The sequence below is a fragment of the Delftia sp. CH05 genome (assembly GCF_009827015.1).
In the GTDB taxonomy this organism is placed as follows: domain Bacteria; phylum Pseudomonadota; class Gammaproteobacteria; order Burkholderiales; family Burkholderiaceae_C; genus Comamonas; species Comamonas tsuruhatensis.
Window position 1 is genome coordinate 53,349 of record NZ_WUMG01000010.1, and the last position, 57,671, is coordinate 111,019.

The window sequence follows — 57,671 nt, forward strand, 5'->3', positions numbered from 1 at the left end:
CTGGCGCTCCAGGCTGTGCGCGCGGGCGTGGGCCGAGCACCGTGGGCGCACGATCAGCCACTACCGCTGTGAAATCGAGCGTGATGATGGCAAGGCCGTTGCGAGCATCGCCAGCGCCGTGATGACGCTGCGTGGAGAGCATGCGCAAGGCCGTTGAAGCAGCCGCTGGACAAAACAGAAAGGCCGCGACAGGCGCGGCCTTTTGCAAGGAGCAGGCGGTTTACTTGGCGGCGGCGCGGGCGGCTTCTGCCTTGGCCTTGGCTTCATCGGCCTTGCGCTGCAGCTCGGCTGCCTCGGTTTCGGCGGCCTTGGCCTTGGCTTCGGCCTCCTTGGCGGCAGCGTCCTTTTCAGGGGTCATGGCGCCGGCCAGCGCATTGCCGGCCATGGAGCCGGCAACGGCGCCCACGGCGGCGGCGCCCAGCGTGCCCATCATGCCCGGGCCTGCAGCACCTGCAGTGGCAGGTGCCGCTGCCGGAGCGGCGGCTGCGGCGGGCGCGGCCGGCGTTGCTGGCGTGGCAGGAGCTGCCGGGCTGGCAGGCGTTGCCGCCTTGCTGGCGGTGGGCGCCGCAGGCGCTGCGGGCTGGGCAGGGGCCTTGCCGATCGACGCCGGGCGCACGGACTTGCCGCCGCTGCCCATGCGCTTGGCCTGGGCCAGCGTGGGCACGGTCAGCGATGCAATGGCCAGGGCGATCACGGAGGCAGTGGTGCGGAACGAAGTCTTCACGAAGGTTTTTCCAATCATGGTGGTCATGTGCACGGTCGGCGCAGGCGGGCCTGCGCCGGTCGGAGCGCCACAGGCCGCCCGTCTGCGGGCAGGCCTGCGGCCTTGGGTGTCACATGGGGATGGGGCAGGAGATTCCAAGCACCGGCATGCGGATACGCCGGTGTGCAGCCTGCTGTTGTAGGAGAGCCACCGGCGCTGAGGCGGTGGCCTATGGGGCTGCATCAAGCATTGTAGAAAAGACCGGGGCCTGCCGGAAAAGCAAGCCCACAAAACATTCTCAGCTATTGATTGCGGAGCAGTGCAGCGGCCTGCGCCAGCCCCCGCCGCCGGTTTTCAGCGCAGCAGTTCCAGCAGGCGGTCCAGGCCGCCTTCGGTGATGGAGACCTTGGCCTCGTTGCGCACGCGCGGCTTGGCGTGGTAGGCCACGGACAGGCCTGCGACCTGCATCATGGGAATGTCGTTGCTGCCGTCGCCCACGGCGATGCACTGGTCGGGGCGAATGCCCAGCAGCGAGGCGACTTCCAGCAGCGTGCGGCGCTTTTCGGCGCCGTCGCAGATGTCGCCCCAAGGCTGCTCGATCAGGCCGCCGGTCAGCGCGCCATCGCGCATCTCCAGCACGTTGGCACGCACGAAGTCGATGCCCAGCATGCCGCGCACGTGCTCGGCAAAGTAGGTGAAGCCGCCCGAGACCAGCAGCACCTTCAGGCCGGCAGCCTGCGCTGCGCGCACCAGGGTTTCGGCGCCCGGGGAGAGCTTCAGGCGCTCGGCCAGCACGCGGGCCATGTCGGCCTCGGTCACGCCGACGAGCTTGCCCACGCGCTGGCGCAGGCTGTCCTTGAAGTCGGTGATCTCGCCGCGCATGGTGGCTTCGGTGATGGCCGCGACCTCGGCCTTCTTGCCGGTGGCGTCGGCGATCTCGTCGATGCATTCGATGGTGATCAGCGTCGAGTCCATGTCGAACGCGATGAGCTTGTAGTCGGCCAGCTTCAGTGGCGGCTGGATGCCGCGGATCAGCAGTCCGGGCGCGAATTCGGTGACATCGGTCATGGGTGGGGCAGCAAAAAGGGACGGGCCGCCGGGCTGGCGGGTATCAGGCGCGAATCATATCCAGAGCCAGGGCCGCGCGGCGCAGTCACTGGCCTTGGCACTGCGGCGCGCCACGGCTTGTGCCTGGATGCGCCCTCAGGGCGCAGGCGGGCGGCGCAGGTAGATGGCATCCGACCAGGTGGCCAGCCATTGGGGGCGAAACACCACGAAGATGGCCGTCACCATGCCGGTGATCACGGCATCGCCCCAGGCCATGAGCCAGCGCGCAATGCGCGACAGGTCCTCGTTGACACCGGGAAGCGAGTGGCCTGCGGCCTGGGCCAGCAGGGCCGAGATGAAGACGCACAGCACCGTGCCCGCAAAGCCGCGCGCGAGAATGAAGACAAAGATCTGGTGTGGCAGCCAGCGCCGCAGCGCCGCACCCCAGAGCATGGCCAGCGTGGCGGGCACGATGCCCTGCCAGACCGAGATGCCCAGCGCATCTCCCCAGCCCAGGGCCGGCGACAGCAGGGCGGCCAGCCCGCCCACGATGAGCAGCAGCGGAACGGCCAGAGGCCAGCCCAGCATGAGCACCACCAGCGGCGCCGAGGACCACTGCAGTTGCAGCGGCATGCGGTGCAGCGTGGGCAGGGCCCAGATCCAGGGCAGCAGCACGAGTACGGCCAGCAGCGGCGTGACCAGGGGCGAGGCCATGCGGTCCAGCGGCCCGCCCGGACCCGGGCGGCCGGCCAGCATGCGCCAGGGGCGCAGCCACAGCGCGGCGGCCAGGGCCAGCAGGGCGATGCTCGCTTCGAGGAACATGGCTAGGACAACCCTTCTATGCGGGCTGGGCCGCCTTTGCCTCCACCAGCGGCTGGCCCAGGCTGCGCAGCACGTCGCGCACCATCTGGGCGCGGTCCTTGGGATTGTCCAGGGCGCGCTCTATGCGCAGCTTCTCGTTGCCGGCCAGCTTGATGTGCTTGTTCTTCTGGATGAGGTGGATGATGGCCATGGGGTCCACCGGCGGCTGGGGCTTGAAGGTGATGTTGATGACGCCGGGCGCCGCATCGACCTTGACCACGCCGTAGGGCTGGGACAGCACGCGCAGGCGGTGCACGTCGATCAGCGTCTGCGCCTGGGGCGGCAGCTTGCCGAAGCGGTCCACGATTTCTTCGAGCAGGGTGTCGATCTGGTCGCTGGTGCGGGCCGTGGCCAGTTTCTTGTAGAAGGACAGGCGCAGGTGCACATCTCCGCAGTAGTCGCCCGGCAGCAGGGCCGGCGCGTGCAGGTTGATGTCGGTGGAGGCCGACAGCGGGCTGAGCAGATCGGGCTCCTTGCCGGCCTTGAGGCTGCGCACGGCCTCGGACAGCATCTCGTTGTAGAGCTGGAAGCCCACCTCCATCATGTTGCCGCTCTGGTTCTCGCCCAGCACCTCGCCGGCGCCGCGGATCTCCAGGTCGTGCATGGCCAGGTAGAAGCCCGAGCCCAGTTCCTCCATCTGCTGGATGGCCTCCAGCCGCTGCTGGGCCTGCTTGGTCAGGCTGTCCAGGTCGGGCACCATCAGGTAGGCATAGGCTTGGTGGTGGCTGCGGCCCACGCGGCCGCGCAGCTGGTGCAGCTGGGCCAGGCCGAACTTGTCGGCGCGGCTGATGAGGATGGTGTTGGCGCTGGGCACGTCGATGCCCGTCTCGATGATGGTCGAGCACAGCAATATGTTGTAGCGCTGGGCCACGAAGTCGCGCATGACGCGCTCGAGCTCGCGCTCGGGCATCTGGCCGTGGGCCACGGCAATGCGTGCCTCGGGCAGGATTTCCTCGAGCTTTTGCTTGCGGTTCTCGATGGTCTCGACCTCGTTGTGCAGGAAGTAGCACTGGCCGCCGCGCTTGAGCTCGCGCAGCACGGCCTCGCGGATCACGCCCGTGCCCTCGTTGCGCACAAAGGTCTTGATGGCCAGGCGCCGCTGGGGCGCGGTGGCGATGACGGACAGGTCGCGCAGGCCTTCCAGCGCCATGCCCATGGTGCGCGGGATGGGCGTGGCCGTCAGCGTGAGCACGTCCACCTCGGCGCGCATGGCCTTCATGGCTTCCTTGTGGCGCACGCCGAAGCGGTGCTCCTCGTCGATGATCAGCAGGCCCAGGTTCTTGAACTGCGTGGACTCGGACAGCAGCTTGTGCGTGCCCACGACGATGTCCACCGAGCCGTCGGCAATGCCCTTGACGGCCGCCGTGATCTCCTTGCCCGAGCGAAAGCGCGAGACTTCGGCCACCTTGATCGGCCACTTGGAGAAGCGGTCCACCAGGGTCTGGTAATGCTGCTCGGCCAGCAGCGTGGTGGGCGCGAGGAAGGCCACCTGCTTGCCGCCCGTGATGGCCACGAAGGCCGCGCGCAGCGCCACCTCGGTCTTGCCGAAGCCCACGTCGCCGCAGACCAGGCGGTCCATGGGCTGGGGGCTGATCATGTCCTGGATCACGGCGTGGATGGCGGCGCGCTGGTCCGCCGTTTCCTCGAAGCCGAAGTCGTTGGCGAACTGCTCGTAGTCCTGGGGCGAGTAGCGGAAGGCATGGCCCTGGCGTGCGGCGCGGCGTGCGTAGATGTTCAGCAGCTCGGCCGCGGAGTCGCGCACCTGCTCGGCCGCCTTGCGCTTGGCCTTTTCCCACTGCGTGCCGCCAAGCTTGTGCAGCGGCGCGTCCTCGGGTGAGACGCCCGTGTAGCGGCTGATCAGCTGCAACTGGCTGACGGGCACGTAGAGCACGGCGTTGCCCGCGTACTCCAGGTGCAGGAATTCCTGCACGGCCGGCGTGCCGTCCGGGTTCTTCTGGCCCATGTCCATGTGGACCAGGCCCTGGTAGCGGCCGATGCCGTGGTCCGAGTGCACCACGGGGTCGCCCACCTTGAGTTCGGACAGGTCCTTGATCAGCGCCTCCACATCGCTGACCTGCTCCTGCCGGCGGCGCCTGCGGCCCGTGGGGCTGGTGGCGAACAGCTCCGTCTCGGTGACGAAGTCCAGGCCTTCCTCCACCCAGGCAAAGCCGTTCATCAGCCCGGCCGTGGCAATGCCCACCTTCTCGCCCGCATCGCCCTGGAACTCGGCCAGCGAGTCGAAGACCGGCGGGTTCACGCCCGAGGCGCGGAAGAAGTCCAGCAGGCTTTCTCGGCGGCCATCGGACTCGGCCAGCAGCAGGATGCGGTGGGCGCTGGCGGCAATGTGCCTTTGCAGCCGCGCCAGCGGGTCCTCGGCGCCACGCACCACGGACAGGTCCTCCAGCTTCTGGAAGATGGCGCTGTCGGCCACGTCCTCGGTGCCTGGGCGCAGCGCGAGCTGGGCGTGCTCCTTGGCGCGCGTGTAGAACTGGTCGGCGGACAGGAACAGCACCTCGGGCGGCAGGGCAGGGCGCTCGGGGTCGCCCTGCACCAGGCGGAAGCGCTCCTTGGTGTCCTGCCAAAAGCGCTGGAAGGCCGGCTCCAGGTCTCCATGCATCACCACGGTGGCATCGGCACCCAGGTAGTCGAACACGGTGGCCGTTTCGTCGAAGAACAGCGGCAGGTAGTACTCGATGCCGGCCGTGGCAATGCCCTGGCCCATGTCCTTGTAGATGCGGCTGCGCGTGGGATCGCCCTCCAGCAGCTCGCGCCAGCGCTGGCGGAACTTGGCGCGCGCGTCCTCGTCCATGGGGAACTCGCGGCCGGGCAGCAGGCGCACCTCGGGCACGGGGTAGAGGCTGCGCTGGGTGTCGGGGTCGAAGGTGCGGATGGAGTCGATCTCGTCGTCGAACAGGTCCACCCGGTAGGGCTGCAGCGAGCCCATGGGAAACAGGTCGATCAGGCCGCCCCGCACCGCGTACTCTCCATGGCTGACCACCTGGGAGACATGCTGGTAGCCGGCCAGCGTCAGCTGGGCCTTGAGTTTGGCCTCGTCCAGCTTCTGGCCGCTCTTGAACTCGAAGGTGTAGCCGGCCAGGAAGGAGGGCGGCGCCAGCCGGTACAGCGCGGTGGTGGCGGGCACCAGCACCACGTCGGCGCCATGCTCCTTGTCGCGCTGGTTGATGCGCCACAGCGTGGCCAGGCGCTCGCTGATCAGGTCCTGGTGGGGAGAGAAGCTGTCGTAGGGCAGGGTCTCCCAGTCGGGGAACAGCGCGCAGCGCAGGCCCGGGGCGAAGAAGGCCATCTCGTCGATCAGCCGCTGGGCATCCGAGGCATCGGCCGTGACGATGGCCGTCACCCTGCCTGCAGCCTTCTCGCGCTCGCCCAGGCGGGCCAGCAGCAGGGCGTCGGCGCTGCCCACGGGGCGGGGCAGGGTGAAGCGTTTTCCGGGAGTGAGCTTGGGCAGTTCCATGGTGCTTGGACGTGGGCGCCGCAGCGCCTGGGCGAAGTAACGACAAAACCCCTCGGCACGCGCAGAGGGGTATCGAACCATTTTAGCCAGCACGCATGGCGGCCATGCAGGCATGCCCGCATGTCCATGGTGGCGCATGGCCGTCACTACAATGCGCCACCATGACAGATCTGCTTGCGGCGGCTGCGCCCGCGTCCCTGGAGCCGGCCCGCCTGTGGGCCTTGATCCCCTGTGCGGGCACGGGCTCGCGCGCCATCGCACCCGATGCGCCTGCGCCTGAACTGCCCAAGCAATACCACCTGGTGGCCGGTGCGCCCATGGTGGCGCACACGCTGGCCGCCTTTGCGGGTGCAGCGCGCGTGCACCACACGCTGGTGGTGATCGCGCCTGGCGATGATTTCTGGCGCCAGGGCCTGCCGGGCCCCTCGCCCACGCGCTACTCCACGGCGGCATGCGGAGGCGCCACGCGGGCCGAATCCGTGACCAACGGCCTGAAGGAGCTGCTGGCGCGCGGTGCGGGCGCGCACGACTGGGTGCTGGTGCACGACGCCGCGCGCTGCCTGGTGACGCCCGCGCTCATCGATGTCCTGATCGACGCCTGCGAGCACGATGCCGTGGGCGGCCTGCTGGCGCACAAGCTGCCCGACACGCTCAAGACGGCCGTGGCCGGGCCCAGCGGGGTGCGCGTGGCGGGCACGGTGGACCGCAGCGACAAATGGCTGGCGCAGACGCCGCAGATGTTCCGCATCGCGCCGCTGCTCGATGCGCTGCAGCACGCCGGCTCGGCCGTGACCGACGAGGCCAGCGCCATGGAGGCCGTGGGCCAGCGCCCGCGCCTGGTGCCCGGCGGCGCGCAGAACTTCAAGGTCACCTATCCGGACGATTTCGCGCTGGCCGCCGCCGTGCTGTCGCAGCGCGAGCGCAGCACCACGCTGGAGCGATACCGGGGCCAGCGCGACCATCCGCAGGCGTCGGGCAATCCATTTTTCTGAACCTGGAATGTTTCACATGAATTTTCGTATTGGCGAGGGCTGGGACGTGCATGCCCTGGTGCCCGGGCGCAAGCTGATCCTGGGCGGCATCGAGGTGCCGCACGAACTGGGGCTGCTGGGCCATTCCGATGCCGACGTGCTGCTGCACGCCATCACTGACGCGCTGCTGGGCGGCGCGGCGCTGGGCGACATCGGCCGGCATTTCCCCGACACCGACCCCGAATTCCGTGGCGCCGATTCGCTGGTGCTGCTGGTGGAAGCGGCGCGCCGCGTGCGCGCCACGGGGCTGGAGATCGGCAACATCGACAGCACCATCATTGCCCAGGCCCCCAAGCTGGCGCCGCACATTCCTGCCATGCGCGAGCGCATCGCCACGGCGCTGGGGCTGGCGCTGGACCAGGTCAACGTCAAGGCCAAGACGGCCGAAAAGCTTGGCCCCGTGGGCCAGCAGCAGGCCATGGAGGCGCGCGCCGCCGCCTTGCTGTTCCGCGCCTGACCGGAGGTGGCCATCCCCATGGCAAAAGGCCCCGGCGATCGGTCAACGATCGCCGGGGCCTTTGTATCTGCCGAACGTATCTGACGAACGCGCGCTGCGGGCTCAGTCCTCGCCGTCCAGGGCGCCGTCCTGCGCACGCGGGGGCAGCTGGCGCTTGATCTGCGGGCGCTGCAGACGCTGCTCGGGCTCGGCACCCTTGGCCACGCCCGAGGCACGCTGCAACTGAACATGGGCAACCAGCCCGCCCGTGGAGGAGTTGGACAGCGCAAACACGCCGCCCATGCGCTGCACCGTCTTGTCCACGATGGACAGGCCCAGGCCCGCCCCCGCTGCGGCCGTGCGCGCGGAGTCGCCGCGGAAGAAGGGCTGTGTCAGGCTGGCGAGCTGCTCGGGCGGCACGCCACGGCCATGGTCGCGGATGCGGATCACCACCCAGCTTTCGCGTTCCGATGCCGTCACATCCACGTGGGTGGTTTCGGTCTCGGGCGTCTTGCCGTAGCGGCGTGCGTTCTCAAACAGGTTGGAGATCACGCGCGCCAGTTCCACCTCGTCGGCCAGCACATAGACGCCTTCGGGCACGGCCATGCTGATCTGCAGCTCGCGGTGGTCCTGCACCGCATAGACGCAGGAGGACACCACGGCATGCAGGTTCACCGGGTTGAGGGTGACATGGTCGGGGCGGGCGTAGTCCAGGAATTTGTCGATGGTGGCGTCGAGCTGCACGATGTCGGCCACCATGTGCTCGCGTGCCACGTCGTCCACCACGCTCATCTCGGTCTCCAGCCGCAGGCGCGCCAGCGGCGTGCGCAGGTCGTGGGAGATGCCGGCCAGCATCACCGCGCGGTCCTGCTCCAGCTGGGCCAGTTTCTGCGCCATGCGATTGAAGCCGATGTTGACCTCGCGGATCTCGCTGGTGACGGCTTCCTCGTCCAGCTGGCTGGCGTCGAAGTCGCCATCTCGCACGCGGTTGGCCGCATAGCTCAACTGCTTGAGTGGCCGGTTGATCAGGCGCGCGATGGCCGCCGCCCCCGCCAGGGACAGCAGGCCGGCCGTGATCAGCCAGATCAGCCAGGTGCGCCCGCTGGCCGGCGTGAAGCGCGAGCGGTCCATCAGCAGCCAGGTGCGGTCGCCATTGATGGTGAAGCCCACCCACAGCCCCGGTTCGCCATTGACGCTGCGCGCCACGATGGTGCCGTAGCCCAGGCGGCGCGTGAGCTCCTCGGTCAGGCGCTTGCCCAGCGTGCTCTGGTCCAGCAGCTCGAAGCTGTCGCCAGGCTCGCGCGGCAGAATGCGCACGCCTTCCTGGTCGGCCATGGTCTTGATCAGCGAGACGCGGTTGATGGCATCCGAATGCACCAGGGCCGCGCGGCTGAGGTTGACCAGCGAGGCGATCTGCTGGGCGGTGTGCAGCGTGCGCGGCTCGAATTCGAAGGCGCGCAGCGTCTGCAGCCACGCCAGGATGCTGCCCACCAGCAGCAGGGCCAGCAGGCAGAAGGTACGCCAAAAAAGGTTGAGTCCCAGCGGAGAGCGCGCAGTCATGCGCCGCTCGTAGTCGAGGGGCGCAGGGCTGGTGGCGTCGTGGGGCGGGACGGTGAAGGAACTCATGGAATGCGGTTCGTCATTCTAGGGGCCGGCTGCGAGATTACGCCTGTGCCGGCCAGCCTGCGTTACCGGTTGTCTCGGGCGACAGGGTGAGGTTTTGGCGCTGCGCATTGTCAACGGCACATAAAACGTTACGGCCCCAACCCAGGGACGCCGAGCAAGAGCCGCCTCGCGGCGAGGGCGTCGTCCCCCTCCCGCGGAGCGAGAGAGGGGGAAGGCGCGCAGCGCCTCAGGGGGTGATGCATTTCAGTTCGCGCCGTCCGGTACGAACACATAGCCGACGCCCCAGACCGTCTGGATGTAGCGCGGTGCGGCGGCATCTTCCTCGATCAGCTTGCGCAGGCGCGAGACCTGCACGTCCAGGCTTCGGTCGAAGGGCTCGAACTCGCGGCCGCGCGCCAGCAGGGCCAGCTTCTCGCGCGACAGCGGCTGGCGCGGGTGGCGCACCAGGGCCTTGAGCATGGCGAATTCGCCCGTGGTCAGCGGCAGTTCCTCGCCGTTCTTTTGCAGCACGCGCGTGCCCAGGTCGAAGGTGAAGGGGCCGAAGCTCACCACTTCATTGTCGCCGGAAGGCGCGCCCGGCGCTTCCTGCGGCGGGCGGCGGCGCAGCACGGCATGGATGCGGGCCAGCAGTTCGCGCGGGTTGAAGGGCTTGCCCAGGTAGTCGTCGGCGCCCACTTCCAGGCCCACGATGCGGTCCACATCCTCGCCCTTGGCGGTCAGCATGATGATGGGCGTGCGGTCGTTGGCCGAGCGCAGGCGGCGGCAGATGGACAGGCCATCTTCGCCGGGCATCATCAGGTCAAGCACGATCAGGTCCACCGTTTCGCGCAGCAGGATGCGGTTCAGCGCCTTGCCATCTTCGGCAATCATGATCTCGAAGCCTTCCTGCGTCAGGTAGCGGCGCAGCAGGTCGCGGATGCGCGCATCGTCATCCACCACCAGGATCTTGTCGGTGCGGTTGGTCGTAGTGGCCATGTTCATCCTCGGTCGGTCATTTGTAACAGCCGCCATTGTTACCAGCTTGCGCCGAAAAGTCTGGACAAACCCCCGAAATATTGCCGTGTGTTACAGATGTTGCGTTTAAATTTAGAACGGAAAATGTGTCTTTAGAATATTTAACTATGGGTTTTCCATGTTGATGCATTTATCGTTGCAATAATGTTGTTAATTGAGGAGCCGGCAGGCCTGCTTGGCTCCACACCTGTCACCATCTGGCGGCATGCCGTAGCGAAAGGGCGGCATGCAGTTGTATCCCTGAACTACCTTTCATTTCAAAGGGTGAACGCATGAGCAAGCTTTCCAAACAGCTGTCCCGCCCCTGGGTCAAGTCCGTGGTCGCGGCCACTGCACTGGCCTGTGCCAGCGGTGCCTGGGCGCAGAACGCCGGCACGGCGCCGGCACAGCCTGCCAACGTGGTGCAGTTGTCTGCAGAAGGCTCGGTGGACGTGGTGCAGGACCTGCTGACCGCCACCTTGTCGGCCACGCGCGAAGGGCGTGATGCCGCCACGGTCCAGTCCCAGCTGCAGAAGGTGGTCGAGGCCGCCATGGCCGTGACCAAGCGCAGCGCCCAGCCGGGCCAGATGGATGTGAGCACCGGCAGCTTCGGCATCTATCCGCGCTATGGCAAGGACAACAAGGTGGAAGGCTGGCAGGGCCGCGCCGAGATTCTTCTGCAGGGCCGCGACTTCGCGCGCATCACGCAGACGGCGGCCCAGGTGCAGGACATGACGCTGTCGCAGGTGGGCTTCGGCCTGTCGCGCGAGGCCCGTGAAAAGGTCGAAGGCGAGGCCCAGGCCAAGGCCATCGAACAGTTCAAGCAGCGCGCCTCCACGCTGTCCAAGAGCTTCGGCTTTGCCAACTACAGCCTGCGCGAGGTCAACGTGAGCAGCAGCGATACCTCGGTGCCGATGCCGCGTCCGCGCATGATGGCCATGTCCGCCAAGGCCGCTGGCGCGGAAATGGATGCCGTGTCCGTGGAAGCGGGCAAGGCGCAGGTGATGGTCCACGTGTCGGGCTCGGTGCAGATGTACTGAGCAGGCGTGGGCCGCCCATGAAAAAAGGAGCGCCGTGGCGCTCCTTTTTTGACGTGAGCCGGTGCTGGCGCGCTTACTGCGCCGCCCAGCCGCCATCCATGTTCCAGGCCACGCCGCGCACGTTGGCTGCGGCGGGCGAGCAGAAGAACACGGCCAGTTCGCCCAGTTCCTCGGGCGTGGTGAACTGCATGGAGGGCTCTTTCTCGCCCAGCAGCAGCTTCTTGGCTTCTTCGTTGCTGATGCCGTGCTGCTCGGCCTTGGCGTCCACCTGCTTTTGCACCAGTGGCGTCAGCACCCAGCCGGGGCAGATGGCGTTGCAGGTGATGCCGGAGGTGGCGTTCTCCAGCGCCGTGACCTTGGTCAGCCCGACAATGCCGTGCTTGGCCGCCACGTAGGCAGACTTCTGCGCCGAACCCACCAGGCCGTGCACCGAGGCCACGTTGATGATGCGGCCCCAGCCCTTGCCGCCATCGGCCGCCTGCATCATGGGCAGGACCAGGCGCGAGGTGTGGAAGGCGCTGGACAGGTTGATGGCGATGATGGCGTCCCAGCGCTCGGGCGGGAAGTCTTCCACGCGCGCCACGTGCTGGATGCCGGCATTGTTCACGAGGATGTCGATCTGGCCGAAATTGCGCACGCTGTACTGGACCATGTCCTCGATGTCTGCCACGCGGCTCATGTCGGCGCCGTGGTAGGCGACCTGGGCGCCGGCGGCCTGGCCTGCGGCCAGCACTTCGGCACGGGGGCCGTCCACATCGCCGAAACCATTGAGCACGATATTGGCGCCCTGGCGGGCCAGCGCCTTCGCGATCCCGAGGCCGATGCCGCTGGTCGAGCCGGTCACGAGGGCGGTCTTGCCTTTCAACATAGAGAGTCTCCGAATGAATGTACGATGCAACACAGCCATTATCGGCGCCGGCTCCGCGAATGCGTTTCCATGAATCATCCTACGCTGAACTACGTATCCTGCCCGGGGGTTGCCGGGCGTGCCTCACCCTGGAGCCGTACTGCCAGCCCGGCTGCTCAAGAGAATGCTTCGCACCGCATGGCTTATTGGGAATGGAATCGCACCGGCGATCCGCACCATCCCCATGTCGTGGTCTGCGTGCACGGCCTTTCGCGCCAGGGGCGTGACTTTGATGCGCTGGCCGAGCGGCTCAGCGAACGCGCCCGCGTGATCTGCCCCGATGTGGTCGGGCGTGGCGAAAGCGACTGGCTGCAGGATCCGACCGCCTACCAGGTGCCTCTTTACGCAGCCGACATGCTGGCCTTGTTGGCCCAGGTGCATGCGCAGGCGCCTGTCGAACAATTGGATTGGGTGGGCACCAGCATGGGCGGGCTGATCGGCATGGCGCTTGCGGGCCAGCCGGGGCTGCCGCTGCCGGCGCCCATCCGCAGGCTGGTGCTCAACGATGTGGGACCTGTCATCGAGTGGTCTGCCCTGGAGCGCATAGGGCAGTACCTGGGCAAGGGCGCGCATTTTGAAAATCTTGAGCAGGCAGCCCATGCGCTGCTCTTGATTTCCGAAGGCTTCGGCCCACATAGCGAAGGGCAATGGTTGCGATTGACGCGACCTATGATGCGGCCGGCCGCCGATGGCGGCCTTGTCCTGCACTATGACCCTCAGATTGCGGTGCCCCTGCAGCACATGACGCGCGAGATGGCCCAGGCCGGCGAAGCGCTGCTGTGGCAGCTGTATGACCAGATCAAGGCACGCGTCTTGCTAGTTCGTGGTGCGCAGTCCGACCTGCTGACGGCGGCCACGGCACAGGCCATGGCGCAGCGAGGGCCGAAGGCGCATTGCGTGGAATTTGAAGGGGTGGGGCATGCGCCCACCTTCGTCGCGGCAGGGCAGGTGGCCTTGCTGTGCCGGTTCTTATGGGGAGAAGAGCGCTTGCCAAGCACCATGAATCTTGCCGAGCAGGCCAGGGAGAGTGACGAATGAAGACTGCCAGCAGCGAGGCCGCCGTGCAGGCGCCTTCGCCCGGCGCAGCCGCGCCGGGCCAGGTGCCGTCGGTGCTGCCGCACCTGATCACGGCCACGTCGCAGACCCTGCCCGAACAGGTCAACGCGCTGGCGCGCGCGCGCAGCTTTGCCGAGCCGCTGATCGCCACCGAGACCATGGAGTCCGGTGAGAACACCATGGCCCATGCCGATGCGGTGGCTGCCATCCTCAAGACCATCGGCGGCTCCGAAACCATGCAGGCGGCGATCTATCTGGTGCATGCCAGCGTGCACCTCAATCGCCCGCAGGAAGTGATCGCCAAGGCCTTTGGCGAGAATTTCGCCACCCTGGCCGTGGAAACCAACAAGCTCATGCGCGTGCAGGAGCAGGCGCGCGGCGCCGAGCTGGGCGGCCAGTACCTGGACGATGAGGCCACGCAGACCGAGAACGTGCGCAAGATGCTGCTGGGTTTCTCGCGCGACCTGCGCGTGGTGCTGCTGCGGCTGGCGTCGCGCCTGCAGACGCTGCGCTACTACGCGGCCAGCAAGCGCCCGGTCTCGCCCGGCATTGCGCGCGAGGCGCTGACGGTGTTTGCGCCGCTGGCCAACCGGCTGGGCATCTGGCAGATCAAGTGGGAGCTGGAGGATCTGTCCCTGCGCTTCCTGGAGCCCGAGACCTACCGCGAAGTGGCCCGCCTGCTCGATGAAAAGCGCGTGGAGCGCGAAGCCTATATGGAGCAGATGCGCGCACGGCTGGAGGCCGACCTGCGCGCGCACAGCATCAGCGCCACCGTGCAAGGCAGGCCCAAGCACATCTACAGCATCGTCAAGAAGATGCGAGGCAAGTCGCTGAACTTCGACCAGGTCTTCGACATCCGCGCCATGCGTGTCGTCGTGCCCACGATCAAGGACTGCTACGCCACCCTGTCCTGGGTGCATGAGCAGTTCACGCCCATCGAGGCGGAATTCGACGACTACATCGCCAAGCCCAAGCCCAACGGCTACCAGTCGCTGCACACCGTGGTGCGCGACGAGACGGGCCGCGCAATCGAGATCCAGATCCGCACCCAGGCCATGCACGACCATGCCGAGCACGGCGTGGCCGCCCACTGGGCCTACAAGGAGGCGGGCACCAAGGGATACGCGGGTGTCACGGCCAGCAGCGAGTACGACGCCAAGATCGCCGTGCTGCGCCAGCTGCTGGCCTGGGGCAGCGACCTGGCGGGTGCGCACCATCGGGGCCTGTTCGAGGACCGCATCTACGTGCTCACTCCCGATGCGGCCGTCATCGAGCTGCCGCAGGGCGCGACGCCCGTGGATTTCGCCTATTCGGTGCACACCAGCCTGGGGCACCGCTGCCGCGGCGCGCGCGTGGACGGCGCCATGGTGCCGCTGAACACGCCGCTGCAAAACGGCCAGACCGTGGAGATCACCACGGTCAAGGAGGGGCGCCCCTCGCGCGACTGGCTCAACGCCGACCTTGGCTACCTGACCAGCAACCGGGCCAAGGCCAAGGTGCGTGCCTGGTTCAATGCCCAGGCCACGCACGAGACCGTGGCGCGCGGCCGCGAGGCGGTCGAGAAACTGCTGCAGCGCGAGGGCAAGACGGCCGTCAAGCTGGAGGAGCTGGCCGTTCAGCTCGGCTTCAAATCGGCCGATGCCTTGTTCGAAGTCGTCGGCAAGGATGAATACTCGCTGCGCAACATCGAGACCGTGCTGCGACCGGCCGAGGCGGAGGAGGAAGTCGAGGAATTCTCCCCGGTGCGCAAGGCACGTGGCACGGACTCGCCCAAGGGCGGCGTGCTGGTCGTGGGCGTGGATTCGCTGATGACGCAGTTGGCCAAGTGCTGCAAGCCTGCGCCGCCGGACGACATCCGGGGCTTTGTCACGCGCGGCAAGGGCGTGAGCGTGCACCGCTGCGACTGCTCCAACTTCCGTGAAATGGCAGCGCGCAATTCCGAGCGCGTGATCGACGTGGCCTGGGGCCAGCCCAAGGCGGCGGCCGTGGCCTCGGCCGTCTACCCGGTCGATGTGTCCGTGGAAGCGGCCGACCGGCAGGGCCTGCTGCGCGATATCTCCGAAGTCTTTGCGCGGGAGAAGACCAATGTCATCGGCGTGCAGACCCAATCCGTCAAGGGAACGGCCTGGATGACCTTCACCGTGGAAGTGGCCGATTCCGGTCGCCTCAACAAGGTGCTGGGTATCGTGGCCGCCGTGGCGGGCGTGCGTTCGGCACGGCGGCGCTGAGCCTGTTCGGGTATTTTTGCCGGAGCCCTGGAAAACCCGTGCTAGAATCGCTTTCTCGAACAAACACAGGCGCGTAGCTCAGCTGGTTAGAGCACCACCTTGACATGGTGGGGGTCGTTGGTTCGAGTCCAATCGCGCCTACCAATTTTCCATTGCCAGATGGAATGCAAAAAGCCTTCTGATCACGCAGAAGGCTTTTTTGTTTGTGCGCCCGCCCACGATGGGGAGACTTGCCGGTCAAGGAGGCGGGCAGGGCCCGCGCTCCTCTGTCAGGAGGTCAGGTGCCGACTCCGGCCTGTGCCTGCAGGTAGTCGTTTTGCAGCAGGTACATGCGGATGGCGTTGCGGTACTGGCCGTTGGCGAAGAACTCGTCGATCAGCACGCCTTCCTGCACGAAGCCTATGCGCGCGTAGATGTGGATGGCCTTCTCGTTCTCCTGGTCCACATGGAGAAAGATCTTGTGCAGGTTGAGCGTCTTGAAGCCATAGTCCAGCGCCAGCCGCGTTGCCTGGGCTGCGATGCCCTGGCCCTGCTGCTCGGGGGCGATGATGATCTGGAACTCGGCGCGCCGGTGGATCAGGTCGATCTCCACCAGCTCGACGAGACCGGCGCGATCGCCCTGGTGCTCGACGATGAAGCGGCGCTCGGTCTGGTCGTGCACGTGCGCGTCGTAGAGCGCGGAAAGCTCGTCGAAGGTCTCGTAAGGCTCCTCGAACCAGTAGCGCATGATGGCGGCATTGTTGTTGAGCAGATGCACGGAGCGCAGATCTTCGCGCTCCAGGGGTCTCAGGCGGATGCTGTGATTCATGCGCTCATTGTGCGAGAGCCGCGGTATCCGGCTGCAGGCCACGGATTACCAGCCGGTAGATCAGATCGGCCGCCGTGTCGTAGTCGTCGGCGGTCAGTTCCGGCCGGCCCAGCAGCAGCGCGAACTGGGCCTGCTGGTCGGCGTAGGCCTGGGTCACGGACCAGAGGATGAACATCAGGTGGGTGAAATCCACGCGGGCAATCTTGCCCTGCGCCACCCAGCGCTCGAAGGCCTGCACGTCGGCTGCCAGTGCCGGGCCTACCTGGCTCGATATGGCCTGCCCGAAGCGGGGCGCGCCGGCCATCACCTCGCGCGTGAAGACACGGGAGCCATGGGGCCGCTCGCGCGAGGACTGCAGCTTGGCCCGGATGTAGATGCGCAAGGCCTCCGCCGGGTCGTCGCCGCGCAGCAGGTCGGACATGCCGGTCAGCCACTGCGTCAGCACATCGCCCAGCACGCGCAGATACAGCTCCTCCTTGCTGGCGAAGTAGTACAGCAGGTTGTGGCGGCTGAGGCCGGCGTCGTGCGCGATCAGTTCCAGCGATGCGCCTTCGAAGCCGTATTGCGCAAAGTGCAGTTCGGCCGTCTGCAGGATGTTCAGCTCCTTGCGCAGCCGTGCAGCGGTGGGCTTGCGCGTGGCCGATCGGGCCTGGGGGGAGGGCGCATTGTCAGAAAGGGTTGCCATTGCGCAGATGGTAAGTGGAGATAAGTGGCGCCATTTTGGTGCGATTGTCTGGCATCTTTCTTGCTGACGACTTTCTGGGTGATTTTACTGATTGGTAAATTTTTTCACCCGCGTAAATTCCGTTCCACCCCCCAGTGCGCCCGACAAGAGGCGTCACTTGCACATGCGAGGACCACGATGAAACCTCCGAAGACTGTGTTGCTGGATCCGGGGCCTTGCAGGAGTTCCTCCTGCGGGCCGCCTTGCGTTGTCCGAGATGGCCCGGCATGGCCCTGCATGCCGTGTCCCCCTTCACGCCCTCAATCCTGACTCTGGAGGATGCACCATGGATAGCCCCTCGCACCGCGCCTGCGGCATTGCCGCCGGCCGCCTGAACCTGGCCGACTACGCGGCCAATTTCTCCGACGCCCACCCCCCGCTGAACCGCGCCCAGGCCCTGATCGAGGCCGAGCGCTGCTACTACTGCTATGACGCGCCGTGCACCACGGCCTGCCCCACCAGCATCGATGTGCCGGCCTTCATCGCCCGCATCGCCCAGGACAACGTCCGTGGCGCGGCGCGCGAGATCCTGACGGCCAACCCGCTGGGTGGCATGTGCTCCCGTGTCTGCCCCACGGAGCAGTTGTGCGAGCAGGCCTGCGTGCGCAACACCCAGGAAGACAAGCCGGTCGAAATTGGTGCACTGCAACGCTATGCGACCGATGCCTTCCTGGCCTCCGGTGGTGCACCGCTGTTCCAGCGTGCCGCCGCCACGGACAGGAAGGTGGCCGTGGTCGGAGCTGGCCCTGCCGGCCTGACATGCGCGCACCAATTGGCGCTGCAGGGCCATGAGGTGGTGCTGTTCGATGCCCGGCCCAAGCTGGGCGGGCTCAATGAATACGGCCTGGCCAGCTACAAGACCCCCGGTGATTTTGCGCAAAAGGAAATCGACTGGCTGCTGTCCGTGGGCGGGATCACGCCGCGCAACAACCAGCGGCTGGGGCGAGATTTCACGCTGGATTCGCTGCTGGCAGAGCATGACGCCGTATTCCTCGGCCTGGGCCTGGCGGGCGTCAATGCGCTGGGCGCGGCCGAGCCGCAGGCCGAAGGCTTGCGCAATGCGGTGGACTTCATTGCCGACATCCGCCAGGCGGCCGACAAATCCACGGTGCCGGTGGGCCGGCGCGTGGTGGTGATCGGCGGCGGCATGACGGCGGTGGATGCGTCCGTGCAGGCCCGGCTGCTGGGGGCCGACGAGGTCACCATGTTCTACCGCCGGGGCAAGGATGCGCTGTCCGCCTCCTGGGTGGAGCAGGAATGGGCGCAGACCCATGGCGTCAACCTGCGGCTGTGGGCCGCGCCCCAGGAGATCCTGGTGCAGGACGGCAAGGTCTGCGGCGTGCGCATGGCCTGCACCCGCATGGAGGGCGACAGGCTGCAGGTGACGCAGGAGGTGTTCGACGTGCCGGCCGACATGGTGCTCAAGGCCATTGGCCAGACCTATGTCGCCACGCCGGCGGGCGCGGCCATTGCCTTGCGTGACGGCCGCATCGACACCGACGACGAAGGCCGCACCAGCGTGCCGCGCGTGTGGGCCGGCGGCGACTGCCGCGCCGGTGGCCAGGACCTGACCGTGCAGGCGGTGGAGCACGGCAAGGTCGCCGCGCGAGCCATGCACCAGGCGCTGACCAGCGCCGTGGCGGCCGGGGTTTGAGCGGCTGTGCCCGCGCTTTTCAAGGAGCATCGACATGGCAGACATCAGCAGCCGCTTTCTGGGCATTTCCAGCCCCAATCCGTTCTGGCTGGCCTCGGCACCGCCCACGGACAAGGAGATCAACGTCACCCGCGCATTCGAGGCCGGCTGGGGCGGCGTGGTGTGGAAGACGCTGGGCGAGGACCCGCATGTGGTCAACGTGAACGGGCCGCGCTACTCCACCCTCATGGCGCAGGACCGGCGCGTGATGGGCCTGAACAACATCGAGCTGATCACCGACCGGCCGCTGCGCACCAACCTGGAGGAAATGACCCGCGTGAAAAAGGCCTGGCCTGACCGCGCGCTGATCGCCTCGCTGATGGTGCCCTGCGTGGAGGAAAGCTGGAAGCGCATCCTGCCCATGGTGGAGGATACCGGCGCCGACGGGCTGGAGCTGAACTTCGGCTGCCCGCACGGCATGAGCGAGCGCGGCATGGGTGCGGCCGTGGGCCAGGTGCCCGAGTACATCCAGATGGTCACGCAGTGGTGCAAGCAGTACAGCCGGCTGCCGGTGATCGTGAAGCTCACGCCCAACATCACCGACGTGCGCTTTCCCGCGCGGGCGGCCAAGGCCGGCGGGGCGGATGCGGTGTCCCTGATCAACACCATCAACTCGCTGATGGGCGTGAACCTGGACACCCTGGTCATGCACCCCAGCACCGACGGCCAGGGCTCGCACGGCGGCTACTGCGGCCCGGCCGTGAAGCCCATCGCCCAGAACATGGTGGCCGAGATCGCGCGCGATCCGCAGACGGCGGGCCTACCCATCTCGGGGATCGGCGGCATCACCACCTGGAAGGACGCGGCCGAATACATCGCGCTGGGATGCGGCAATGTCCAGGTGTGCACGGCGGCCATGGTCTACGGCTTTCGCATCGTGCAGGACATGTGCGACGGGCTGTCCAACTACATGGACGCGCACGGCTTTGCGCGCATCGAGGACTTCCAGGGCCGGGCCGTGCCCACGGTCAGGGACTGGAAGGACCTCAACCTCAACCACATCGACAAGGCCGTCATCAACCAGGACAGCTGCATCCAGTGCGGGCGCTGCCATGTGGCCTGCGAGGACACCTCCCACCAGGCCATCACTTTCAGCAAGGAGGGCGGTGTGCGCCGCTTCGAGGTGGATGACACCGAATGCGTGGGCTGCAACCTGTGCGTGTCCATCTGCCCCGTGCCCGAGTGCATCACCATGCGCAGCCTGCAGCCGGGCGAGGTGGACCCCCGCACCGGCCAGACGGTCACCGGGGAGTATGCGAACTGGACCACGCACCCGAACAACCCCATGCGCCAGGCCGTGACGGCGCAGGGCTAGAGGGGGCATTGCGGCAGGTCGGCGCACGGCCCGCATCCGGGCCGACCTGGCACGAAATGCGCTTGATGGAAACGGTCAGACCCTGGATCAGCAATGGATTGGTGATTTCTCTCTTCGAGAAGGAGCTTCGCAATGTCGCATGCCCCGCATTCCGGTGAGTCCGCAGGCAGCCTGTGGAACCACGACCTCGCACCCACGCTGCCGAGCCAGCGCACCTGGACCTGGTACCACTTCGCCGCCCTGTGGATAGGCATGGTGATGTGCATCCCGGCCTACACGCTGGCCGCCAGCATGATCACGAACGGCATGTCGTGGTCGCAGGCGGTGATGACGGTGTTCCTGGGCAATCTCATCGTACTGATTCCCATGCTGCTCATCGGCCATGCCGGGGCCAGGTACGGCATTCCTTTCGCTGTGCTGGCCCGTGCCTCGTTCGGCACCCACGGCGCCAAGCTGCCGGCCATGCTGCGGGCCCTGGTGGCCTGTGGCTGGTACGGCATCCAGACCTGGTTCGGCGGCATGATGATCTACACCCTGCTGGGCGTGCTGCTGGGCCATCCGCTGGAAGGCGAGAAGATCGCTGGCCTGGGCATCAATGTGGGGCAGCTGGTGTGCTTTCTGGTGTTCTGGGCGATCCAGTTCTACTTCGTGGTGCATGGCATCGAGTCCATCCGCAAGCTCGAGACCTGGACAGCGCCGCTCAAGATCCTGATCTGCTTCGTGCTGCTGGGATGGGTCTACCAGAAGGCCGGCGGCTTCGGCCCCATCATGGAGCAGCCTTCGCAGTACGCGCCGGGCGGCCCCAAGGCGGGCCAGTTCATGTCGGTGTTCTGGCCGTCGCTGACGGCCATGGTGGGCTTCTGGGCGACGCTGGCCTTGAACATTCCGGACTTCACGCGCTTTGCCAAGTCGCAGAAGGACCAGGTGGTGGGCCAGGCCATCGGCCTGCCCGTGCCCATGGGGCTGCTGGCCATGCTGGCGGTGGTGGTGACATCGGGCACCGTGGTGATCTACGGCAAGGCCCTGTGGGACCCCGTGGATGTCGCCAGCCGCATGACGGGCGCGGCCGTGCTGATCGCGCTGATCGTGCTGCTGATCGACACCGTGAGTGTGAACCTGGCGGCCAACCTGGTCGGGCCGGCCTATGACTTCTCCGCCCTGGCGCCCAGGAAGATCAGCTACCGCGTGGGCGGCTACATGACGGTGGCCATTGCCATCGTGATGATGCCCTGGAAGATCCTGGAATCGACCGAGGGCTACATCTTCACCTGGCTGATCGGCTACTCGGCACTGCTGGGGCCGATCGCGGGCATTCTGATGGTGGACTACTTCCTGGTGCGTAAAAAGCAGCTGGTGGTGGAAGACCTGTACAGAGAAGAGGGCGTCTACCGCTACTCCAACGGCTGGAACTGGGTGGCCGTGGCCGCCTTCGCCCTGGGCGTGGCGCCCAACCTGCCCGGCTTCCTGCACGCGGCGTTCCCCGCCGCATTCCCGAACGTGGGTGATTTCTTCAAGCATGCCTATGACTACGCATGGTTCATCGGCCTGTTCATTGCCGGCGTGGTCTACCGCATCGGCATGGCAGGCCAGGTTACCAAGGGCGCGCCCGCGCTGAGCAAGGCATAGGCCGGACCAACCAACAGGAGGCATGACGCTATGGGTCAATCACAGGGTTCGGTATGGGTGCGTGGCGGCACGGTGGTGAATGCAGACCGGCAGGAGAAGGCCGATGTGCTGTGTGTCGATGGGGCGATCGCGGCCGTGGGGCCGGATGTGGCGGCCCTGGTGCCGGGCGGGGCGCAGGTGATCGATGCCTCGGGGCAGTTCGTCATGCCCGGCGGCATCGATCCGCATACCCACATGCAACTGCCCTTCATGGGCACGGTCACGGCCGATGACTTCTACACCGGTACGGCGGCGGCGCTGGCCGGCGGCACCACCAGCATCATCGATTTCGTCATTCCCGATCCGCAGGAGCCGCTGCTGGACGCCTACCGCAAATGGCGCGGCTGGGCCGAGAAGGCTGCGGCCGATTACTCCTTCCACGTGGCCGTCACCTGGTGGAGCGAAAGCGTCCATGCCGATATGGGCACGCTGGTGCGCGAGGAGGGCATCAACAGCTTCAAGCACTTCATGGCCTACAAGAACGCCATCATGTGCGACGACGAAACGCTGGTGAACAGCTTCAAGCGCGCGCTGGAGCTGGGCGCCATGCCCACGGTGCATGCCGAAAACGGCGAGCTGGTCTACCTGCTGCAGCAGGAAGTGGCCAAGATGGGCATCACCGGGCCCGAGGGCCATCCGCTGGCCCGTCCGCCCATGGTGGAGGCCGAGGCGGCCAACCGCGCCATCGCCATCGCCGGCGTGCTGGGCGTGCCCATCTACGTGGTGCATGTCAGCTGCACCGAGGCGGCTCAGGCCATTGCCGCGGCCCGTGCACGCGGCCAGCGCGTGTATGGCGAAGTGCTGGCCGGCCATCTGGTGATCGACGAAAGCGTGTACCGCGACCCCGACTTCGCGAAGGCTGCGGCCCACGTGATGAGCCCGCCCTTCCGCGCCAAGGGCCACCAGGAGGCCTTGTGGCAGGGCCTGCAGTCGGGCCAGCTGCACACCACGGCCACCGACCATTGCACCTTCTGTGCCGCGCAGAAAGCCATGGGCCGGGACAACTTCGCCAAGATCCCCAACGGCACCGGCGGCGTGGAGGAGCGCCTGGCCGTGATCTGGGATGCGGGCGTGAACACCGGCCGGCTGACGCCCAGCGAATTCGTGGTCATCACCTCGGCCAACACGGCCAAGCTTTTCAACATCTATCCGCGCAAGGGCCTGGTCGGCGTGGGCGCCGATGCCGATCTGGTCGTCTGGGACCCTGCCGCCACGCACACCCTGTCGGTCAGGACCCAGCATTCCAAGGGCGACTACAACATCTTCGAGGGGCGCACCGTGCAAGGCATGCCCAGCCACACCATCAGCCAGGGCGTGGTGGCCTATGCGCAGGGCGATCTGCGTGCCGAGATGGGCAAGGGGCGCTATATCAAGCGCCCGGCCTTCGGCCCCAACTTCGACGCGGTGCAGCGCCGCGCCGCCACGCTGCAGCCCACGGCCGTGGCGCGCTGAAGCCCGCATGACAAGGAGACCGCAATGGATACAGATACCCAAGTGAAGCAGGACATCGCGCAGCTGCGCGTCAACGGAAGCCGGTTGTGGGATTCACTCATGGAGCTGGCCCGGATCGGCGCCACGCCCAAGGGCGGCGTCTGCCGCCTGACGCTGACCGACCTGGACCGCCAGGGCCGTGATCTGGTGACCCGCTGGGCGCGCGAGGCGGGCATGACGGTAACCATCGACAAGATCGGCAACGGCTTCATGCGCCGGCCCGGGCGCGACAACAGCCTGCCGCCCATCATGACGGGCAGCCACATCGACACCCAGCCCACGGGCGGCAAGTTCGACGGCAACTACGGCGTGCTGGCGGGGCTGGAGGTGGTGCGCACGCTCAACGACCACGGCATTGAGACCGAAGCGCCCATCGAAGTGGCCTTCTGGACGAACGAGGAAGGCTCGCGCTTCGTGCCGGTGATGATGGGCTCGGGCGTGTTCGCCAAGGCCTTCACGCTGGAGCATGCCTATGCGGCCACCGACTCCGAAGGCAAGACCGTCAAGGGCGAGCTAGAGCGTATCGGCTATGTGGGCAGCCAGGAGCCTGGCGACCACCCGATCGGCGCCTACTTCGAGTCCCACATCGAACAGGGCCCGGTGCTGGAGGACAACGCCAGGACCATTGGCGTGGTTACCGGCGTGCTGGGCATCCGCTGGTATGACTGCGTGGTCACGGGCATGGAGGCCCATGCCGGCCCCACGCCCATGGCCCTGCGCAAGGATGCGCTGCAGGTGGCCGCGCAGCTGATGCAGGAAGTGGTGGCCTGCGCCCACCGCCATCCGCCCCACGGGCGCGGCACGGTGGGCATGGTGCAGGTCCATCCCAACAGCCGCAACGTGATCCCGGGGCAGGTCAAATTCAGCATCGACCTGCGCAACGCCACCGATGCCGACTGCGAAGCCATGGACGCCGACATCCGCGCCGTGGCCGACCGCATCAGCCGGGAGACGGGCCTGCCCATAGCGATCAACCTGGTGTCCAGCTACCCCGCCCAACCCTTCCATGCCGACTGCGTGGATGCGGTGGCGCGCGCCGCCAAGGCCCTGGGCTACTCGCACATGCCCGTCGTCTCGGGCGCCGGGCATGATGCGGTCTACATGGCGCGGCTGGCGCCGGCCGGCATGGTCTTCATCCCCTGCAAGGACGGCATCAGCCACAACGAGATCGAGGACGCCACGCCGGCCGACATCACCGCAGGCTGCAATGTGCTGATGCACGCCATGCTGGAACGGGCCAGGGTGGCGGGTTGATCCAAAAATCTGCGCAACTTGCCCGGAAGCCCTGTTTTGCACTGCTATACTTGCGGCTTCAACAAACGACAGGCGCGTAGCTCAGCTGGTTAGAGCACCACCTTGACATGGTGGGGGTCGTTGGTTCGAGTCCAATCGCGCCTACCAAATATATTGGTGAAAAGCCTCTCGGATAAAATCCGAGAGGCTTTTTTTCGTCTGGGCGATCTTCCTTGTGCAAATCCTGGCCTCTGCCCAGCTCGGAATTTGCATTGTTTTGTTTCGATGGCTTTCCGTGCTGTTTCCGTGACTGTGGCGCAATTGCTTCAATAAGCGCTTGCGTCAAAAAAAAGATCCTGGCAGCACTGATTTATGGGTGGCATGCTTATTCATGGCGTGGCTGCCACTGATGACCGTTTTCATGCACAGCCATGGTGCATTGGCCACCTGCCCATGTGCTGCCCGTTCCAGGTCAGCAGCTCTCTTGCAGTCACCTTCCACTTCCCGGGCCGGCATGGCTCTCGCCGCCCGCTCTTCCTGGCGCCGCTCTATGACGCCACGATGTCGGTATCACTGATTTCAGTGATATACATGCGGTGAAAATATATTGAAAATCCATTTTCAATAATCAATTGAATTTTCCAGGCTTTGCTGCTGGCATTTCTCTTGCGTTGGCATGCCAATGCTCCCATTGAACCTTCTCTTAATGAGAATGGCTGCATTGACATTAAAGAAAATGTTTGTAACTATCCGGCCGGTCTTTGGGCAGGGCAGTGAATCGGCGTCGGAGCCGCAGCTTTGAAGGGATCGGATCGATGGCGGGTACTGACAGCGGGGCGGAAGCGGGCGGTCTGAAAGCCCGCCTGATGGCGGCGGGAGCCGCCGATGTGCATCTTTCACGGCGCAATGCTGCGGGGTTCGACGGTCTGGTCGCCTACGTGGTGGGCGGAGAGCGCGATGCCCTGCAGGCTGCCCTGGCTGGCGCAGGCGATGCGGTGGTGCGGGTCAGCGCCTTGCCGCTGGATGACATGGGTGCCATCGACGAGGCCGCCCTGGCTGCACTGCCAGTCTGGTCGCCGGGCGCGGTCGACGCCGCGCAGCAGCAATGGGGCAGCGCGCTGGTCACCCGGCCTGCCGTGCAGCCGGCTTCCCACCTGCACCTGTGCGATCTGCTGCCCGGTCGGCCCTTGCTGGGCGATCCGGCGCCTGCACCTGCGGTGCGGCGCGGCGCAGTGCCTTTGCACGAGCGCATTCCTGCCGTCCACCATTCACCTGCGCTGCCGGACGCGGGTGTCGGATATGCGCTGGAGCAGGCGCTGGTGCGCGCGGCTGCGCGTCCCGGAGCGGGCATCGTCCATGTGGCTGCCGATCTTTCCCAGTCCCGCACCAGCTATGCGCAACTGCTCGACGAGGCCTGCCGCACCCTGGGCGGGCTGCTGGCCCTGGGGCTGAAGGCGGGTGACACCGTCATCGTGGATGCCGGGGACAGTCGTCACCTGCTGCCCGTGTTCTGGGGCTGTGTGCTCGGCGGCCTGGTGCCGGCGCCTCTGGCACTGGGACCGGCGGCGGGCGGGGGGGCCGGCCTGGAGCGGTTGCTCAACTGCTGGGAGGTGGCGGGCAGGGCGCCCGTGGTCGGCTCTGCGGCAGCCCTGGCCGGCTTGCGGCCCCATGCCGCAGCGCTGCAGGGCATGCAACTGCTCGATGCCCAGGTACTGCAGGCGGGTGCGCCCGCGCAGCCCTCGGCCAGCGCCGGGCCGGGGCAGCCCGCACTGATGCTGCTGACTTCGGGCAGCACCGGCACACCCAAGGGCGTGGTGCTGAGCCGCGGCAATCTGGCCGCCATGATCAGCGGCGTGCAGCAGCAACTGCGCTTCGTGCCCGGCGAGACCGCGCTGAACTGGATGCCGCTGGACCATGTGGGCGGCGTGGTGTTCCTGTGCGTGATGCCTACGGTGCTGGGCCTGGAGCAGGTCCAGGTGGATACGGCCACCATCCTCGAGGCTCCCGCGCGCTGGCTGGACCTGGTGGCCGAGCACCGGGTCGCAGCGGTGTGGGCGCCCAACTTTGCATTCGACCTGCTGCTGCGTGCAGCCCGCGGCCAGGCCCCCGGCCATTGGGACCTGTCCTGTTTGCGCATGCTCATCAACGCCGGAGAGCCGGTGTCGGAGCCGGTCCTCGTGGATTTCGAGCGCCGCTTTGCGCAGGACGGGCTCAGGCAGGGCGCCGTCTGGATGTCCTTTGGCATGACCGAGACGGTCTCTGCGTTCTCGCTGCGCTGCTGGACTGCGTCCGGCGAGGCGGTGACCAGCCTGGGCCACCCGATCGCAGGCGGTGCACAGCGCATCGTGGACGATGCAGGCCGAACCCTGATGGAGGGGGAGATCGGGCGGGTCGAACTCAGCGGGCCCTCGGTGTTCTCGGGCTATCACGGCCGGCCCGACCTCACGGCCGAGGCGCTGCGCGACGGCTGGTTCCAGACCGGCGACATGGGGTTCCTGCGTTCGGGCGAGCTGCACATCGTGGGCCGCGTCAAGGAAATGATCATCGTCAACGGTGCCAATTTCTACAGCGCCGAGATCGAGGAGGCCGCTGCGCGCGTGCCCGGCCTGGACCGCCAGGGGCTGGCTGCCATCGGCGTGCGCCCGGCCGGCGCGGCCACCGACCAGCTGGTGCTGTTCTTTCACGCGCCGGGCGCTGGCGAGCCGCAACTGCGCCGTTCGCTCATGCGCGCCTTGCGCATGCGCCTGGGCCAGGACCTGGGATTGGCCGTGGACCATTTCATTGCCGTGCCGCCCGAGCGCCTGCCGCGCACGGGTGCCGGCAAGGTGCAGCGCGTGGAGCTGCGCCGCCTGGTGGAGGCAGGGGCCTTCGATCGCGAAATCAAGGATGCCGCCTGCCTGATCGGCGGTGCGGGCACCGTGCCTGCCTGGTTTGCCCGGCCCGTATGGCGTCCGCGCCAGCACGATGCGTCGCCGGCCATGGCGCCTGCGCAGGCGCATGCGTTGACTGTGGCGCTGTGTGGCGCCGGCGCCCAGGCGCTGGCGCAATTGCAGGCCCTGCAGCCCCGTCACCGCTGGATGGTGTTGGACGATGCAGGGGCACCGGCCGACGCCGTGGCCGCGTTGCGCGAAGGGGCGCCTGATGTGCTGGTGCTGGCCGGTGAACAGGCGCTGGCGCCTGGCCTGCTGCAGGCAGCCCGCTGGCTGGCCGCCCCCGGCGGGCATGTGCCAGGCCGGTTGCTGGTCTGCGCAGGTACGGGCCAGGACGAAGGCCAGCGGGCGATGGCGCGCGCGGTACTGCGCAGTCTGGAGGCTGAAATGCCCGGCTTGCGCTGCCGCCATGTCGCCTGGGACGACGCCGGTGCCGACGCCGATGCCAGTGCCGTTGCCGATGCCGATGCCGCCGTTCTGGATGCCGCCGGGCTGTGTGCGGAACTGGGCTGCAGCCAGCGCGAGCCCGAGGTGCTGTGGCATGCCGGCGTGCGGCGGGTGCGGCGCCTGGTGCCCCTGGTTCCCGATGCTGCAGGGCATCAGGGATTCCAGGAGCAGGGGCTGTACCTGCTGGCCGGTGGGCTGGGGGGCGTGGGCTTTTTGCTGGCGCGGCACCTGCTCGGCCGGTACCGCGCCCGGCTGCTCATCGTCGGCCGTGCCCCTGCTGTGGAGCGCCGGCAGCCACTGGAACTGCTTGCGCGCAGCGGGGCGCTCCTGTACGTGCAGGCCGATGTCACCGACCCCGCCGCCCTGCAGGCCGCGGTAGCCCAGGCGCAGCAGCACTTCGGACAGCCGCTGGCCGGCGTGGTGCAACTGGCGGCCGAGTCGCGCCTGGCCCTGTGTGCGGAGGAAGACGAGCAATGCTTTGCCCGGGCGCAGCGCGCCAAGGTGGAGGGAACGCGCCACTTGCACGCCCTGGTCGCCCACGATCCCCGGGCCCTGTTCCTGGTGGCCGGCTCGGTCATGGGCCTGCTGGGGGGGCGCCGCGTGGCGGCCTATGCGGCGGGAGATGCCTGGCAGATGGCCTTTGTGGAGCGACAGGCGCACAGCGCCGGTGGCGCCCGCTGCCGCTACCTCGGTTTTTCGGCGTGGCGGGACACCGGCCTGAGCCGCCAGGTGTCGAACCCGGCGCTGTTCGCTGCCTCGGGCTATCTGTCGATCGATGAGGCGCAGGGCCTGCAGGCCTTCGAATTGGCGGTGCGCGGCGAGCAGCCTGTCATGACCGTGGGCCTGGACCTCGGCCATCCCCGCCACGCCGCGGTGCGCGAGGGCGCCATCTACGGTGCCGATGAGCTGGTCTGGGTGCGTGAAGGCGTCGCAGTCGACGCGCGCCGTGCCGGCGAAGAGGATCAAGTGGATCAAGTGGAGCAAGTGAATGAAGTGGCCGGCAGCGGTGACCCGTCCGCACCGCATCGGTGGCTGCACGATGCCTGTGGCCGGCCGGTGAGCGTGCCGGTGCTGAACGTCGCATCCCTGCCCACCGATGCCCGGGGGGCGCTGGACCGCGCGGCCCTTTTGCGCCTGGCTGCGGGCATGGCATCCAGCGCAGCGCCACGCAATGCGTTCGAGCGCTACATGGTGCGCCTGTGGTGCAAGGCGCTGGGCCTGGCCGACTGCGGTGTGGACGACGACTTCTTCTCGCTGGGCGGCAATTCGCTGGGGGCGGCGCAGATCGCGGCGCGCACGCGGGAGCTGTTTCGCGTCGATATATCGATGGCCGAGCTGTTGCGCCACCCCTGCATGGCAGATTTCTGCCAGCGCGTGATTGCGTTGGAATCCCGCCCGGGAATCACGCTGGCCATTGCGGGCCGGCTGTTCGAGATCGAAAGCATGACCCCTGATCAAAAGGCGGCCGCCCACGGCGCTGCAGCAACCAAGGCGCTGCCATGAGCACGGGCGGTTTTTCCGACGACGATCTGCTGGCGGCCCTGCTGGCCGAGGATGGCTTCGAGCTGCCAGACACGCAGGCGCCAGGCGCCGCGCCACGTGCCGCAGATGCGCCCGTGACCGCGCTGTCGGCGCAGCAGCGGCTGTGGATGATGGAGCGCATTCACGGGGCTCGCGGCGAGTTCAACCTTGGCCTTGCCGTGCGCTTTGGTGGCGCGACGCCCGATGTGGCCGCGCTGCAGGCCGCATTGACCGCGCTGGCGCAGCGCCATGAAAGCCTGCGTGCTCGCTTCGAGGATGCCGATGGCGAAGCGGCTCGCCTGGTCTTCGATGCGCTGGATGCATTGCCGCTGGCGGTGCACGATGTCGACCCGGCATCGATGCCGCAGGCGCTGCAGGACGCGGCGGCCCGGCCTTTCTCGCTGGAGCGGGGCAGCCTCTTGCGGGCCGATCTGCTGCGCGCCCACGGCGAGCAGGTGCTGCTGCTGGGTTTTCACCACGCCATCATCGACCTGTGGTCGGCCTCGCTGGTGCTGCGCGAGCTGGCCGCTCTCTACGCCGCGCAACTGGGCGGGGTGGCCGCGGACCTGCCGCCGCCGCAGCGCTTTGGCGACTACGTCGCCTGGCTGGGCGACAGCGCCCGGCAGCAGGCCTTGCCGGCCCTGACGGCGTACTGGCGCAACAGGCTTGCAGGCCTGCCGCCGCTGCTGGAGCTGCCCTTTGCCGGGCCGCGCGAGGCGGGTCAGGATCGGTGCGGCCGTATCGCGGTGGTGCTTGCGCCCGCGCTGGCGGCGGAACTGGGAAGATTCGCCGCCGCCTGTGGCACCACGCCTTTCACCGTGGTGCTGGCCGCCTTCAATGCCGTCCTGGCGCGCTTCACCGGCCAGGACGATCTGGCCGTGGGCGTGCCCGTGTCCAACCGCCACCGACCCCACACCGGCGGCACCGTGGGCTTTCTGGTGGAGACCCTGGTGCTGCGCACCGACCTGCGCGCAGACCCCGGCTTTGCAGCCCTGGTGGAGCGCGTGCGCGAAGCCTGCCTTGAGGATTTTGCCCACCAGGACCTGCCGCTGCAGGCTGTGGTGCAGGCGGTCAACCCGCCGCGCCTGCCGGGGGTGCAGCCGCTGTACCAGGCCATGCTTGTCTTCCAGGCGCTGCCTGCGCTGCGCGAGGCGGCCGGCGATGTCCTGCTGACGGGACAGGCCGTTCCCCTGCCTGTGGCCCGCGCCGATCTGACGCTGGAGCTGGACCAGGGGCGCGACGATGGCGCCATTGCGGGCTGGCTGGAGTACCGCGAGGGCCTGGTGGATGAGCAGGTGGCTCATGCCATCGCCATCGCATTGCCGGTGCTGCTGCAAGCGGCGCTGGCCCAGCCGTCGCTGCCGCTGTCCGTGCTGCCACTGCAGCGGCCGGCCGACGCACGGCGCGGCCTGGACGCACTGCATCCGGCGCCGCTGGGCGAGCGCATCGAGAGCGCTGGCAGCCTGGCGGCGATGTTCGAGCGGCGCGCGCGCCAGTCGCCTGCCGCGACCGCGCTGATCGATGCGGGCCGCGCAGTCAGCTACCAGGAACTGGACCGGCGCTCGGCGACCCTGGCGGCCCACCTTGTCGCTCAGCTTGGCGCATCAAGCGCCACAGGGGCCGGGGCAGGGGGGGCTGCAGCCGGCATTCCCGTGGCCGTGTGTCTGCCGCGCGGTGCCGACCTGGCCGTGGCCCTGCTGGCCGTGCTGCGCGCCGGCGCGGCCTTTGTGCCCATGGACCCGGACCATCCTGCGCAGCGCCTGGCCTATATGCTGGCCGACAGCGGTGCATCGCTGCTGCTGGCGCAGGGCCGACCCGCATGGCTGCCGGCCGCAGGCGCTCCCCTGCTCATCGATCCCGGCATGCCGTTGCCCGAGGCCGAGGCGCCTGCGCTGTGCATTGGCCCCGACAACCTGGCCTATGTGCTCTACACCTCGGGCTCCACGGGCGAGCCCAAGGCTGTCATGGGACTGCACCGCGGCGCCGTGAATCGCCTGCTGTGGATGTGGGATGCCTATCCCTTTGTCGCGGGCGAAGTGTGCTGCCAGAAGACCACGCCGGCCTTCGTCGATTTCATCTGGGAGTTCTTCGGCCCCCTGCTGGCGGGCGTGCCCAGCGTGGTGCTGGCGCATGCCGATGTGGTGGACCCGCATGCCTTTGCCGGCGCACTGGCGCGCCATGGGGTGACCCGGCTGGTGGTGGTGCCCTCGCTGCTCAAGGCCCTGCTGGAGCCGGCCGCTGATACGGCAGTCCTGCTGCCCGCGCTGCGGCACTGTACGGTCAGCGGGGAGGCGCTTTCCAGCGACCTGGCCGGCCGCTTTCTTGCGGCCCTGCCGGGCTGCCGCCTGCTCAATCTCTATGGCTCCTCTGAAATCTCGGCCGACTCGACCTTTCAGGAGGTGACACAGGTCGGTGGCCATCTCGTTCCCATAGGCCGGCCCATTCCGGGCCACCGCATCGCGGTCTGCGACGCCGCTGGCCAGGCGCTGCCCGTGGGGGTGGCCGGGGAGATCGTGGTGGGCGGCGATGGCCTGGCGCTCGGCTACCTGGGCCGCGAGCGGGAAACCCGGCAGCGCTTCCAGCCCACTGCGGCCCTGGACGGCGCCCGCGGCTTTCGCACCGGCGACCTGGGCCGCTGGCGGCCCGATGGCGGGCTTGACTGCCTGGGGCGGCTGGATCGGCAGATGAAAATCCGTGGCGTTCGCGTAGACCCTGCGGAGGTGCGCGCGGCCCTGTTGCTTCACCCCGGCGTGGCCGACGCGGTCGCCGCCGGATGGGTGGGCACCGACGGCGAGACCGTTCTGGCCGCTTGGGTGGTGCACCTGCCGGGGCATGCGCCCGCCGCCTCCGCACTGCATGCCTGGTTGCGCGATCGCCTTCCCCGTGCAGCGCTGCCCAGTGCTTATGTGCGTCTGGCGCAGTTGCCGCTCAATCCGAACGGCAAGGTCGATGTGCGCGCCTTGCCGGCCCCGGGCCCCGACGACCTGCCGGCCAGCGGCGAGGGCAACGCGCCCCGCCGGCCGCTGACGGCCGCACAGGCGCGTCTGGCCGATGTCTGGGAGCGCGTGATCGGCTCCCGTCCCGGCAGCGCCGACGCGGATTTCTTCATGATGGGCGGGCATTCGCTCAATGCGGCCCGGCTGGCCCAGGCCGTCCGCCAGGAATGGGGCGTGCCGCTGGACGCGGCGGCCGTGTTCGAGGTGCCGACGCTGGCCGCCATGGCGACGCGCATCGGCCAGGCTGCGCCCGGCGCGGACCTGCCGGCCATCGGCCGGGGGCCGGCGCATCCGGGGCGCGAGGCTCGCGCCTCCTTCAACCAGGAACGCCTGTGGCTGATCGAGCAGCATGAGGCCCAGCGCGGCGCCTACAACCAGGTGGTGTGCTACCGCACCGGCGCCGGGCTGGATGCCGGCAGGCTGGAGCAGGCACTGCGCGCCGTGGTGCAACGCCACGAGGCCTTGCGCACCCGCCTGGTGCTGCGCGATGGCCTGCTGTGGCAGCAGGTGGGGGAGGCCGGTGATTTCTCGCTGGTTCGGCGGGATCTCTCCGGCCCCGGTGCCGAAGCCGCGCTGGAGCGCTTTCTGGACGACGAAGTGGCGCGGCTGCCTGCGCTGGACCAAGCGCTGCCCTGTTCGGCCACGCTGCTCACCCTGGGCATGCACGACCAGGCGCTGGTGATTTCCATGCACCACACGGCGGTGGACGGCCAGTCCTGCGAAATATTCATGCGGGAGCTGGCGCATGCGCTGCAGGGCGGTGATCTGTCGGCGCTGCCGCCGCCCCTGCAATGCATCGATGTGTCCGAGTGGCAGCGCGCCTGCGGCGACAAGGGCCTGTGGGCACCGCAGCTCGAACACTGGCGTCGCGCACTGGCCGCCGCCCCCGCCGTGCTGGGACTGCAGCCCGAGCGCATGCCGCAGCGGCGCAGCTACCGCAATGCCCGGGCCGCGCTCTGCCTTCCGCCGGCGAGCATGCAGCGGGTCACGGCAGCGGCGCGGCAAGCGGGCACCACGCCCTTTGCGCTGCTGCTGGCCGTATGGGCTGCCACCCTGGCACGCTTTGGCGGTGATGCCGAAGTCATGGTTGCAACCCCCGTTTCCGCGCGCGAACGCGAGGGCATGGACAGTGCGGTCGGCTTCTTCAGCAACACCGTCGTCCTGCGCGTGGGCGTCAGCGGCAGTACCGGCCTGGATGTGCTGGCCCGCACCGTGCGCGACCAGCTGGCCGAGGCGCTGCGCCACCAGGATGTGCCCTTCGCCCAGGTGGTGGAGGCCTCGGGCGTGCCCCGCGCCGCGCAGCGCCCCGCGCTGGCACAGGCGATGTTCGTGCTCTCCCAGGGGCAGGACTGGGATCTGGTGTTTGATGGGCAGCGCGTCCCGCCCCGTATCCAGGCCGCACCGGTGTCGCGCTGCGACCTGTCGCTGGCCTTGCTGGCAGGGCAGGGCGAAGACGACCTCGTGCTCGGCGGTCATATCGAATATGCGGCCGATCTCTTCGGCCCCGCGCTGGCGGCGCGGCTGGCTTCGGCTTTTTCGGCCCTGCTGGAGGCCGCCTTGCAGCAGCCTTCCGCGCCGCTGGACGGCCATCCGCTGTGCGATGCGCATGAACAGGCCCTGCTGGACAGGCTGGCCTGCTCTGCGGCGCAGCCGCAGCGGTTGAACCCGCCGCACCAGGGGCCGCAGCGGCTCGATGCGCTGCTGCGCCGCGCCGCCGCGCAGCATCCCGGCCGGCCCGCCGTGGCCAGCATGGCGGGCGCGCCGCAGGCGATGGACTATGGGCAGCTGTCGCGCCAGGCCTCGGCCTATGCACGCTGGTTGCGCAGCCAGGGGCTGCGGGCGGGCGACTGCGTGGCGCTGGTCGCGCAGCGCTCGCCCGCGCTCATCGTGGCGCTGGCCGGGTTGTGGGAGGCGGGGGCCACCGTGGTTCCCGTGGACCCTGCCTATCCCGGCGCGCGCATCGCTGCCATGCTGGAAGATGCCTGCGCCACGGCCGTGGTGGCCGAGGCGCCCGTCGCGGGCTGCAGCCTGCCCCTGTGGCCCCTGCCCATGTCACTGTCCTTTCCCGTGGCAGGCGATCCAGGCTCAGGCGTTGACTTGGATGAGGGCCAGGACCAAGGCGCCCCTGGCGCCATTGCTGCGCCGGCAGGCCATGGCGACGAAGCCCTGGCCTGCATCATCTTCACCTCGGGCTCCACGGGCCGGCCCAAGGGCGTGCGCGTCACGCATGCCTCACTGTGCCGGCTGGCCGAGGCGGCGGGCACGGCCTTCGGCATCGGACCCGGCAGCCGCGTGCTGCAGATGGCGGCCTTCGGCTTCGACGTGGCCATGTCCGATATCGCCTTCGCCCTGTCGGCCGGTGCCTGCCTGTGCCTGGCCTCGCGCGATCAACTCCTGCCTGGCGCCCCGCTGGTCGGCACGCTGCAGGCCATGGCCGTCACCCACCTGCAGATCCCCGCCTCGCTGCTGGTGGCCACGCCGGTGGCGGACCTGCCGTGCCTGCAGACCCTGGTCGTCGGCGGGGAACGCTGTCCCGATGCCGTGGCCGATGCATGGGCGCGCGGGCGCAGCCTTTTCGTGGCCTACGGACCGACCGAGGCGACCGTGACAGCCACCGCCGCACGCCACCTGCCGGGCCAGTCGCCGGGCATAGGCCGCCCGCTGGGCGATGCGCGCCTGTACGTGGTGGACGACAAGGGGCGGCGGGTTCCCGTGGGGGTGGCCGGGGAGATCTGGATCGGCGGCCCGAATGTCAGTCCCGGCTATGTCGCCAGCGGCATGGGCGACGGACGTTTCGGCCCCGATCCTTTTGACGGCTCGGAGGGCGCACGCCTGTACCGCAGCGGTGACCGGGGCCGGTGGCGTGAAGACGGAACCCTGGAGTTCCTCGGGCGCATGGACCGCCAGATCAAGCTGCGCGGCTTTCGCATCGAGCCTGGCGAGATCGAGGCCGCCCTGCTGGAGCAGCCCGGCGTGGCCCAGGCCTTTGCCATGCCCTGGACCGATGCACAGGGCCAGCAGCGCCTGGCTGCGTGGGTGGCCGGTGGCCAGGACCTGGACGCGGCAGCCTTGCGCGCGCGGCTGCGCGGCACGCTGGCCCCGCACATGGTGCCAGCCGTGGTGGTGCGCGTGGATGCGATGCCGCTGACTGCGCATGGAAAGATCGACAGCAGGGCGTTGCCGCAACCGCAGTTCGATGGCGGGGCGGACGGCGGCAGCCGGACCCCCTTGCCGGTGCCTGCGGCCACGCAGGCACGCGTGGCCGCGCTGTGGAGCGAGGTGCTCGGCCGTGCCGGCATCGATGCGGATGCCAACTTCTTCGACGTGGGTGGCCACTCGCTGCTGCTGGTGGCGCTGCACGACAGGCTGGGGGCGGACCTGGGTGTATCCGTGCCCATCAGCGAGCTGTTTCGCTTCACGACCATCCGCAGCCAGGCTGCGTATCTGGACGCGCTCCGGTCCCCGCACGATGGCGCAGCCCCGGTGGCCCAGCGGGTGGCGCAGCCTGCGGGCGAACAGGATGTAGCCGTCATCGGCATGGCCTGCCGCTATCCCGGTGCGCCTGATCTCGATGCCTATTGGCGCCTGCTGCTCGAAGGCCGCGAGGGCATCGACCATGGCGGCGCGCCAGATGCGCCGCTTCCGGGCTTCGTGGGCTCGGCCGGGCGCATCGGCGATGCGGACTGCTTTGATGCGGCCTTCTTCGGCGTGGGTCCGCGCGATGCCCTGACCTTCGACCCGCAGCACCGCGTGGCACTGGAGTGCGCCTGGCACACGCTGGAGCATGCGGGCTACACGCCCGAAGCCCATGGCGGGCGCATCGGCGTCTTCCTGGGCGTGGGCACCAACACCTATCTGCGCGTGCTGTATCCGGGCGGCGAACTGCCGGCCGGCGCCGACACCTACCATGCGCTGTCATGCAATGACAAGGACTTTGCCGCCAGCCGCATCGCCTATCACCTGAACCTCAAGGGCCCGGCCATGGCCGTGCAGACGGCCTGCTCCTCGTCCCTGGTCGCGGTGGACATGGCCTGCCGTGCCATCCGCGAGGGCAGTGCCGAGATGGCCCTGGCCGGGGGCGTGTCCATCCAGTTCCCGCAGCGCGACGGCTACGTCCACCAGCCCGGCATGATCCTGTCGCCCGATGGACGCTGCCGCCCCTTCTCGGCCGACGCAGGCGGCACCGTGCCGGGAGGCGGCGTGGGCATGGTGCTGCTGAAATCGCTGTCCCGCGCCCTGGCCGATGGCGACAACGTGCTCGCCGTGGTGCGCGGCAGCGCCGTCAACAATGACGGCTCCGCCAAGGTCGGCTACACCGCGCCCGGCGCCGACGGACAGGCGGAGGTGATTGCCGCCGCGCTGGCAGCGGCGCGCCTGGCTCCGGGCGACATCGACTACATCGAGGCCCATGGCACGGGCACGGCACTGGGCGACCCGGTGGAGATCGCGGCCCTGGGCCGTGTTTTCGGCAACACGGCCGATGGCGCGGGCGCGCAGGGCACGGCGGCCCGCAGCCGTCCCCTGGCGCTGGGCTCCGTCAAGAGCAACATCGGCCATGCCGATACGGCTGCAGGCATTGCAGGCTTCATCAAGGCCGTGCTGGCCGTGCACCATGGCGTGCTCCCGGCCAGCCTGCATTTTTCGTCCCCCAATCCGCATGCGGACTTTGCCTGCGTCCCCATCGAGGTGGTCTCCCGGCAGCGGCCGTGGACGCATGACGGCACGCGCCGCGCAGGCATAAGTGCCTTCGGCATCGGCGGCACGAATGCGCATGTGGTGATCGAGCAGGCAGCGGCGCACGCGCCCCATGGGTCCAGCACGGGCGCGCTGCCGCAGGCCTGGGTGCTGCCGCTGTCGGCGCGCACGCCGGCCGCGCTGCAGGCCGGCCTGCTGGCCCTGGCAGGGATGCTGGACAAGGCGCCGGAGACATCGCTGGCCGACCTCTCGTTCACGCTGCACCAGGGCCGGGCCGCCTTTGCCTGGCGCGCGGCCGTGGTGGCGCACGGCGCGGCCCAGGCGGCGGCGCTGCTGCGCCGCGCCGCGCCCTGTCAGGCGTCCCAGGGGTCTCAGGGCGATAGGCCTGCGCAGGCCTGGCTGTTTCCTGGCCAGGGCAGCCAGTATCCCGGCATGGGTCGCACGCTGTACGAGCAGGACGCTGACTACCGCAGCGTCTTCGATCGTTGTGCCGATGGGCTGGCTCCCCACCTGGGGCAGGATCTGCGCGGTATTCTGTACGGCCCGGTCGGCGTGGCCGTCGATGCCCAGGCACTGCGCCAGACCGAGCTGGCGCAGCCCGCGCTGTTCGCCGTGTCCTATGCCATGGCCAGCGCCGCGCTGGCCCGCGGCCTGGAGCCGGCGGCCTTGCTGGGCCACAGCCTGGGCGAGTACGTGGCAGCCTGCCTGGCCGGGGTCTTCTCTCTGGACGACGCCCTGGCCCTGGTGGCCGCGCGTGGCCGCATGATGCAGGCGCTGCCGCACGGTGCCATGCTGGCCGCGCCGCTCACACAGGCTCAGGCGCGCGAACTGCTGGCCAGCCCGGCCCATGTCGGCATCGACCTGGCCGCCATCAACGCGCCGCAGCAGTGCGTGTTCGCCGGGCCGGTGCCGGCCATAGACCGGCTGCAGGCGGCGCTGGCGGATGCGGGCCAGGCCGCCATGCGGCTGGACACCTCGCATGCCTTCCACTCCGCATCGATGGAGGGCATGCAGCGCGCGTTCACCGACTTGTTCGATGGCATGGTGCTGCACCCTCCGCAGCGACGCTTCCTGTCCAATCTCACGGGTACCTGGATCACGGACGCCGAGGCCACGGACCCGGCGTATTGGGCGTGCCACCTGCGTGCGCCAGTGCGCTTTGCCGACGGCCTGAAGACCCTGCGCGCCGAGGGCATCGGTGTGCTGGCCGAATTCGGCCCCGGCAGGGTGCTGGGCAAGCTCGCTGGCGCCAATGGATGGGCTGCAGATGCGCTGGCGCCCTCGGCGCTGCAGCGCAGCGAGGGGTCCGTCGCCGAGCCTGCGCTGGATGCGCTGCATGCGCGGCTGTGGTGCCTGGGCGCTGCCTCGCGTCCGGGGCGCCTGCCGCCCGCAGCCGGCCGACGCATTCCCCTGCCCGGATATGCCTTTGAACGCATCCGGCACTGGCCTGCCGAAGTGGCAGGCAAGTCGCATGCGCCAGCCGCCCCTTCGCTTTCCGCTGTTTCACCGGCCTCGCCTTTCCTGGGCGATGTCCGGGCTGCTCCGCCGAAGCTGCCCGACATGGCCGACTGGTTCCATGTGCCGGGCTGGCGCCGCGAGCCCGCTGCACAGGCGGCTGGCATCGCGGCACCCGCCGCAGCGTCGCTGCGCTGGATGGTGGTGGGCGTACACCTGCCGGCCGGCGCCGCGCTGGCGCAGGCCCTGAGCGTGGCCGGCCAGCAGGTGCTTGCCGTCAGCGCCGGCCAGGCGTTTGCGCAGGCGGCGCCCGGCCATTTCACGATCGGTGCTGGAGATCACCAGGATTTCCTGCGTCTTCTGGATGCCTTGCCGGAGCATGCACGGCCGCAGCGCATCGTGCACCTGGAGGCCACACGCGGCGGTGCGCCGGACGATCTGTTGCGGCGCGGCTTCTTCGGCGTCCTGGGGCTGGCGCGCGCCCTGGGCAGCGCGGTGCCGCCCTGGCCGGTGCGGCTGGACATCGTGACCACTGGCGCAGCCGACGTGGACGGCGACGAGGCCCTGGCCGCGGGCGCTGCAACGCTGCTCGGCGCCGTCAAGGTGTTGCCGCTGGAGTATCCGAACCTCGATTGCCGCCTCATCGATGTCCGTGACCTGGACGGACCGGGCGCAGGCGAGGCGCTCCAGGCCCTGGCTGCCGAGCTGCTGCGCACCGATCCGCTGTCGCAGGCCCCGCAGCCCGTGGTCGCCCTCAGGCGCGGGCGGCGCTGGGTGCCGCATTTCACGGCGCAGCGCCTGCCCGAGCCGCTGGCCGGCCAGGCGCGCTTCAGGCCTGCAGGCGTCTATGTGCTGACGGGCGGGTTCGGCGGCATGGGCTCGGCGCTGGCGCGCGAGCTGGCCGGCAGTGGCGCGCATCTGGTGCTGCTGGGCCGGCATGTCGATGCATCCTTGGTCGCGCAGTTGCAATCGCGTGGTGCCCAGGTGCTGGCGCTGGCCTGCGATGTGTCCGACGCCAGAGCGCTGGGCGATGCCCTGGCCCGGGCACGCAGCCGGTTTGGCCGCGTGGACGGCGTGCTGCATGCGGCCGGGGTGGCGGACCAGGGCGGGGTGGTGCACAACCGCGACGACGCCAGCATCGCCACGGCCATGGCAGCCAAGGTCCAGGGCGCCCTGGCGCTGGATGCGGCCCTGGCCGGACACGAGCCCGACTTCGTTGTGCTGTTCTCCTCGCTGGGCACGGTGGTGCCGGGCAGCAAGTTCGGCCAGATCGGCTATGCCGCCGCCAACGAGTTCCTGGCGCTGTTCGCCGCCGAGCGCACGGCACGCCGTGGCGGCTTCACGCAGGCCATCGACTGGGACGACTGGACCGAAGTGGGCATGACCGTCATGGCCCGCCAGCGCTGGGGCCTGCCCGCGCTGGCCGCCAGCGAGGGACTGACGCCCGCCGAAGGCGTGGCCGTGCTGCGGCGAGCCCTGGCCTCGCCCCATCCCCGCGTATCGGTTTGCGTGCGCGACCTGCCCTCCCTGCTGCGCCTGGCCGGGAGCGTCTGGACGAACACGGCTGCGGCACCCGCAGGCCTGCCCGCCAGCGGCGAGCCGGCACAGGCCCCGGAGCAGGGCGGCGAAGGCCCGGACACGCGGCAACGGCTGGCCGCCGTCTGGCGCGAGGTTCTGGGCGTGGCCGAGATCGGTGCGCAATCCCACTTCTTCGAACTGGGCGGCCATTCCCTGATTGCCATGCGCGTGCTGGCCTATGTGCGTGAGCACTTCGGCGTGGAGCTGGGCATCGCGGCGGTGTTCGAGCATCCGGTGCTGGGCGACTTGGCGGACTTTGTTGACGCGTGCCGGCCCATGGGCGGCACCGTGGAGGAATTCACCTTATGAAGAGTGCGAGCGACAGGGCAAGCGATCTGCTGGCCCGCCTGGCGCAGCTGGGCGTGACCGTGCAAGTCGAGGGCGGCGATCTGAAAGTGCGCGGCCCGGCAGGCGCCATTGGCGGGCAGATGCGCGATGAGCTGCGCGCGCTCAAGCCGCAGCTGCTGGCCCTGCTGTCACGCAGCGGGCCCGCGCCGGTGGCCGCAGGAGCGGCTGCAGAGGTGGACCCCGACCGCGTGCCGCTGTCCTTCAACCAGCGCCGGCTCTGGTTCCTGGACCGGCTGGAGGGCGGTGGCAGCGCCTTCATCATGGCCGCCTGTTTCGAGCTCGAAGGCCCTTTGGACCTTGAGGCCCTGCAGCAGGCGCTGACGGTGCTGGTGGAGCGCCACGAGCTGCTGCGCAGCGTCATCGTGGACGAGGCCGCCGAGCCGGTGCTGCGCATCGGCGCTGCCACGGCCGTGCGCCTTCAGCCAGAGTCCGTGGACGATGCCTCGCCCCAGGGCCTGGCCGAGCTGATGGCGCAGCAGGCGCGCCAGCCCTTCGATCTGACGCAGGCGCCCCCCTTGCGGCTGCGCCTGTTCGCACTGAAGCCGCAGCGCCACGTGCTAGCCCTGTCGCTGCACCACATTGCCGGGGATTTCTGGTCCATGGGGCTGCTGCTGGCCGAACTCGGCCAGCTGTATGGCGCGGCCTGCCAGGGCCTGCCGTCGCCGCTGCAACCGCTGCCCCTGCGCTACCCCGATTACTCGGCCTGGCAACGTGCCACGCTGGACGAGGCGCGGCTGGCGCCGCAACTGGCCTTCTGGCAGGCGCAACTGCAGGGCGCACCCACCCAGCTGGCGATGCCGCTGGACAGGCCCCGGCCCGCAGAGCGCGGCGCCAGTGGCGCCCACCATCACTTTCGCATCTCGCCGGAGGGCACCCAGGCGCTGCAGGAGGCGTCAGCACGCGCAGGCGTCACGCCCTTCATGGCGCTGCTGGCCGCCTATGCCGCCGTGCTGGGGCGCTGGACCGGCCAGGACGAGGTCGTCATCGGCTGCCCGGTGGCCCACCGGGACACGCCGCAGACGCAGGGACTGGTCGGTTTCTTCATCGACACCCTGCCGCTGCGCATCGACCTGCGCGACGACCCCCAACCGGCCGAGCTGATGCAGCGCGTTCGCCGCACCTGCCTGCAGGCATTCGAGCACCAGGACCTGCCGTTCGAGCGCATCGTGCAGGCCGTGCGGCCCGAGCGGGCGCTCAACCGAGCGCCCCTGTTCCAGACCATGTTCGTGCAGCAGACCGCTGGTGCAGCCGCGCTGGCGATGCAGGGGCTGGCCGTGCGGCCGCTGCCCGTGCCAGCGGCGGCGCCCGAGCTGGACCTGAACCTGTCGGCGCGTCTGGACGGCGAAGCCTTCGCCTGCGACATGGAGTACGACGCCGACCTGTTCGACCCGGCCACCGTGGCTGCGCTGTGCGCGCAGTTTGCGCATGTGGCGGGGCAGTGGGCGTGCGGCCTTGCACTGTCCCGGCTGGCACTGGCCCCGCAGGCCTGCGCCGTGGCTCCTGCACCAGCCATGGCCGAGGGCGCTGCGCCGGCATCCGTACCCGCGCTGATAGCCCGCGCCGCCGATCGCTGGCCGCAGCGCATGGCCGTGCAGGCGGATGGCGCGGCACTTTCGCTGCGCGAGCTTGTGTGCCAGGCAGACGCACTGGCCGGGCGACTGCGCGGCGCGGGTGCCAGGCCCGGCGACCTGATCGGCCTGGGCCTGGGCAACTGCCTGGCTCTGCCGGTGGCCATGCTGGCGGCCTGGCGCTGTGGTTGTGCCTATGCCGTACTCAGCCTGGCGAGGCCGCTGGCACAGCGCGCGACCATGATGGAGGCGGCCGGCGTGCGCCTGGTCATTACCGCGTCTGCGGCGGAGCAGTGGCCTTCGCATACGGTGCTGGTGGCGCCGGACCTGGTGGCAGAGCCCGCCGGCAGCGCCGCGCAGCAGCCCTGGCTCGCAGACCCCGCGCAACGGGCCTATGTCTGCTTCACCTCGGGATCGACCGGCGCCCCGAAGGGCGTGGTCGTGAGCCATGCCAACCTGGCCCACCATGCGGCGGCGGTGGCGCGTGAGTTCGGCCTGTGCGAGACCGATCGCGTGCTGCAGTTCGCGGCACCCGATTTCGATGTGGCTGGCGAGGAGATCTTCCCCACGCTGGCCTCCGGTGCCTGCGTGGTGCTGCGGGCACAGAACAGTCTTGACAGCCTGGAGGCTTTCCAGGCCCAGGTGGCAGGCGCGCGGCTGACCGTGCTCAATCTGCCGTCCGCGTTCTGGCACGAGTGGGTGGGCATGCTGCATGCATCGGGCACGGCTGTTCCGGCCGACCTGCGGTTGGTGGTCACGGGCAGCGACCGCGTTTTCGTGCGCAGCTTGCGCCAGTGGCAGGCGCTGTGCCGCCATCCTGTGGCCCTGCTCAGCGGCTATGGCCCGACGGAGGCCACCATTTCGGCCGCGTTCTTCGACCCCGCGCGCGACGTGCTGCCGCTGGGCGCCGAGATCCTGCCGCTGGGCCATGCGCTGCAGGGCGTGCAACTGGCCGTGGTGGACAGCGCCGGGCAGGCCTTGCCTGCCGGGGCCATCGGCGAAATCGTCATCGGCGGCGGTGGTGTGGCGCAGGGGTATCTGCAACAGGACGAGGCCACACAGGCCGCGTTTCGCGCCTGCGCCGCACTGGGCGGAGCGCGCGCCTATTGGAGCGGCGACCTGGCGAGGCGGCGTGCCGACGGTGCGCTGGAGTTCCTGGGCCGGCGCGATGCGCAGGTGAAGATCCGGGGATTTCGCATCGAGCCCGCCGAGGTGGAGGCCGCCCTCATGGCCCATCCCTGCGTGCGCGAGGCTGCCGTGGTGCTGGCGCACGATGGCGCAGGCCAGCCGGTGTTGCTCGCGGTGGTTGCGGGACAGGCCGATGCGGCGGCGCTGCGCAGCTGGCTGTCCGAGCGGCTTGCGCCCTACATGGTGCCTGCCGTGTGCCGCGTGCTGGAGAGCCTGCCCCATACGGCATCGGGCAAGATCGACCGGCGCGCGCTGGCGGGGCTGGCCCTCCAGCCGCCGCCGCAGCTGCCTGTGGAGGACGGCACGGGCCAGCCTTGCAGTCCGCTGGAAGCCACCCTGGCCCGGCTCTTTGCCGAGGTGATGAACCTCGCGCAGGTGGGCGTCACCGACAACGTCTTCGACCTGGGTGTGGACTCTATCCGGTGCCTGCAGATCGTCTCGCGTGCGCGCCGCCAGGGCCTGGACCTGGTGGTGCGCGACATCTTCCGCACCCAGACCGTGCGTGCCCTGGCCGGGGAGATCGCCCTGCGGTCGCGGGCCGCGCCGACGGTCCCGGTGGCGGAGGCCGGGGCACCGTTGTCACCGACCCCCATCCAGGCCTGGTTCCTGGAGCATGCAGGGGCAGGGGCCGCTCACTACAACCAGGCGGCCGTGCTGCGCGTGCCCCCGCAGTTGCCGGCCGAAACGCTGGAGCGGGCGCTGGCGGGCGTGGTGGCATGCCACGAGATGCTGCGCCTGCGGGTGGACGCGCAAGGCGTGCTGGATATTGCCCCCATGGCGCCCGGGCCTGTGCTGGACGTGGTCTGCCTGGAGGGCCTTGCACCGGCAGAGGCACAGCAGCGCCGGGCCGAAGCCTTTGCCGCGGCCCAGCGCGCCATGGACCCGGCGTCCGGCCGCATGGTGCGTGGCGTGCTGCTGCCCGGCACGGGCCGGCTGATGCTGGCCATTCACCACCTGGCGGTGGATGCCTACTCCTGGTCGGTACTGCTGGAAGACCTGGCCCTGGCCTGCGCACAGGTGTCGCGCGGCGAGCCCGTGCGACTGCCCGCGCCCACCAGCTCCTATGCGCGCTGGTCGCACCGGCTGGGCGAGCTGGCCGCCGGGCCCGAGGCGGCTGCGCAGGCGCAGGCGTTGCAACAGGCGTTCAGCCAGGTGGGCGCGACCGTGTTGCCTCGCCAGACGCCCGCCGGTTGCGTGGGCCAGGCCCAGACGCTGGCCTTCGAACTGGACGAGGAGACGACGCAGGCCCTGGTCCACGAGGTGCCGCGTGCCTTTGCCGCCCGCGTGGACGAGGCTTTGCTCGCCGCCCTGGTTGTGGCAGGCGTGCGGCTGGGGGTGGATGGCCCCTGGCGGGTGGATCTGGAGCGCAACGGACGCGCCGACCTCTTCGAGGAGCTGGACCTGTCTCGCACCGTCGGTTGGTTCACGGCGCTGCAGCGCGTGGGCATCGAGCCAGCTCACGGCGCCGCCGATGCCGCGGCGGTGGTGGCGCAGGTTGCCGCGCAGGTGCGCGGCGCCGCATGGCAGGGACTGGCGCTGGGGCTGCTGCGCTACCGCTCGTCCGACGGCGCCGTGCGCGCCGGCCTGGCCGCGCTGCCTGAACCGGAACTGCTGCTGAACTACCTGGGCTGCATGGATGGCGCCCCTGTCGGGGATGAGACCATCGCCCCGGTGGATGAGGCGGCGGGCCCTGCGCAGGACCCCGGCCTGGCGCGCAGCCATGTGATCGAACTCAATGCGGGACTCTGGAATGGCCGGCTGCGCGGGGAGCTGAGCTTTCCGGCAGGGGAGCCGAACCGCGAGCGCATCGCCCACTGGCTGGACGAGGTGAAGGCCGTGCTGGCCGAGATCGCCAGCGCCGCGCGCGAGGGCCGTGGAGCATGTGCTGCCCCGGCCGGGCAGGTGCCGCAGGCCGTTCCCGGCAGCCGTGCTCCGGTGGCCGTGCTGGCGCTCACGCCGCTGCAGCATGGCCTGCTCTACCACAGTCTGCGTGCACCCGATGACCAGGTCTACTTCGATCAATTGACATTGACCCTGCAGGGTCCGCTGGACCCGGCAGCGCTGCGCCGTGCCTGGGAAGCTGTGGTGGCACGCCACGGCGTGCTGCGTACCAGCTTCCACTGGGACGATGGCGTGGCCATGCAGCATGTGCATGCCCACGTGGAGCTGCCCTGGCAGCACGACGACTGGCGCGCCATGGATACGGCCGCGCAGCATGCCGCCCTGTCGGCACTGCTGGCGCAGGACCGGGTCCGGGGCTTCGACCTGCGCCACGCGCCCCTGATGCGCCTGCATCTGCTGCGCACGGCTGAAGACCGCCATGAGCTGTTGTGGAGCGCCCACCACCTGCTGCTGGACGGGTGGTCGGTCTCGGTGGTGATGGACGAGGTCTTCCGCCTGTACGGCCAGGCACTGGGCGATGGCACGCCAGCGCTGCCGCGCGCGCCCGATTTCGCCGACTGCGTGCGCTGGCACCAGCGGCGCGACGTGCAGGCCGACCAGGCCTTCTGGCGCCAGGCGTTGCAGGGCCTGCACGAGCCCACCTCACTGGCCTTTCTGCGCCAGGCCGGGGAGCCTGTCGAGCCTGAGGCTCCGGACCCGATCGAATGCCTGCTGCCGCCTGCCACCAGCAGCGCCCTGGCCGCGCTGGCCCGCGCCGCGCGTGCCACGCCCGGCATCGTGCTGCAGGCCGCCTGGGCGCTGCTGCTGTCGTGCCACAGCGGCAGCCGCGACCTGGTGTTCGGTGTGACCGTGTCGGGGCGCTCTCCCGACATCGCTGACGTGGAGCAAATGGTCGGCATGCTGATCGCCACGGTGCCGGCACGTGTGCGTGTGGCTGCCGGCATGCCGCTGCTCTCGTGGCTGTCCGCGCTGCAGCAGGACCATCTGGAGCGCGAGCAGCATGCGGCCGCATCGCTGGCGGAAATCCGCCAGGCCTCGGAACTGGAGCCAGGCTGCGATCTGTTCCAGTCCCTGGTTCTGGTGCAGAACTATCCTGCGCCCGATGCGCTGCAGGCCGGAGGTCTGTGCCTGGCCGCAGTCGCCAGCCATGAGCGCACGAACTTCCTGCTCACCCTGGCCTGCATGCAAGGCGCGCACGGATGGCGCCTGGCACTGCACCGCGACCGCGAGCAGGTGCCGGCTGCGGCAGCGCGCCGCCTGCTGTCGCACCTCGATGCGCTGCTTGCCGCCATGGCGGCGCAGCCCGGTCAGGCACTGGGCTCGCTGCTGCAGCTCTCGCCCGAGCAGGCGCGCGATGCCCTGGAGGCCGGCACCGGCCCTGTCGAGGCCATGGACGAGCGCTTTCTGGTGGACTGGATCGACCACTGGGCGCAGCACACGCCCGGCGCCACGGCCCTGGAAGGGCCGCACGGCCGCATGGACTATGCGCAACTGGCGAGGCTGTCGCGCCAGGCGGCCTGCTCGCTGTCTGCCCTGGGTGCAGGGCCAGAAACCCGTGTGGCCCTGTGCCTGGGCCGCTCGCCCGTCTGCCTGGCGGCAATTGCCGCAATCCTGCGCGCGGGCGCAGCCTTTGTGCCCATCGACCCTGCGCTGCCGGCGCAGCGCCAGCGCTTCATGCTGGAGGACAGCGGCGCAGTGCTGGTGCTGGCCGATGCCGCGCTGCCCGTGGCGGAGGAACTGGGTTTGCGCTGCCTCACGCCGGAGCAGTTGTTCGGCACCCTGTCGCCAGACGAGGCTGCCCAGGCCACTGTGCTTGCCCAACCGCAGGCCTCGTCCTCTGCCTATGTGATCTATACGTCCGGCTCCACGGGCACGCCCAAGGGCGTGGTCAACACGCGGGCGGGCATGCGCGCCCTGGCCCATGCCCAGCAGCGCGTGTTCGCGCTGGATGGAAGCGATCGCGTGCTGCAGTTCGCCTCGCTGTCCTTTGACGCCTCCATCTGGGAGATGATCATGGCCTGGCGCCATGGGGCGGCGCTGCTGGTGCCTGCCCCGGACATGGCAAGGGCCGGGCCGCAGCTGCAGGCCTTTGTGCGGCGCCATGGCATCACCGCCGCAACGCTGCCGCCCACGGTGCTGTTCACCCTGGATGCGGCCTCGCTTGATGCGCTGCGCCTGCTGGTGGTGGCCGGCGAGGCCTGTGCACCGGAGTTGGCGCTGCGGTGGTCGGTGGGCCGGCGCTTTTTCAATGCCTATGGTCCGACCGAAGCTTCGGTGGCTGTCAGCGTGCAGGAGGGCGTGCAACGCGCCGACCGGCTGCCCATTGGACGGCCGCTGCCGAACATGCAGCTGCATGTGCTGGACGAGGACATGCGCCTGCTGCCCCCGGGGGCGCCGGGGGAGCTGTACATCGGCGGTGCAGGGCTGGCGCGGGGCTACCTGGGGCGTCCCGGGCTGACGGCGGCCAGCTTTGTGCAGGATCCGTTCGGCGACCCCGGCGAGCGGCTGTACCGCACGGGCGACCGGGGCTGGCGCCTGGCCGATGGGCGCGTGCACTTTGCAGGCCGCAACGACCACCAGGTCAAGCTGCGCGGCCTGCGCATCGAGCTGGGCGAAATCGAGGCCGCGCTGGCCACCCACCCGGGTGTGGAGGCCGCAGCGGTGCTGGTCATCGCGCACGGCGAGGCCGACCACCGGCTGACGGCCTGTGTGGGGGCCGCGCACCCCGTCGGCGCCGAGGCGTTGCGCGCGTACCTGGCGCCCCGCCTGCCTGCGCACATGGTTCCCGCCTATTTCGTGGAGCTGAACCAGCTCCCGCTCACCCACAGCGGCAAGATCGACCGCCAGGCACTGGGCCGGCAACTGGCGGCGCAGCCGGCCCGGCCGTCGTCGCCAGCGCCTGCCGCCGACGCCGACGCCGCTGCAGGCGACGCCTGCGCACGGCTGGCGGCGGTCTGGGCCCAGGTGCTGGGCGTTGCCGAGGTGGGGCCGCACCAGAGCTTTTTCGAGCTGGGCGGGGACTCCATTCTTGCCATCCAGGTGGTTGCGCGGGCCAACCGGCAGGGGCTGGCCATCACGCTGGCGCAACTGATGGACCCGGCCTCGCAGACGGTGGCTGCTCTCGTGGCGCTGCTGGGTCAGGACGGAGGGCCGATGGTGCAGCCCCACGCCACCGAGGACGTTGCAGGCGATGGCCGCGTGCCGCTCACGCCCATCCAGCGCTGGTTCCTGGCGCTGGAGGCTCCGCAGCGCCAGCACTACAACCAGAGTTTCCTGTTGACCGTGCCTGCCGACCTGGCGCCCGGGCGGCTGCAGGCCGCGCTGGCGCTGCTGCTGCAGCGCCATGATGCGCTGCGCCTGCGCTATCGCCGGGAGGACGGCGGCTGGGTGCAGACGCTGGCCGATGGCCTTGTGCCGCCTGCGGTCCCGCTGCTGCAGGTGGTGGCATCGCCGCCTGGCGAAACGCCGGCCGCCTGGCGCGAGCGGCTGCAGACCGCCGCCGTGGCCAACCAGGAGCGGCTGGACCTGCAGGCGGGCCCGCTGATGCACGCGGCTCTGTACCTTCCCCCTGGCCAGGAGGAGGCGCCAACTCATGCACAGCCAGAGGCACAGGCACGCCTGCACCTGGTCGTGCACCACCTGGCCATCGACGCCGTGTCCTGGCGCGTACTGCTGGACGATCTGGCCGAGGCCTGCCGCCTTGGCCGCATTGCCAGGCCGCCCGGCGCGTCCTTCAGCCATTGGGCGGCAGCCGTGTCGCGCCATGCCGCATCGCAGTCGGCGCGTGCCGAGCTGCCGTACTGGCTGGCCCAGTCAGGCGACGCCTGCCTGCCGCTGGCGCGTGGCGCCGGGGCGGCCTCCACGGTGGGCGAAGCCGTCACCCTCGGCGTGCAGTTGTCCGTGGACGAGACTGGCGCCTTGCTGCGCGAGGCGCCACGGGCCCATGGTGCCTCCATGCAGGAGCTGCTGCTGGCGGCGCTGGCCTCGGCCCTGGCCGGTCGCGTCCAGGGCCGCTGCATCGGTGTGGCGCTGGAGTCGCATGGCCGCGATGTGGTGCTTGAAGGCCTGGAGGTGGGCTCCACCGTAGGGTGGTTCACGGCGCTGGCACCCCTGGCACTGCCCCTGCCACGGTCGTTGCCCGATGCCCCGCCTGCGGACGGCGCTGCGGGCCCGTCCGCGCTGTCTGCTCTTGCGGCCGTGCGTGAGGCGCTGCGCGCCATGCCGCGGCGCGGCTTCGGCTACGGCGTGCTCAGCCAGCTTTCGCCCGAGCCGGCCGTGCGCCAGGCCCTGGCCGCGCAGGCCCCGCCCGGCATCGCCTTCAACTACCTGGGGCAATGGGATACGGCCTGGCCCGAAGGCGAGGGCCTGCGCCCGGCGCCGGAGCGCGACGGCCCGGGCTTCGCGGCGAGCACGCCGCGTGCCTTCCCGCTGGAAGTCAATGCCATGGTGGCGGACGGGCGGCTGGCGCTGGATCTCACCTACGATCCCCGGGACCTGGAGGAAGGCTGGATTGCGGCGCTGGCCGCCGACATGCAGGCCTGGCTGGTGCACGCGGCGGCCAGTGCGCGGCAAGCCGGTCCTGTACAGGCAGGCGGCGCACAGGCCAGCCCGTCCTTGCGCGCGCCAGCCTTGCCCTCGCATGGCCTGGGGCCGCAACAGGACGCCATGCTGGCCCACGCCCTGGCCTGCCCGGGATCGTCCGCCTATGTGGTGCAACTGGGGGCCAGCCTGCCTGCGACGCTGGATGTGCCCGCTTTCATGGCTGCCTGGAACGCCGCCGTGGCTCGCCATGCGGCGCTGCGCGCCTGTTTCTCTGTGGACGCAGCAGACGGGTCGGGGCGCCAGCATGTGGACGACAGCCTCACCGCCGCGCCCTGGCGCACCGAGGACTGGTCTGCCTGGACACCCGCCGATGCACAGGTCGCATACGATGCGCTGCGCGAGATCGAGCAGGCGCGCGGCTTCGATCTTGCCAGCGCCCCGCTGATGCGCTTTGCGCTCGCCCGCATGCCGGACGGCGGCTGGCGCTTTTGCTGGACCTACCATCACCTGCTGGTCGATGGCTGGTCGATGCCGATTTTGATGGCCGATGTGCAGGCCGTTTATGCGGGCCGCTTGCCCGGCGCGGCGGCGCCCGACACTCCAGCGCCCGACGTGCGGCGCTTCCTCGACTGGCTGGATGCGCAGGATGCGGGCAGCGCGCAGGCCTTCTGGAAGAATGAACTGGCGGGCCTGGCGCCCTCGCGCTGGCCTGCTGCAGAGGCAGCCGTGGCCAGCGGACGTTCCCGCCAGGTGCACCGGGTGCTGGCAGCCGGGACGGGCGCCAGCGTGGCTGCCTTTGCCCGCCGCCACCGCCTGTCGGTGCCCAGCGTGGCCCTGCTGGCGTGGGCGCTGGTGCTGGCGCGGCACATGGGGCGCGACGACCTGGCCTTTGGCGTCACCTCGGCCCTGCGTCCCGCCGAACTCGAGGGTGCCGAGGCCATGGTGGGCGCCATGTTGGCCACACCGCCGCTGCGCGTGAGGCTGGACCGGGCGCAGGGCTTTGCCGCCGCCTGCCAGCAGTTGCAGCGCCGGCGCATGCAGGCGTCCGGTCATGCCTGGCTGGCGCCGAGGGCTATCGCATCGGCCGCCGGGCTGGCCGCTGCCGATGACCTGTTCGGCACGGCGCTGCGCATCCAGAACTACCCGCTGGGCGAGCTGGGCAGCGACAGCGCCGCCCTGGCTTTTCACGATGTGGACATCCGTGACGCCTGGCACCACCCGTTCAACCTGGAAGTCATGCCCGGCGACGATTTTCGCCTGCTGGCGGTGCACGACGCGCTCAAGGTCGCTCCCGCCGTGGCCGACGCCCTGCTGGAGTCCATGGCGCACCTGCTGGAGACGCTGGACCAGGACCGGCCGTTGACCTATTGGCTTGAGGAGACACATGGCTGACGCAACACCGCTTTATCTGCGCGAGGACGTGGTGGCCGTGCCACGGTTCGCGGGCTGGTATGCCTGGTCCTTTCTGATTTCGCCCGCCACGGCGGCCCTGTACCTGGCCAACCGCTACGTGCGCATCATGGAGTCCTATCTGGAGGCGCCCGAGCTGCATGCCCAGGCAGTGGCCAATGCCGCCATGCGCGGCGGCCCCTTCATGGACTGGCCGGCCGAGCGCCGCGGGGACATACAGGCCCTGCTGGACGAGACGCGCCAGCGCCATGCCGGGCTGCTGTCGTTTGCTGCCGATCTGGGGCAGTGCTGGGAGTTGCTCAAGACCCAGGCCGACGGGCATTCGATGGCGCAGCTGTATCCGCGCCTTCCCGATTCGGTGCGCGGCTATGCGGAGCTCGTGTACTCGCTGACCGGCGCACCGGACCTGCGCCTGATCGAGGCGCTGCTCTACCGCAGCCCGCTGTATGACACTTCGGCTCAGAGCACGCTGGTGATGCGCGGCGGCGATGTGCGGCCCTTTGCCCTGGGCACGCCGCAGCTCGAACGTGACGGAGCGGTCGCCCTGCAGATTCCGTATGCCAGCCCCGCCAACGACATGCTGGCAGCGCTGCGGCACGCACCGCGCCCCTTCGACGCCATCGCCGAGTCGCTCGGGCTGGAGGGCGCGCGGGCCGACCGCTTCCACGCCTTGCTGACCGGCACGCCACCGGCCCGGCGCGGTGGGGACTTGGCGGACACGGCGCCGGTGGGGAGCGCGCGCTGGCGGTATTTCGGCCATGCCTGCGTGCTGGTCGAGACGCCAGGCGGGCGCAGCGTGCTGATCGATCCCCTGGTGCCTGCCGGTGGCAGCGCGGGCCAGACACCGCGCTTCACGCTGGCCGACCTGCCGCAGCGCATCGACTGCGTGGCGCTGACGCACAACCACCAGGACCATGTGCAGCTGGAGACCTTGCTGGCCCTGCGCTCGCGCATCGGTCGGGTTCTGGTGCCAGCCGGCGGGGGAGGCAGTCTTGCCGACCCCTCGCTCAAGCTCGCACTGCAGGCGGCGGGCTTTGCCGATGTGCAGGAAATCGGCCCGCTGGAGGTTTTCAGCGAGGGCGACCTGACGGTCACCGCCCTGCCTTTCCTGGGCGAGCATGCCGACCTGGACATCCGCACCAAGGCCGCCTGGCTGGTGGATGCCGCTGGCAGCCGGCTGCTGTTCGCGGCGGACTCCAACAATCTGGAGCCTCGCCTTTACGAGCACCTGCGCCCCGTGGTGGGTTCGCTGCAGGCCCTGTTCATCGGCATGGAGTGCGAGGGCGCACCCCTGAGCTGGCTGTACGGTCCGCTGCTGCCGACACCGCTGGACCGCGCACGCGACCAGTCGCGCCGGCTCGACGGCTCGGACTACCGCCGCGCCATGGGCCTGCTGCGCGTGCTGCAGTGCGAGCAGGTCTTCGTCTATGCACTGGGGCTGGAGCTGTGGCTGTCGTTCATCACCAGCATCGAGTTCGACCCGGAGTCGGCCGCCATGCGCTCCGTGCGCTCCCTGCTGGCCGCCTGCGAGGATCTGGGCATCCCGGCCGAGCGCCTCTACGGAAAAGCCGAAGGCTGAGGCCCCGAATGCACCCCGTTCGCAGTCCCCTGACCCCCTCCTGCGCCCCCGGCCAGGGCGCGGCGCGCAGGGTTGACTGTTACCTGTGTTTCACGAATGATTCCGGTGTCGGTGACACTTTGGAACATTTGTGTTCCGCCGTGGCACTGGGCGAACTCCGCTTCCTGTGCCGCCTTCCCGGCGCCGTGCGCCGGGCCACTTGTTCCCCAACTGGAGATTTCCCATGAGCGTGGAAAAAGCCGAAAGTACCGTGAGCCCCGCCACCGACACGGCCATTGCCGATGCTGCCGTGGCCTCTGCCGACACAGCCGATGCGCCCCTGACCCCTCAGGAGCGGCAAAACGAGGCCCTGCACACCATCAAGAACCACGTGATCACGGCCATGGGCATCGGCATCCTGCCGGTTCCGGGCCTGGACCTGATCGCCCTCACCGGCGTGCAACTGAGCCTGCTGCGCAAGGTGGGCCGCCTGTACGGCCATTCGCTGTCGGACGAGACCGGCAAGAAGCTGCTGGGCGCGTTGCTGGGAGGCTACCTGCCGCTGGTGGTGACGGCACCGCTGGCCAGCCTGCTGAAGTTCATCCCGGGCGTAGGCATCGCCGCCGGCGTGCTGGCCCAGTCCACTTTGGCGGGCGCGACCACCTACGCGGTCGGCAAGCTGTTCATGCAGCATTTCGAGACGGGCGGCACCTTCCTGGATGTCAAGGTCTCGGACATGAGCAGCAAGCTCAAGCAACAGGTGGAAGAGGGCAAGGCCTTCGTCCAGAAGAACGTCGGCGGCGGCAAGGCCGGCGCGTCCTGAGCAGGCACTGCCCGGTTGCGATGACATCGATGCAGCCCTCCCGCTGCCCCTGGCTGGCCTTCGGTGCAGGTGCGGCGGATGCAGGCGTGCGCCTGCTGTGCCTGCCCTTCGCCGGTGGCGGTGCCTCGGCCTATCTGGGCTGGCGCCGCCATCTGCCAGGCGTGGCCGTGGCGCCGCTGCAGTACCCGGGCCACGAAACGCGGCTGTCGGAAAGGCCGCTGGTCAGCCTGGACGCCATGCTGGCCGGCCTTGCCGACGCAGTGGCGCCCTGGCTGGACCGTCCTTACGCGCTCTTTGGCTGCAGCCTGGGCGCGCGCCTTGCGTTTGCCCTGGCCCGGCACCTTGCCGCACGCGGCCTGCCGCCACCGTGCGGGCTGCTGGTGGCCGCCAGCGCGCCCCCCGGTCGCCCGGCCGTGGCCGATACGGCTGGCCTGGATGATGGCGCCTTCCAGCAGCTGGTCCGCTCCTATGGCGGCATCCCGCCCGAGCTGGATGCCGACCCTGGTTTCTGGACCATGATGCTGCCCGTGCTGCGGGCCGACTTCGCGCTGGCGGCCCAGCCGCTACCGGGGCCGGGGCATCTCCTGGATTGCCCCGTGGTGGCCTATGCGGGACGGGCCGATACGCTCGCCACGCCCCTGGCGATGGCGGGATGGTCCGCCATGACCACGGGTGGCTCGCGGCTGCATTGCTTCGATGGCGGGCATTTCTTCCTCCAGTCGGCTCCCGACTTCCTGGACACTCTGTCCGCCGACATCGACCGCCTGCGCCTGGGCGCAGCGGCCTGCCTGGTGCCTGCATGAACGATTTCCCGATGATGACGAGCGGCGCGCTGCGTGCCGCGCTGCTGTGTACGTTGATGGCGGGCGGCCTGGCCGCCACCACGACGGGCGCCAGGGCCCAGGACGTGGGGCACCGGCTGGGCAGCAGCAACCATGTGATCGAAGAGCCGCTGCAGGAACTGGTCAAGAGGCGCCGGCCCAAGGGGCAGATCTATGTGTCCATTCCCCAGGCCCTGGTGATCCTGGCCAACGACGGCATGAACCGCCGCTCCGTGTGCTCGCCCCAGATCCAGGTGAACAACTCCTCCAACCAGACCATGGAGGAACTGGTGGCCGGCATCCGCTACCGCAAGCAGGGCAACGACAAGTCGGCCGGCAGCACGATCGCCCGCTTCTATGTGCTCAAGGTCGGCAAGCAGGACCTGACCCATCTGTCCAATGCCATCGATGTGGGCAACTGCGACAACCTGACTGGAGAGCTCGAAGTCATCGAGTGCACCTACTCCAACGGCGCCGACTGCTCCGCCGACGTGCGTGCGCTGGCCTACGGCGCCATTCCCCTGAAGATCATCGACAAGAAATAGGAGCCCGGGCATGTCGAACGCCTTTCTCATCTATCTGATTTTGTGCCTGATCGTTTCCTTCATCGGCCGGCGCACCCGCCTGGGCTGGATGCGTACCCTGGTCGTGGCTTTCATGCTGACGCCGCTGGTGGCATTCATCTACCTTCTGCTGTTCGCCTCGCTGCAGGCCGAAGACCGCCTGGGTGGCCGCTGACGCATGCGCCTGACGGAACTCCTGATCCGCGATGCGCGGACCCCGCTGCAGCGCCTGGGCTTTGTCGCTTTCCTCGCCGGCGCCTCCAGCACGGTGATCCTGGCCGTGGTCAACTCGGTGGCGACGGACAGCCAGCTGCATTCGGGCGGCAACGCCCAGTACGTGGCGCTGTACGGATTGGCGCTGCTGGTCTACATCTTCAGCCAGCGCTATGTTCTCAACACCACCACCGACGAGGTCGAGCGCATCGTTGACGAATGGCGCCGCCGCCTGATCCGCAAGCTGGCCGCCAGCCGCCTGGTGGGGGTGGAGAAGATCGGCCATGGCGCCATCTTCACGGCCATCAATGCCGATACGCAGACCGTCTCGCACACTGCCGGCAGCCTGATCCTGGGCGTGCAGGCCGTGATGATGATCCTGTGCACGGCGGTCTACATCGCCACGCTGTCCCTGCCTGCGCTCGGGCTGGTGGTGGTGGTCCTGATGCTGGCCGCGCGCGTATATGCCCGCCGCGGCCAGCGCGCCAGTCAGGATCTGCGCCGCGCGCATGAGGAAATCGGCGCCCTGCACGAGATGGTCGAGGCGCTGCTGGGCGGCTTCAAGGAAATCAAGCTGTCCAGCCGCCGCGCCGCGGAACTGCTGGACGATGCGGTGCGCGTGTCCTCGCGCACGGCCCACTACCGTTCGCTGGCGCAGCGCACGCTGGGCATGAACTTCGTGTTCTCCCAGGCGGCGATCTTCGTGCTGCTGGGCTCGCTGGTCTTCATCCTGCCGGTGTTGAGCACGACCTTCGCGGCCATCACGGTCAAGGTGCTGACCGCCGTGCTGTTTCTTGTCGGGCCGGTGTCGGGGGTGATCTCCGCCGCGCCGCAGATCACCGTGGCCAATGCGGCTGCGGAGAACCTGCTGGCTGTCGAGAAACTGCTGGATGACAACGTGGAGCCTCCGGGCACCGGCGCCGGTACGGGTGCCGATGCCGGTACGCGTGCGGGCAGTGCACCCGCGGGCTTCGACACCATCGAGTTGCGCCATGCCGTCTTCACGCGAGGCGAGGGCAGCGACCGTTTCACGGTGGGGCCTGTCGACCTGAGCATCCGCCGGGGCGAGACCTTGTTCATCACGGGCGGCAACGGTTCGGGCAAGACTACGCTGGTCAAGATGCTGACGGGGCTGTATCCGCTGGACTCCGGCTCCCTCGTCCTGGACGGGCAGCCCGTGGATGCCCAGGGCCTGCAAGGCTACCGCGACCTGTTCGGCGCCATCTTCTCGGACTTCCACCTGTTTCGCACGCTGTACGGCCTGGATCCTGTCGATAGCGCACATGCCGATGCGCTGATCGACGAGATGGAGATCGAGAGCAAGGTGCACATAGAGGGCGGCCGGCGCTTCTCGACCGTGGGCCTGTCCACCGGACAGCGCAAGCGCCTGGCCCTGGTGGCGGCCCAGCTGGAAGGCCGCCCCGTGCTGGTGCTTGACGAATGGGCGGCAGACCAGGATCCGCATTTCCGCGCCAAGTTCTACGAGGTCCTGCTGCCGCGCCTGCAGCACAAGGGGGTGACCGTCATCGCCATCACCCATGACGACCGCTATTTCCACCACGCGGACCGCCGCGTGCACATAGAGGACGGGCGCATCGCCTCCGTCTCCAACCGAGGGAGTGCATCATGAACGCCACCACCGCAAGCCGGGATGGCGGCATGGCCGCGATGGGCCGCAGGCTGTGGGCACGGCTGCGTTTTTTCGGGGACGATCTGCTGATCGCCGCCGTGGTCCTGCTGGTCCTGCTGGTCTTTCTGCTGCCCTCCATGGTCGTCACCATTCCGCCGGGCCACCTCGGGGTCCACTGGAAGCGCTTTGGCGGCGGCACGGACATCGATTCGGTGCGCTCCGAGGGCACGACCCTGATTCTGCCCTGGGACATCCTCTACATCTACGACGCCCGCCTGCAGAGCGTGGACCGCGAGTACGAGGTGCTGGCCTCCGACGGACTGAAGCTGCAGGTCACGCTGGCCTGGCGATTCCGCCTGGTGCCCGAGTTCCTGGGGGAGTTGCACCGCTATATCGGCAGCGACTACACCGAGACCCTGGTGGGCCAGTCCATCGGTGCGCGTGCGCGCGACGTGATTGCCATCTACCGCCCCGAGGATATCTACACCAGTCACCGTCTGGAGATCCAGAACCAGATCTCGGAGTCGGTGCGCTACGACATCCGCCACCGCTTCAACACCGAACTGCGTTCTGGCCAGGAGTGGGTGCTGATCGAGGACGTGCTGATCAAGCGCATCGTGCTGCCGGACGGCGTGGAAGATGCCATCGTGCGCAAGAACGTCACCCGCCACGAAGTCGAGCAATACGCGCTGATGGTGGAAAAGGAAGGGCAGGAGAGCGAGCGCAAGCGGGTTGAGGCACTGGGCATCCGCAACTTCCAGGAAATCATCAGTGGCGGCATGAACGATGCCTATCTGCGCTGGCGCGGCATCGAGGCGACCCTGGAGCTGGCGCGCTCCGAGAATGCCAAGGTGGTCATCATGGGCAACGACAAGACGGGCGGGCTGCCGCTGATCTCCATCGGTGGCGAGGGCCTCAAACCCGAGGGCAAGACGGCCGGCAAGCCGGTCGCCGGCACCAGCAGGGGCGATGCCTCCACGCCTGCAGATGCCGTTGCCGGACCGCTGGTGCGCGACGCCAGGCCTGCCTCGTCCGCCATGCCACGGCCGACGGTTCCCGACACGCAGCGGCGCGAGACGGCCAGGCCGGAAGCCATCCCGGCGCCTGCTGCGGCTGCGTCTCCGTCTCCGTCAACGCAGCGCGATGGCATCGCG

At 69.1% G+C, this 57,671-nt stretch carries 30 protein-coding genes and 2 tRNA genes (2 of these 32 cut by a window edge); 23 read left to right on the forward strand and 9 right to left on the reverse strand.

All coding sequences use genetic code 11. The features are described 5' to 3' along the window. Positions 1 to 157 carry the 3' end of a PaaI family thioesterase gene (locus GRX31_RS10795; protein ID WP_160852589.1) on the forward strand. Its footprint begins 329 nt before the window's first position, so only the last 157 of its 486 coding nucleotides appear in the window; its start codon lies off the left edge, out of view; it ends in the stop codon at positions 155 to 157. Between the two features lie 63 nt (positions 158 to 220). Here GRX31_RS10795 and GRX31_RS10800 read toward each other — a convergent pair whose 3' ends face one another. The 4 genes from GRX31_RS10800 to mfd all read right to left on the reverse strand — a co-directional run bounded on the left by GRX31_RS10800 (position 221) and on the right by mfd (position 6,083). Beyond that, positions 221 to 751, reverse strand: coding sequence for a hypothetical protein (locus GRX31_RS10800; RefSeq protein ID WP_016453029.1), 531 nt, complete (start codon positions 749 to 751; stop codon positions 221 to 223). A gap of 306 nt (positions 752 to 1,057) precedes the next feature. Further along, complete coding sequence (gene serB, locus GRX31_RS10805; protein WP_160852591.1) at positions 1,058 to 1,771, reverse strand: phosphoserine phosphatase SerB; 714 nt, start codon at positions 1,769 to 1,771, stop codon at positions 1,058 to 1,060. A gap of 135 nt (positions 1,772 to 1,906) precedes the next feature. Beyond that, positions 1,907 to 2,572: a hypothetical protein gene (locus GRX31_RS10810; RefSeq protein WP_160852593.1), complete on the reverse strand. Its 666-nt coding sequence runs from the start codon at positions 2,570 to 2,572 to the stop codon at positions 1,907 to 1,909. Between the two features lie 16 nt (positions 2,573 to 2,588). Then, positions 2,589 to 6,083 carry a transcription-repair coupling factor gene (gene mfd, locus GRX31_RS10815; RefSeq protein WP_016445269.1) on the reverse strand — a complete coding sequence of 1,165 codons (3,495 nt, stop codon included), beginning with the start codon at positions 6,081 to 6,083 and terminating at the stop codon, positions 2,589 to 2,591. A 161-nt stretch (positions 6,084 to 6,244) separates the two neighbouring features. Here mfd and ispD point away from each other — a divergent pair, with 161 nt between their 5' ends. Then, the gene (gene ispD, locus GRX31_RS10820; protein ID WP_160852595.1) at positions 6,245 to 7,075 is read left to right on the forward strand and encodes a 2-C-methyl-D-erythritol 4-phosphate cytidylyltransferase; all 831 of its coding nucleotides are present in this window, start codon (positions 6,245 to 6,247) and stop codon (positions 7,073 to 7,075) included. 16 nt (positions 7,076 to 7,091) lie between these two features. Further along, complete coding sequence (ispF, locus tag GRX31_RS10825; protein ID WP_013803157.1) at positions 7,092 to 7,571, forward strand: 2-C-methyl-D-erythritol 2,4-cyclodiphosphate synthase; 480 nt, start codon at positions 7,092 to 7,094, stop codon at positions 7,569 to 7,571. A gap of 102 nt (positions 7,572 to 7,673) precedes the next feature. Here ispF and GRX31_RS10830 read toward each other — a convergent pair whose 3' ends face one another. Together GRX31_RS10830 and ompR are read right to left on the reverse strand one after the other, a co-directional pair. Continuing rightward, positions 7,674 to 9,176: an ATP-binding protein gene (locus tag GRX31_RS10830; RefSeq protein ID WP_012204699.1), complete on the reverse strand. Its 1,503-nt coding sequence runs from the start codon at positions 9,174 to 9,176 to the stop codon at positions 7,674 to 7,676. A 243-nt stretch (positions 9,177 to 9,419) separates the two neighbouring features. Continuing rightward, positions 9,420 to 10,157, reverse strand: a complete 738-nt coding sequence (gene ompR / locus GRX31_RS10835) for an osmolarity response regulator transcription factor OmpR (protein ID WP_017404718.1) — start codon at positions 10,155 to 10,157, stop codon at positions 9,420 to 9,422. Between the two features lie 305 nt (positions 10,158 to 10,462). Here ompR and GRX31_RS10840 point away from each other — a divergent pair, with 305 nt between their 5' ends. Then, entirely contained in the window at positions 10,463 to 11,209 is a 747-nt protein-coding gene (locus GRX31_RS10840) for an SIMPL domain-containing protein (RefSeq protein WP_016445271.1), read from the forward strand. A gap of 73 nt (positions 11,210 to 11,282) precedes the next feature. Here the strand turns inward: GRX31_RS10840 and GRX31_RS10845 are convergent, their stop codons facing one another. Then, the gene (locus tag GRX31_RS10845; protein ID WP_016445272.1) at positions 11,283 to 12,077 is read right to left on the reverse strand and encodes a 3-hydroxybutyrate dehydrogenase; all 795 of its coding nucleotides are present in this window, start codon (positions 12,075 to 12,077) and stop codon (positions 11,283 to 11,285) included. Positions 12,078 to 12,146: 69 nt separating this feature from the next. Here GRX31_RS10845 and GRX31_RS10850 point away from each other — a divergent pair, with 69 nt between their 5' ends. The 3 genes from GRX31_RS10850 to GRX31_RS10860 all read left to right on the forward strand — a co-directional run bounded on the left by GRX31_RS10850 (position 12,147) and on the right by GRX31_RS10860 (position 15,544). Then, positions 12,147 to 13,154: an alpha/beta fold hydrolase gene (locus tag GRX31_RS10850; protein ID WP_200903739.1), complete on the forward strand. Its 1,008-nt coding sequence runs from the start codon at positions 12,147 to 12,149 to the stop codon at positions 13,152 to 13,154. Then, on the forward strand, positions 13,151 to 15,400 hold the full coding sequence (locus tag GRX31_RS10855; RefSeq protein WP_016445274.1) for a RelA/SpoT family protein: 2,250 nt from the start codon (positions 13,151 to 13,153) through the stop codon (positions 15,398 to 15,400). Before GRX31_RS10850 ends, GRX31_RS10855 begins: the two co-directional genes overlap by 4 nt. 67 nt (positions 15,401 to 15,467) lie before the next feature. Then, a tRNA-Val gene (locus tag GRX31_RS10860) sits at positions 15,468 to 15,544 on the forward strand. A gap of 133 nt (positions 15,545 to 15,677) precedes the next feature. On the opposite strand, the gene speG is transcribed toward GRX31_RS10860, so the two are convergent. Further along, positions 15,678 to 16,208, reverse strand: coding sequence for a spermidine N1-acetyltransferase (speG, locus tag GRX31_RS10865; protein ID WP_016445275.1), 531 nt, complete (start codon positions 16,206 to 16,208; stop codon positions 15,678 to 15,680). A gap of 4 nt (positions 16,209 to 16,212) precedes the next feature. Then, positions 16,213 to 16,893, reverse strand: a complete 681-nt coding sequence (locus GRX31_RS10870; RefSeq protein WP_160852597.1) for a TetR/AcrR family transcriptional regulator — start codon at positions 16,891 to 16,893, stop codon at positions 16,213 to 16,215. 325 nt (positions 16,894 to 17,218) lie between these two features. Here GRX31_RS10870 and GRX31_RS10875 point away from each other — a divergent pair, with 325 nt between their 5' ends. From GRX31_RS10875 to GRX31_RS10950, 16 genes are all read left to right on the forward strand, one after another. After that, entirely contained in the window at positions 17,219 to 18,586 is a 1,368-nt protein-coding gene (locus tag GRX31_RS10875; protein WP_160852599.1) for an NAD(P)-dependent oxidoreductase, read from the forward strand. Between the two features lie 34 nt (positions 18,587 to 18,620). Next, complete coding sequence (gene preA, locus GRX31_RS10880) at positions 18,621 to 19,940, forward strand: NAD-dependent dihydropyrimidine dehydrogenase subunit PreA (protein WP_013803150.1); 1,320 nt, start codon at positions 18,621 to 18,623, stop codon at positions 19,938 to 19,940. A gap of 132 nt (positions 19,941 to 20,072) precedes the next feature. Beyond that, positions 20,073 to 21,566 carry an NCS1 family nucleobase:cation symporter-1 gene (locus GRX31_RS10885; RefSeq protein WP_016445279.1) on the forward strand — a complete coding sequence of 498 codons (1,494 nt, stop codon included), beginning with the start codon at positions 20,073 to 20,075 and terminating at the stop codon, positions 21,564 to 21,566. Between the two features lie 30 nt (positions 21,567 to 21,596). After that, positions 21,597 to 23,057 (forward strand): dihydropyrimidinase, encoded by a 1,461-nt coding sequence (gene hydA / locus GRX31_RS10890; RefSeq protein WP_160852601.1) that lies wholly within the window; start codon positions 21,597 to 21,599, stop codon positions 23,055 to 23,057. A gap of 24 nt (positions 23,058 to 23,081) precedes the next feature. Then, positions 23,082 to 24,350 carry a Zn-dependent hydrolase gene (locus GRX31_RS10895; RefSeq protein WP_047217671.1) on the forward strand — a complete coding sequence of 423 codons (1,269 nt, stop codon included), beginning with the start codon at positions 23,082 to 23,084 and terminating at the stop codon, positions 24,348 to 24,350. 70 nt (positions 24,351 to 24,420) lie between these two features. Further along, positions 24,421 to 24,497, forward strand: a tRNA-Val gene (locus tag GRX31_RS10900). A gap of 647 nt (positions 24,498 to 25,144) precedes the next feature. Further along, positions 25,145 to 29,209, forward strand: a complete 4,065-nt coding sequence (locus tag GRX31_RS10905; RefSeq protein WP_160852603.1) for an SDR family NAD(P)-dependent oxidoreductase — start codon at positions 25,145 to 25,147, stop codon at positions 29,207 to 29,209. Next, positions 29,206 to 40,260, forward strand: a complete 11,055-nt coding sequence (locus GRX31_RS10910) for a non-ribosomal peptide synthetase/type I polyketide synthase (protein WP_160852605.1) — start codon at positions 29,206 to 29,208, stop codon at positions 40,258 to 40,260. Before GRX31_RS10905 ends, GRX31_RS10910 begins: the two co-directional genes overlap by 4 nt. Continuing rightward, entirely contained in the window at positions 40,257 to 50,891 is a 10,635-nt protein-coding gene (locus GRX31_RS10915; protein WP_160852607.1) for a non-ribosomal peptide synthetase, read from the forward strand. The genes GRX31_RS10910 and GRX31_RS10915 overlap by 4 nt, the downstream gene beginning before the upstream one ends. Further along, on the forward strand, positions 50,884 to 52,488 hold the full coding sequence (locus tag GRX31_RS10920; protein ID WP_160852609.1) for an MBL fold metallo-hydrolase: 1,605 nt from the start codon (positions 50,884 to 50,886) through the stop codon (positions 52,486 to 52,488). The genes GRX31_RS10915 and GRX31_RS10920 overlap by 8 nt, the downstream gene beginning before the upstream one ends. Positions 52,489 to 52,711: 223 nt before the next feature. Further along, on the forward strand, positions 52,712 to 53,290 hold the full coding sequence (locus tag GRX31_RS10925) for a YcjF family protein (RefSeq protein ID WP_017406161.1): 579 nt from the start codon (positions 52,712 to 52,714) through the stop codon (positions 53,288 to 53,290). Between the two features lie 29 nt (positions 53,291 to 53,319). Beyond that, positions 53,320 to 54,093 (forward strand): thioesterase II family protein, encoded by a 774-nt coding sequence (locus GRX31_RS10930; RefSeq protein WP_016445289.1) that lies wholly within the window; start codon positions 53,320 to 53,322, stop codon positions 54,091 to 54,093. After that, entirely contained in the window at positions 54,090 to 54,656 is a 567-nt protein-coding gene (locus tag GRX31_RS10935; protein ID WP_016445290.1) for a hypothetical protein, read from the forward strand. The genes GRX31_RS10930 and GRX31_RS10935 overlap by 4 nt, the downstream gene beginning before the upstream one ends. A gap of 10 nt (positions 54,657 to 54,666) precedes the next feature. Continuing rightward, positions 54,667 to 54,849, forward strand: coding sequence for a hypothetical protein (locus tag GRX31_RS10940; RefSeq protein ID WP_016445291.1), 183 nt, complete (start codon positions 54,667 to 54,669; stop codon positions 54,847 to 54,849). A 3-nt stretch (positions 54,850 to 54,852) separates the two neighbouring features. After that, positions 54,853 to 56,517 (forward strand): cyclic peptide export ABC transporter, encoded by a 1,665-nt coding sequence (locus tag GRX31_RS10945; protein ID WP_160852611.1) that lies wholly within the window; start codon positions 54,853 to 54,855, stop codon positions 56,515 to 56,517. Beyond that, on the forward strand, positions 56,514 to 57,671 hold the 5' portion of the coding sequence (locus tag GRX31_RS10950; RefSeq protein WP_160852613.1) for a prohibitin family protein. It continues 12 nt past the right edge of the window; 1,158 of the gene's 1,170 nt are visible here — the first part of the coding sequence; it begins with the start codon at positions 56,514 to 56,516; the stop codon falls past the right edge of the window. The genes GRX31_RS10945 and GRX31_RS10950 overlap by 4 nt, the downstream gene beginning before the upstream one ends.

What these genes read in the sequence shown, in the direction of transcription:
- GRX31_RS10935 (WP_016445290.1), top strand. Translation starts at nt 54,090, where the DNA reads ATGAACGATTTCCCGATGATGACGAGCGGCGCGCTGCGTGCCGCGCTG.
- GRX31_RS10930 (WP_016445289.1), top strand. Translation starts at nt 53,320, where the DNA reads ATGCAGCCCTCCCGCTGCCCCTGGCTGGCCTTCGGTGCAGGTGCGGCG.
- ispD (WP_160852595.1), top strand. Translation starts at nt 6,245, where the DNA reads ATGACAGATCTGCTTGCGGCGGCTGCGCCCGCGTCCCTGGAGCCGGCC.
- GRX31_RS10925 (WP_017406161.1), top strand. Translation starts at nt 52,712, where the DNA reads ATGAGCGTGGAAAAAGCCGAAAGTACCGTGAGCCCCGCCACCGACACG.
- GRX31_RS10810 (WP_160852593.1), bottom strand. Translation starts at nt 2,572, where the DNA reads ATGTTCCTCGAAGCGAGCATCGCCCTGCTGGCCCTGGCCGCCGCGCTG.
- GRX31_RS10940 (WP_016445291.1), top strand. Translation starts at nt 54,667, where the DNA reads ATGTCGAACGCCTTTCTCATCTATCTGATTTTGTGCCTGATCGTTTCC.
- GRX31_RS10885 (WP_016445279.1), top strand. Translation starts at nt 20,073, where the DNA reads ATGTCGCATGCCCCGCATTCCGGTGAGTCCGCAGGCAGCCTGTGGAAC.
- GRX31_RS10905 (WP_160852603.1), top strand. Translation starts at nt 25,145, where the DNA reads ATGGCGGGTACTGACAGCGGGGCGGAAGCGGGCGGTCTGAAAGCCCGC.
- GRX31_RS10945 (WP_160852611.1), top strand. Translation starts at nt 54,853, where the DNA reads ATGCGCCTGACGGAACTCCTGATCCGCGATGCGCGGACCCCGCTGCAG.
- GRX31_RS10875 (WP_160852599.1), top strand. Translation starts at nt 17,219, where the DNA reads ATGGATAGCCCCTCGCACCGCGCCTGCGGCATTGCCGCCGGCCGCCTG.
- GRX31_RS10850 (WP_200903739.1), top strand. Translation starts at nt 12,147, where the DNA reads ATGAATCATCCTACGCTGAACTACGTATCCTGCCCGGGGGTTGCCGGG.
- hydA (WP_160852601.1), top strand. Translation starts at nt 21,597, where the DNA reads ATGGGTCAATCACAGGGTTCGGTATGGGTGCGTGGCGGCACGGTGGTG.
- GRX31_RS10830 (WP_012204699.1), bottom strand. Translation starts at nt 9,176, where the DNA reads ATGAGTTCCTTCACCGTCCCGCCCCACGACGCCACCAGCCCTGCGCCC.
- speG (WP_016445275.1), bottom strand. Translation starts at nt 16,208, where the DNA reads ATGAATCACAGCATCCGCCTGAGACCCCTGGAGCGCGAAGATCTGCGC.
- GRX31_RS10910 (WP_160852605.1), top strand. Translation starts at nt 29,206, where the DNA reads ATGAGCACGGGCGGTTTTTCCGACGACGATCTGCTGGCGGCCCTGCTG.
- GRX31_RS10895 (WP_047217671.1), top strand. Translation starts at nt 23,082, where the DNA reads ATGGATACAGATACCCAAGTGAAGCAGGACATCGCGCAGCTGCGCGTC.
- GRX31_RS10845 (WP_016445272.1), bottom strand. Translation starts at nt 12,077, where the DNA reads ATGTTGAAAGGCAAGACCGCCCTCGTGACCGGCTCGACCAGCGGCATC.
- preA (WP_013803150.1), top strand. Translation starts at nt 18,621, where the DNA reads ATGGCAGACATCAGCAGCCGCTTTCTGGGCATTTCCAGCCCCAATCCG.
- ompR (WP_017404718.1), bottom strand. Translation starts at nt 10,157, where the DNA reads ATGAACATGGCCACTACGACCAACCGCACCGACAAGATCCTGGTGGTG.
- GRX31_RS10920 (WP_160852609.1), top strand. Translation starts at nt 50,884, where the DNA reads ATGGCTGACGCAACACCGCTTTATCTGCGCGAGGACGTGGTGGCCGTG.
- GRX31_RS10870 (WP_160852597.1), bottom strand. Translation starts at nt 16,893, where the DNA reads ATGGCAACCCTTTCTGACAATGCGCCCTCCCCCCAGGCCCGATCGGCC.
- GRX31_RS10915 (WP_160852607.1), top strand. Translation starts at nt 40,257, where the DNA reads ATGAAGAGTGCGAGCGACAGGGCAAGCGATCTGCTGGCCCGCCTGGCG.
- GRX31_RS10840 (WP_016445271.1), top strand. Translation starts at nt 10,463, where the DNA reads ATGAGCAAGCTTTCCAAACAGCTGTCCCGCCCCTGGGTCAAGTCCGTG.
- GRX31_RS10800 (WP_016453029.1), bottom strand. Translation starts at nt 751, where the DNA reads ATGACCACCATGATTGGAAAAACCTTCGTGAAGACTTCGTTCCGCACC.
- mfd (WP_016445269.1), bottom strand. Translation starts at nt 6,083, where the DNA reads ATGGAACTGCCCAAGCTCACTCCCGGAAAACGCTTCACCCTGCCCCGC.
- serB (WP_160852591.1), bottom strand. Translation starts at nt 1,771, where the DNA reads ATGACCGATGTCACCGAATTCGCGCCCGGACTGCTGATCCGCGGCATC.
- ispF (WP_013803157.1), top strand. Translation starts at nt 7,092, where the DNA reads ATGAATTTTCGTATTGGCGAGGGCTGGGACGTGCATGCCCTGGTGCCC.
- GRX31_RS10855 (WP_016445274.1), top strand. Translation starts at nt 13,151, where the DNA reads ATGAAGACTGCCAGCAGCGAGGCCGCCGTGCAGGCGCCTTCGCCCGGC.